Source organism: Methylobacterium sp. GXS13 (assembly GCF_001455965.1).
Lineage (GTDB): Bacteria > Pseudomonadota > Alphaproteobacteria > Rhizobiales > Beijerinckiaceae > Methylobacterium.
The window spans coordinates 331880-389550 of record NZ_LKKO01000001.1; the positions used below are offsets into that span (position 1 = coordinate 331880).

The 57671-nt window shown below is 68.3% G+C and carries 50 protein-coding genes and 1 tRNA gene (1 of these 51 cut by a window edge); 31 read left to right on the top strand and 20 right to left on the bottom strand.

Annotated features, from left to right (window positions below; translation table 11 throughout):
• Positions 1-280: 280 nt before the first annotated feature.
• Positions 281-4012 (bottom strand): vitamin B12-dependent ribonucleotide reductase, encoded by a 3732-nt coding sequence (locus AO398_RS01700; protein WP_058190278.1) that lies wholly within the window; start codon positions 4010-4012, stop codon positions 281-283.
• Positions 4013-4527: 515 nt separating this feature from the next.
• Here AO398_RS01700 and AO398_RS01705 point away from each other — a divergent pair.
• Complete coding sequence (locus AO398_RS01705; protein WP_082643083.1) at positions 4528-4944, top strand: NADH:ubiquinone oxidoreductase subunit NDUFA12; 417 nt, start codon at positions 4528-4530, stop codon at positions 4942-4944.
• Between the two features lie 210 nt (positions 4945-5154).
• Positions 5155-5811 carry a DUF2155 domain-containing protein gene (locus AO398_RS01710; RefSeq protein WP_058190279.1) on the top strand — a complete coding sequence of 219 codons (657 nt, stop codon included), beginning with the start codon at positions 5155-5157 and terminating at the stop codon, positions 5809-5811.
• Here AO398_RS01710 and aat read toward each other — a convergent pair.
• From aat to AO398_RS01730, 4 genes are all read right to left on the bottom strand, one after another.
• A complete protein-coding gene (aat, locus tag AO398_RS01715; RefSeq protein WP_058190280.1) occupies positions 5808-6488 on the bottom strand; it encodes a leucyl/phenylalanyl-tRNA--protein transferase in 681 nt (226 codons plus the stop codon). The two genes, AO398_RS01710 and aat, sit on opposite strands and share 4 nt — an antisense overlap.
• 88 nt (positions 6489-6576) lie before the next feature.
• The gene (gene accC, locus AO398_RS01720; protein ID WP_058190281.1) at positions 6577-7929 is read right to left on the bottom strand and encodes an acetyl-CoA carboxylase biotin carboxylase subunit; all 1353 of its coding nucleotides are present in this window, start codon (positions 7927-7929) and stop codon (positions 6577-6579) included.
• Positions 7930-8126: 197 nt separating this feature from the next.
• Positions 8127-8594 (bottom strand): acetyl-CoA carboxylase biotin carboxyl carrier protein, encoded by a 468-nt coding sequence (gene accB / locus AO398_RS01725; RefSeq protein WP_058190580.1) that lies wholly within the window; start codon positions 8592-8594, stop codon positions 8127-8129.
• 159 nt (positions 8595-8753) lie between these two features.
• The gene (locus AO398_RS01730; protein WP_058190282.1) at positions 8754-9548 is read right to left on the bottom strand and encodes a DsbA family protein; all 795 of its coding nucleotides are present in this window, start codon (positions 9546-9548) and stop codon (positions 8754-8756) included.
• A gap of 135 nt (positions 9549-9683) precedes the next feature.
• Here AO398_RS01730 and AO398_RS01735 point away from each other — a divergent pair, with 135 nt between their 5' ends.
• Together AO398_RS01735 and AO398_RS01740 are read left to right on the top strand one after the other, a co-directional pair.
• Entirely contained in the window at positions 9684-10343 is a 660-nt protein-coding gene (locus AO398_RS01735) for a DUF1345 domain-containing protein (protein WP_058190283.1), read from the top strand.
• Positions 10344-10421: 78 nt separating this feature from the next.
• On the top strand, positions 10422-11576 hold the full coding sequence (locus AO398_RS01740; protein ID WP_058190284.1) for an aminotransferase class I/II-fold pyridoxal phosphate-dependent enzyme: 1155 nt from the start codon (positions 10422-10424) through the stop codon (positions 11574-11576).
• 4 nt (positions 11577-11580) lie between these two features.
• On the opposite strand, the gene AO398_RS01745 is transcribed toward AO398_RS01740, so the two are convergent.
• On the bottom strand, positions 11581-12279 hold the full coding sequence (locus AO398_RS01745; protein WP_058190285.1) for an HAD family hydrolase: 699 nt from the start codon (positions 12277-12279) through the stop codon (positions 11581-11583).
• Positions 12280-12407: 128 nt separating this feature from the next.
• Here AO398_RS01745 and AO398_RS01750 point away from each other — a divergent pair, with 128 nt between their 5' ends.
• From AO398_RS01750 to AO398_RS01780, 7 genes are all read left to right on the top strand, one after another.
• A complete protein-coding gene (locus AO398_RS01750) occupies positions 12408-12872 on the top strand; it encodes a hypothetical protein (protein ID WP_058190286.1) in 465 nt (154 codons plus the stop codon).
• A 130-nt stretch (positions 12873-13002) separates the two neighbouring features.
• Positions 13003-13716, top strand: coding sequence for a ribose-5-phosphate isomerase RpiA (rpiA, locus tag AO398_RS01755; protein WP_058190287.1), 714 nt, complete (start codon positions 13003-13005; stop codon positions 13714-13716).
• A 30-nt stretch (positions 13717-13746) separates the two neighbouring features.
• Complete coding sequence (locus AO398_RS01760; RefSeq protein WP_058190288.1) at positions 13747-14325, top strand: DUF2059 domain-containing protein; 579 nt, start codon at positions 13747-13749, stop codon at positions 14323-14325.
• 468 nt (positions 14326-14793) lie between these two features.
• On the top strand, positions 14794-16047 hold the full coding sequence (locus AO398_RS01765; RefSeq protein ID WP_244498648.1) for an O-antigen ligase family protein: 1254 nt from the start codon (positions 14794-14796) through the stop codon (positions 16045-16047).
• Positions 16044-17426: a glutathione-disulfide reductase gene (gor, locus tag AO398_RS01770; protein ID WP_058190289.1), complete on the top strand. Its 1383-nt coding sequence runs from the start codon at positions 16044-16046 to the stop codon at positions 17424-17426. Before AO398_RS01765 ends, gor begins: the two co-directional genes overlap by 4 nt.
• A gap of 54 nt (positions 17427-17480) precedes the next feature.
• Positions 17481-17801: an RNA polymerase sigma factor region1.1 domain-containing protein gene (locus AO398_RS01775; RefSeq protein WP_058190290.1), complete on the top strand. Its 321-nt coding sequence runs from the start codon at positions 17481-17483 to the stop codon at positions 17799-17801.
• Between the two features lie 193 nt (positions 17802-17994).
• Positions 17995-19377 carry a 3-deoxy-7-phosphoheptulonate synthase class II gene (locus tag AO398_RS01780; RefSeq protein ID WP_058190291.1) on the top strand — a complete coding sequence of 461 codons (1383 nt, stop codon included), beginning with the start codon at positions 17995-17997 and terminating at the stop codon, positions 19375-19377.
• 179 nt (positions 19378-19556) lie between these two features.
• Here the strand turns inward: AO398_RS01780 and AO398_RS01785 are convergent, their stop codons facing one another.
• On the bottom strand, positions 19557-22430 hold the full coding sequence (locus tag AO398_RS01785; RefSeq protein WP_058190292.1) for an EAL domain-containing protein: 2874 nt from the start codon (positions 22428-22430) through the stop codon (positions 19557-19559).
• 213 nt (positions 22431-22643) lie between these two features.
• Between AO398_RS01785 and AO398_RS01790 the strand changes: the two genes are divergently transcribed.
• Positions 22644-23021: a plastocyanin/azurin family copper-binding protein gene (locus AO398_RS01790; protein WP_082643085.1), complete on the top strand. Its 378-nt coding sequence runs from the start codon at positions 22644-22646 to the stop codon at positions 23019-23021.
• 343 nt (positions 23022-23364) lie between these two features.
• Here AO398_RS01790 and AO398_RS01795 read toward each other — a convergent pair whose 3' ends face one another.
• On the bottom strand, positions 23365-24651 hold the full coding sequence (locus AO398_RS01795) for an efflux RND transporter periplasmic adaptor subunit (protein WP_058190293.1): 1287 nt from the start codon (positions 24649-24651) through the stop codon (positions 23365-23367).
• A gap of 91 nt (positions 24652-24742) precedes the next feature.
• On the bottom strand, positions 24743-25447 hold the full coding sequence (locus tag AO398_RS01800; protein ID WP_058190294.1) for a sulfate transporter family protein: 705 nt from the start codon (positions 25445-25447) through the stop codon (positions 24743-24745).
• Positions 25448-25574: 127 nt separating this feature from the next.
• On the opposite strand from AO398_RS01800, the gene AO398_RS01805 reads away from it, so the two are divergent.
• A complete protein-coding gene (locus AO398_RS01805) occupies positions 25575-26924 on the top strand; it encodes an NAD(P)/FAD-dependent oxidoreductase (protein ID WP_244498649.1) in 1350 nt (449 codons plus the stop codon).
• 90 nt (positions 26925-27014) lie between these two features.
• Complete coding sequence (locus AO398_RS01810) at positions 27015-27641, top strand: cyclic nucleotide-binding domain-containing protein (RefSeq protein WP_058190295.1); 627 nt, start codon at positions 27015-27017, stop codon at positions 27639-27641.
• A 15-nt stretch (positions 27642-27656) separates the two neighbouring features.
• Here AO398_RS01810 and AO398_RS01815 read toward each other — a convergent pair whose 3' ends face one another.
• The gene (locus AO398_RS01815; RefSeq protein ID WP_058190296.1) at positions 27657-28655 is read right to left on the bottom strand and encodes a D-glycerate dehydrogenase; all 999 of its coding nucleotides are present in this window, start codon (positions 28653-28655) and stop codon (positions 27657-27659) included.
• 361 nt (positions 28656-29016) lie between these two features.
• Here AO398_RS01815 and AO398_RS01820 point away from each other — a divergent pair, with 361 nt between their 5' ends.
• Complete coding sequence (locus AO398_RS01820; protein WP_058190297.1) at positions 29017-29580, top strand: SH3 domain-containing protein; 564 nt, start codon at positions 29017-29019, stop codon at positions 29578-29580.
• Between the two features lie 577 nt (positions 29581-30157).
• On the opposite strand, the gene irr is transcribed toward AO398_RS01820, so the two are convergent.
• Complete coding sequence (gene irr / locus AO398_RS01825; protein WP_007559805.1) at positions 30158-30673, bottom strand: Fur family transcriptional regulator Irr; 516 nt, start codon at positions 30671-30673, stop codon at positions 30158-30160.
• Positions 30674-30909: 236 nt separating this feature from the next.
• Between irr and fabA the strand changes: the two genes are divergently transcribed.
• From fabA to fabI, 4 genes are all read left to right on the top strand, one after another.
• A complete protein-coding gene (gene fabA, locus AO398_RS01830; protein WP_058190298.1) occupies positions 30910-31446 on the top strand; it encodes a 3-hydroxyacyl-[acyl-carrier-protein] dehydratase FabA in 537 nt (178 codons plus the stop codon).
• Between the two features lie 142 nt (positions 31447-31588).
• Positions 31589-32815, top strand: a complete 1227-nt coding sequence (gene fabB / locus AO398_RS01835) for a beta-ketoacyl-ACP synthase I (RefSeq protein ID WP_058190299.1) — start codon at positions 31589-31591, stop codon at positions 32813-32815.
• Between the two features lie 59 nt (positions 32816-32874).
• Positions 32875-32997: a hypothetical protein gene (locus AO398_RS29660; protein ID WP_279596884.1), complete on the top strand. Its 123-nt coding sequence runs from the start codon at positions 32875-32877 to the stop codon at positions 32995-32997.
• 192 nt (positions 32998-33189) lie between these two features.
• A complete protein-coding gene (gene fabI / locus AO398_RS01840) occupies positions 33190-34020 on the top strand; it encodes an enoyl-ACP reductase FabI (RefSeq protein WP_058190300.1) in 831 nt (276 codons plus the stop codon).
• Positions 34021-34032: 12 nt separating this feature from the next.
• Here the strand turns inward: fabI and AO398_RS29210 are convergent, their stop codons facing one another.
• Positions 34033-34290 carry a hypothetical protein gene (locus AO398_RS29210; protein WP_058190301.1) on the bottom strand — a complete coding sequence of 86 codons (258 nt, stop codon included), beginning with the start codon at positions 34288-34290 and terminating at the stop codon, positions 34033-34035.
• Positions 34291-34395: 105 nt separating this feature from the next.
• On the opposite strand from AO398_RS29210, the gene AO398_RS01850 reads away from it, so the two are divergent.
• Positions 34396-34635, top strand: a complete 240-nt coding sequence (locus AO398_RS01850) for a DUF2188 domain-containing protein (RefSeq protein WP_007559814.1) — start codon at positions 34396-34398, stop codon at positions 34633-34635.
• A gap of 16 nt (positions 34636-34651) precedes the next feature.
• Positions 34652-36178, top strand: coding sequence for a DUF6880 family protein (locus tag AO398_RS01855; protein ID WP_244498633.1), 1527 nt, complete (start codon positions 34652-34654; stop codon positions 36176-36178).
• Between the two features lie 136 nt (positions 36179-36314).
• On the opposite strand, the gene AO398_RS01860 is transcribed toward AO398_RS01855, so the two are convergent.
• Entirely contained in the window at positions 36315-36683 is a 369-nt protein-coding gene (locus tag AO398_RS01860) for a DUF427 domain-containing protein (protein ID WP_058190302.1), read from the bottom strand.
• A complete protein-coding gene (locus AO398_RS01865; RefSeq protein WP_058190585.1) occupies positions 36680-37570 on the bottom strand; it encodes a methyltransferase domain-containing protein in 891 nt (296 codons plus the stop codon). Before AO398_RS01865 ends, AO398_RS01860 begins: the two co-directional genes overlap by 4 nt.
• A gap of 179 nt (positions 37571-37749) precedes the next feature.
• Here AO398_RS01865 and AO398_RS01870 point away from each other — a divergent pair, with 179 nt between their 5' ends.
• Both AO398_RS01870 and AO398_RS01875 read left to right on the top strand, forming a co-directional pair.
• Positions 37750-37995 (top strand): hypothetical protein, encoded by a 246-nt coding sequence (locus AO398_RS01870; RefSeq protein ID WP_058190303.1) that lies wholly within the window; start codon positions 37750-37752, stop codon positions 37993-37995.
• A gap of 19 nt (positions 37996-38014) precedes the next feature.
• A complete protein-coding gene (locus tag AO398_RS01875; RefSeq protein ID WP_058190304.1) occupies positions 38015-38776 on the top strand; it encodes a ComF family protein in 762 nt (253 codons plus the stop codon).
• 10 nt (positions 38777-38786) lie between these two features.
• Here the strand turns inward: AO398_RS01875 and AO398_RS01880 are convergent, their stop codons facing one another.
• A complete protein-coding gene (locus tag AO398_RS01880) occupies positions 38787-39311 on the bottom strand; it encodes a GNAT family N-acetyltransferase (RefSeq protein ID WP_244498634.1) in 525 nt (174 codons plus the stop codon).
• A 365-nt stretch (positions 39312-39676) separates the two neighbouring features.
• On the opposite strand from AO398_RS01880, the gene zapE reads away from it, so the two are divergent.
• Both zapE and AO398_RS01890 read left to right on the top strand, forming a co-directional pair.
• On the top strand, positions 39677-40909 hold the full coding sequence (gene zapE, locus AO398_RS01885) for a cell division protein ZapE (RefSeq protein WP_058190586.1): 1233 nt from the start codon (positions 39677-39679) through the stop codon (positions 40907-40909).
• 74 nt (positions 40910-40983) lie between these two features.
• Positions 40984-43863 (top strand): response regulator, encoded by a 2880-nt coding sequence (locus AO398_RS01890; protein ID WP_244498635.1) that lies wholly within the window; start codon positions 40984-40986, stop codon positions 43861-43863.
• 29 nt (positions 43864-43892) lie between these two features.
• Here AO398_RS01890 and ubiB read toward each other — a convergent pair whose 3' ends face one another.
• The 3 genes from ubiB to leuB all read right to left on the bottom strand — a co-directional run bounded on the left by ubiB (position 43893) and on the right by leuB (position 47502).
• The gene (gene ubiB, locus AO398_RS01895; RefSeq protein WP_058190306.1) at positions 43893-45455 is read right to left on the bottom strand and encodes a 2-polyprenylphenol 6-hydroxylase; all 1563 of its coding nucleotides are present in this window, start codon (positions 45453-45455) and stop codon (positions 43893-43895) included.
• Positions 45456-45522: 67 nt separating this feature from the next.
• Positions 45523-46305: a bifunctional demethylmenaquinone methyltransferase/2-methoxy-6-polyprenyl-1,4-benzoquinol methylase UbiE gene (gene ubiE / locus AO398_RS01900; protein WP_058190307.1), complete on the bottom strand. Its 783-nt coding sequence runs from the start codon at positions 46303-46305 to the stop codon at positions 45523-45525.
• Between the two features lie 87 nt (positions 46306-46392).
• Entirely contained in the window at positions 46393-47502 is a 1110-nt protein-coding gene (leuB, locus tag AO398_RS01905; protein ID WP_058190308.1) for a 3-isopropylmalate dehydrogenase, read from the bottom strand.
• Between the two features lie 409 nt (positions 47503-47911).
• Between leuB and AO398_RS01910 the strand changes: the two genes are divergently transcribed.
• Positions 47912-49480, top strand: a complete 1569-nt coding sequence (locus tag AO398_RS01910; protein ID WP_058190309.1) for a 2-isopropylmalate synthase — start codon at positions 47912-47914, stop codon at positions 49478-49480.
• 103 nt (positions 49481-49583) lie between these two features.
• Positions 49584-49659 (top strand) — tRNA-Lys (locus AO398_RS01915).
• A 3031-nt stretch (positions 49660-52690) separates the two neighbouring features.
• Here AO398_RS01915 and AO398_RS01920 read toward each other — a convergent pair.
• A complete protein-coding gene (locus AO398_RS01920) occupies positions 52691-53089 on the bottom strand; it encodes a PRC-barrel domain-containing protein (protein ID WP_058190588.1) in 399 nt (132 codons plus the stop codon).
• 327 nt (positions 53090-53416) lie between these two features.
• Here AO398_RS01920 and AO398_RS01925 point away from each other — a divergent pair, with 327 nt between their 5' ends.
• Entirely contained in the window at positions 53417-54244 is an 828-nt protein-coding gene (locus tag AO398_RS01925; protein ID WP_058190589.1) for a DMT family transporter, read from the top strand.
• A gap of 9 nt (positions 54245-54253) precedes the next feature.
• Here AO398_RS01925 and AO398_RS01930 read toward each other — a convergent pair whose 3' ends face one another.
• Positions 54254-55180 carry a hypothetical protein gene (locus tag AO398_RS01930; protein WP_082643088.1) on the bottom strand — a complete coding sequence of 309 codons (927 nt, stop codon included), beginning with the start codon at positions 55178-55180 and terminating at the stop codon, positions 54254-54256.
• 136 nt (positions 55181-55316) lie between these two features.
• Here AO398_RS01930 and AO398_RS01935 point away from each other — a divergent pair, with 136 nt between their 5' ends.
• From AO398_RS01935 to AO398_RS01945, 3 genes are all read left to right on the top strand, one after another.
• On the top strand, positions 55317-55880 hold the full coding sequence (locus AO398_RS01935; protein WP_058190311.1) for a nitroreductase: 564 nt from the start codon (positions 55317-55319) through the stop codon (positions 55878-55880).
• Between the two features lie 26 nt (positions 55881-55906).
• Positions 55907-56536 carry a flavin reductase family protein gene (locus AO398_RS01940; RefSeq protein ID WP_058190312.1) on the top strand — a complete coding sequence of 210 codons (630 nt, stop codon included), beginning with the start codon at positions 55907-55909 and terminating at the stop codon, positions 56534-56536.
• 90 nt (positions 56537-56626) lie between these two features.
• Positions 56627-57671 carry the 5' portion of a hypothetical protein gene (locus AO398_RS01945; RefSeq protein WP_058190313.1) on the top strand. It continues 44 nt past the right edge of the window, so only the first 1045 of its 1089 coding nucleotides appear in the window; its start codon is at positions 56627-56629; the stop codon falls past the right edge of the window.

Genomic DNA, 57671 nt, shown 5'->3' on the forward strand with positions numbered 1-57671 from the left:
CTGAGTTTCTTCATCCGGACGCCGCCGAACTGGCGGCGGAGCTGATGCGGGCCGACGAGCGGTTTTACCACGCTCATAAGATTGAATCGGTAGGCCAGTTCAGAGGCAGCGCAACGCACGTTATCGACGTTCGTGCCGCTTGCAGGCCGCTAATTTGATCGTGTTGATTGGCGCTGACTGCCGTCAGATCATCGACCTAACGACAGTCATCGGCGGTGTGCTGAAGAGGAGCGTATGCCCGAAGCACTGTCTGGAGTGCCTCGGACATACGCCGTTCCTCTTATGAGCAGCCGGTGGTGGACCCGCAGGTGTCGCACTTCAGGCAGGTACCGTTGCGGACCAGCGTGAAGTTCGCGCATTCCGGGCAGGCCTCGCCGACATAGCCTTTCATCTTCGCCTCGGCGCGGCGGTCGGCGACGGTCCGCTCCACCTTGGTGAAGGGAAGGGTGTCGGCGATCGTCTCGGACAGGCCGGCGACCGCCGGCTCGGCCTTCAGCGCCGAGGTGCCGTGGATCGCGTGGACCGTGCCGCCGGCCGGAGCCGTCTGGCCGGTGCCGGCGGCACCGACGCCGACCGTGCCGCCCGCCGGGCCGCCCTGGATCAGGGTGAGCCGGTCGGCCGAGCCGCGCAGCAGGCCGCGCGACACGATCGAGGAGGCCGGCGCGGGCTTGGGGCCCTCGCGGGTGGTGTCGGCCGCCTCGCCGCCGCCGATCACCGTGCCGCCGATCTCGGCGGGGCTGACATGGGCAAGGTCGGCGCGGCCGAGATACGAGACCGCCAGCTCCCGGAAGACGTAGTCCAGGAGGGAGGTCGCGTTCTTGATCGCGTCGTTGCCCTGCACGAAACCGGCCGGCTCGAACCGGGTGAATGTGAAGGCCTCGACATACTCTTCGAGGGGCACGCCGTACTGGAGGCCCAGCGAGATCGCGATGGCGAAGTTGTTCATCAGGCTCCGGAAGGTCGCGCCTTCCTTGTGCATGTCGATGAAGATCTCGCCGAGGCGGCCGTCGTCGTACTCGCCGGTGCGCAGGTAGACCTTGTGGCCGCCCACCACCGCCTTCTGCGTGTAGCCCTTGCGGCGGGCCGGCAGCTTCTCGCGGGAGCGGATGTGCTCGACCCGCTCGATCACCCGCTCGACGATCTTCTCGGCGATCTGGGCGGCCTTGGCCGCCGCAGGCGCCTGGATCAGGGCCTCCAGGGCGTCGTCGGCATCCTCGTCCTCGTCGGCGATCAGGGCGGCGTTGAGCGGCTGCGACAGCTTCGAGCCGTCGCGGTAGAGGGCGTTCGCTTTGAGCGCCAGGGTCCAGGACAGGCGGTAGGCCGCCTTGCAATCCTCGACGGTGGCGTCGTTGGGCATGTTGATCGTCTTGGAGATCGCCCCCGAGATGAACGGCTGGGCCGCCGCCATCATGCGGATGTGGCTCTCCACCGACAGGTAGCGCTTGCCGATGCGGCCGCACGGGTTGGCGCAATCGAACACCGGGTAGTGCTCGGGCTTGAGGCCCGGTGCGCCCTCCAGCGTCATCGCCCCGCAGATATGGGTGTTGGCGACCTCGATGTCCTTCTTCGAAAAGCCGAGGAACGGCAGCAGCTCGAAGGTCGGGTCCGAGAGCTTTTCCGCCGGGACCTTGAGGGTCTGGATCAGAAAGTCGTCGCCTAGCGTCCACCGGTTGAACACGAACTTGATGTCAAAGGCCGACTTCAGGCCCTTCTCCACCGCGGCGATCTTGTCGTCGGTGAAGCCCTTGCCGCGCAGGGTCGTGGGGTTGATCGCCGGCGCCTGGCCCATGGAGCCGTGGCCGACCGCGTAGGCTTCGATCTCGGCGATCTCGGATTCGCGGTAGCCCAGCGCCCGCAGCGCGTCCGGCGCCGCCTGGTTGATGATCTTGAAGTAGCCGCCGCCGGCGAGCTTCTTGAATTTCACAAGGGCGAAGTCGGGCTCGATGCCGGTGGTGTCGCAATCCATCACGAGGCCGATCGTGCCGGTGGGCGCGATGACGGTCGTCTGGGCGTTGCGGTAGCCGTGGGTCTCGCCGAGCTGGAGCGCCCGGTCCCAGGCCGCGCGGGCATGAGCGCCGAGATTGTCCTGCGGGATGTTGGCGTGGTCCAGCGGCACCGGGGCGATGCTCAGGAACTCGTAGCCCTCGGCCTCGCCGAGGGCGGCGCGCCGGTGATTGCGGATCACCTTCAGCATCGCATCGGCGTTGTCGTCGTAGGCCGGGAACGGGCCGAGCTCGGCCGCCATCTCGGCCGAGGTGGCGTAGGCGACGCCGGTCATGATCGCGGTGAGGGCACCGGCCAGCGCCCGGCCCTCATGCGAGTCGTAGGGCAGGCCCATCGTCATCAGCAGGCCGCCGATATTGGCGTAGCCGAGGCCGAGCGTCCGGTAGCGGTAGGACAGCTCCGCGATCTCCTTGGACGGGAACTGCGCCATCATCACGGAGATCTCGAGCACCACCGTCCAGAGGCGGTTCAGATGCTCGAACGCCTCGACGTCGAAATGCTTGGTCTGCCGGTCGTACATCGTCAGCAGGTTGGCCGAGGCCAGGTTGCAGGCGGTGTCGTCCAGGAACATGTACTCGGAGCACGGGTTCGAGGCCCGGATCCGGCCGCCCGACGGGCAGGTGTGCCAGTCGTTCATCGTGGTGTTGAAGTGCAGGCCCGGGTCCGCCGAGGCCCAGGCGGCCTCGCCGATCTTCTCCCACAGGTCCCGCGCCTTCAGGGTCTTGGCAGTCTTGCCGGTTGTGCGCTGGGTGAGGTGCCAATCGGCATCGGCGTCGACCGCCCGCAGGAAGTCGTCCGTGAGCGAGACCGAGTTGTTGGAGTTCTGCCCGGCGACCGTGAGGTAGGCCTCGGAATCCCAGTCGGTGTCGTAGACGGGGAAGTCGATCTTGGTGAAGCCCTGGCGGGCGAACTGGACGACGCGCTTGATGTAGGCATCCGGCACGGAGGCCTTGCGGGCGGCCTTGATCTCGCGCTTCAGGGCCGGGTTACGCTCCGCATCGAAGCAGGCATCGCCCTCGGCCTCGCACTGGGTGCAGGCCTTCATGACCAGGCCGAGATGCTTGGACACGACCTTGGAGCCGGTCACCAGGGCGGCGACCTTCTGCTCCTCCTTCACCTTCCAGTCGATGAACGCCTCGATATCCGGGTGATCGATATCGACGATCACCATCTTGGCGGCGCGGCGGGTGGTGCCGCCGGATTTGATCGCCCCGGCCGCCCGGTCGCCGATCTTGAGGAAGCTCATCAGGCCCGACGACTTGCCGCCGCCGCCGAGCTTCTCGTTCTCGCCGCGCAGCGCGGAGAAATTCGAGCCGGTGCCGGAGCCGTACTTGAACAGGCGCGCCTCGCGGACCCACAGGTCCATGATGCCGCCGTCGTTGACGAGGTCGTCCTGCACGCCCTGGATGAAGCAGGCATGCGGCTGGGGATGCTCGTAGCTGGAGGCCGAGCGGGTCAATTCACCGGTGCGGTAATCGCAGTAGAAATGGCCCTGGCTCGGGCCGTCGATGCCGTAGGCCCAGTGCAGGCCGGTATTGAACCATTGCGGCGAGTTCGGCGCCACCATCTGCTTGGCGAGCATGTAGCGCAGCTCGTCGAAGAACGCGGAGGCGTCCTCCTCGGAGGAGAAGTAGCGGCCCTTCCAGCCCCAGTAGGTCCAGCAGCCGGCCAGGCGATCGAACACCTGCGTGGCCGAGGATTCCGAGCCGATGCGCTCCTCCTCCGGCAGCTCGGCCAGGGCGGCCTCGTCGGCCACCGCGCGCCACAGGAAGGAGGGGACGTCGTTCTCCTCCACCTTCTTCAAGCGAGCCGGCACGCCGGCCTTGCGGAAGTACTTCTGGGCCAGCACGTCGCTGGCGACCTGGCTCCAGCTCTCCGGCACGTCGATGCCGTCCAGGCGGAACACCACGGACCCGTCGGGATTGCGGATCTCGCTTAGGGCCTTGCGGAACGGAATGCCCGTGTAGGGCGACTGTCCGGCCGTGGTGTAGCGACGCTCGAACCGCATGAAACACACCTCTCCCGTCGGGACACGAATGTCCCGGCCCCGCTGGACGCAGGGTCGATACCCATTAAGGGGGTCGCGTTCACCCGCCCCCGGAAACCAGGCGCGTGGCGAGTCAGCGAAGATGATTCTAGGGCCGGTCGAACCTGCCGAAACGCACCACAGGGGCGGCGCGACCGATGCAGAGACATTACCGCCGTGATCGCTCTCACGTCAACAAGTGGTGTGCGGGCACCCGGTTCCCCGCTAGATGTTGTGCCGGCTCGCATAAAGCTGTGGATATCCGGGGCACCCCGGATAAGTGCCCTTCCCGCATTCGGGATTCGGATCGGAAAAATTTTCGATCCACACCCTAAAGTAGAGGCACTTTAGCGCAGCTTGTGAGTAGCCGACTGATGTCCGGGGCCGGCGTTGCCGCGCAGCGACAGTTGGGCCGAACCGCTGGACTCGGGGGCGCGCGCTCACCATAACGGCCCCACGATGCGCCTGCGCGGCGCGGCTTGAAACCGGGACCGGCGATGGCGCTGAAGGACACTTTGCTGCGCGTCTTCACGTGGTGGAACGGCCAGACCGTCTCGCTGGCGCTCCAGACCGCGCGCACCGGCATCTTCGTCGGCGAGGACGATTTCGGAAACAAGTATTACAAGGCCGAAGGCGCGCTGATCGACCGCTCGGTCGGCTCCGAGCGGCGCTGGGTGGTCTATAACGGCTACGCCGATGCCTCGAAGGTGCCGCCGGGCTGGCGCGGCTGGCTGTGCCACAACGTCGATCTCGCCCCCAGCGAGGAAGACTACAAGCCCCGCGCCTGGCAGCAGCCCCACGTCGAGAATCAGACCGGGACGCCCAACGCCTACCGGCCGCAGGGTTCGCAGCTCTCCTGGGGCTCCAGGGCTGCCGCGACCGGCGATTACGTCTCCTGGACGCCCGGCGACTAGGCTTGCGGCTCCGGCGCCCTTTTGCCGCCACCGTTCCGGTGTTCACCTCAAAGTCATCCGATCCGACCGCCGCGCCCGTGACGGCGCGACCGGCCTCTTTCTAGAGCCTCGCCCCGGACTCGGGCCGGAGCCCTGGAGTCCTTGTTTCGCATCGTCGTCGTCCGAAGGCCGGCCGCCACCGTTCGGGACGATGCCTTAGGGGTCCGAGCCTTGAGCCGCACCAAAGCCCTCGCACGCCCCGCTCTCGCCGTCAGTCTGGCGCTGGCCCTCAGTGCCGGACCGGCCGCGGCCGACAAGATCAAGAACCCGACTGCGGTCTTTTCCGGCCTCGACAAGATCACCGGCCGCATCGTGTCCTTTGAGGTCGCGGTGGACGAGACCGTGCAGTTCGGCTCCCTGCAGATGACCCCGCGGGTCTGCTACACCCGGCCGCCGACCGAGAGCGCCAAGACCACGGCCTTCCTCGAGGTCGACGAGGTCACGCTCGACAACAAGTATCGCCGCATCTTCACCGGGTGGATGTTCGCGTCGAGCCCGGGCCTGCACGCGATCGAGCACCCGATCTACGATGTCTGGCTGGTCGACTGCAAAGGCGGCAGCGATGTGATTGCCGAGGCGAAGGAGCAGGAGGACGTGCCGGCGGTGGCCGCCAAGCCGGAGCGGACGAAGCGCGCCGGCCGGGATTCGACGAAGACCGCTCAGCAGCTCAACGCCGCCGGCCAGGTCGATGTCGAAGCACCGCGCGGTGTGCCGGTCCAGCCGCGCCAGAAGCCCTCGCGCAAGTTCTTCCCGTCGAACGAGGGCCCGGCGCCGGCCCCCCCAGCCCCGCCGCAGCCGCAGAACCTGTTCGACGCGCTCTTCCGCTAGGTCTCGCCGACGCCCAGAGCGGACAGTACCTGCGCGCCCGGCACGGAACCGTCGCAGGGCCAGACGTTCCAATCCGCGACCTGGTCGAGGGCCGCCGCCAGCCGCCGCTTGTAGATGTGCCGGGGCAGTTCCTCGGCACCGAACTGCGTGAGGTGGTCGGTCACGAACTGGGTGTCGGCGAGCCGGTAGCCGCCGGCGCGCAGGCGGGCCATCAGGTGGACGAGGGCGACCTTCGAGGCGTCGCGCACCTCGTGGAACATGCTCTCGCCGAAGAACGCCGCGCCCAGCGAGACGCCGTAGAGACCGCCGACGAGGCGCGGCTCTTCCCCCGCATAGACCTCGACGGTGTGGACGTGGCCGATGTCGAACAGGGCGCCGTAGAGCTCGCGGATGCGGCCGTTGATCCAGGTCTTCTCGCTGTCCCGGCGCGGGGCGGCGCAACCGCTGATCACCCCGTGGAAATCGGTGTCGCACCGGACCTCGAACTGGTCGGACCGCACCGTCCGGGCCAGGCGGCGGGACACCCGGAAGCCGTCGAGGGGCAGCACGCCGCGGGCCCGCGGCTCCACCCAGTACAGGGTCGAGTCGCTCGCATCCTCCGCCATCGGGAAGATGCCCGCCGCATAGGCCTTCAGCAGGATCTCGGGGGTGATGTCCACGCGGGTCGCATCGTGCATGGGGCGAGTGTCGCGCGGGGCCGGTCCAAATGCCAGAGCCGGCATCGGCTGCGATCGCCGCAAGGGCGACGACAATCCCCCGTCGGGATCAGACCTTCATGCCGCCGGCGTCGAGGAAATGCTCGAGCCAGTGGATGTCGTAGAGGCCGTTCTGGACGTCCGGGTTGCGGACCAGGGTGCGGAACAGCGGCAGGGTGGTGTCGATGCCGTCGATCACGAACTCGTCCAGCGCCCGGCGCAGGCGCATCAGGCACTCGTTGCGGGTGCGTCCGTGCACGATCAGCTTGCCGATCAGCGAGTCGTAATGCGGCGGGATGCGGTAGCCCTGGAAGGCCGCCGAATCGACCCGGACGCCGAGGCCGCCGGGGGTGTGGTAATGGGTGATCTGGCCGGGGGAGGGCCGGAAGGTCTCGGGGTGCTCGGCGTTGATCCGGCACTCGATGGCGTGGCCCTCGACCTTGATGTCGGATTGGCACACCGAGAGCGGGCCGCCCGAGGCGACCTGGATCTGCTCGATGACCAGGTCGATCCCGGTGATCATCTCGGTCACGGGATGCTCGACCTGGATCCGGGTGTTCATCTCGATGAAGTAGAACTTCCCGTCCTCGTACAGGAACTCCACGGTTCCGGCGCCGAGATAGCCCAGCTCCTTCATGGCGTTGGCGCAGATGCCGCCGATCTCGGCGCGCATCGACTCGTTGAGCGCGGGCGAGCCGCCTTCCTCCCAGACCTTCTGGTGGCGGCGCTGCAGCGAGCAATCGCGCTCGGCGAGATGCACCGCGCCGCCGCGGCCGTCACCCAGCACCTGCACCTCGATGTGCCGCGGCTTCTCCAGGTACTTCTCCAGATAGACCGCATCGTCGCCGAAGGCGGCCTTGGCCTCGGAGCGGGCCATGCCGAGCGCCTGCTCCAGCTCGGCCTCGGTGCGGGCGACCTTCATGCCGCGCCCGCCGCCGCCGGCCGACGCCTTCACCAGGACGGGATAGCCGATCCCGGCCGCCACGCGCTTGGCCTCGTCGGCATCCTCGATTCCGCCCTCGGAGCCCGGCACGCAGGGGATGCCGAGTTTCACGGCCGTGCGCTTGGCCTCGATCTTGTCGCCCATGGTGCGGATATGCTGCGCCTTGGGGCCGATGAAGCCGATCTGGTGATGGGCCAGCACCTCGGCGAAGCGGGCGTTCTCCGACAGGAAGCCGTAGCCCGGATGCACCGCGTCCGCCCCGGTGATCTCGCAGGCCGCGATGATCGACGGGATGTTCAGGTAGCTGTCCCGGGCGGCGGGCGGCCCGATGCAGACGCTCTCGTCGGCCAGCCGGACATGCATGGCGTCGGCGTCGGCGGTGGAATGGACCGCCACGGTGGCGATCCCGAGTTCCTTTGCCGCCCGCAGGATGCGCAGGGCGATCTCGCCGCGGTTCGCGATCAGGATCTTGTCGAACATCGAACCCTTAGAGCGTCCAGGCGATCCGACGGGACCGCGCAGGATGATCTATCCTCTTGTTGCGCGACGTTTTCCAGGCCCGAAGCGGCAGCCGGTTCGGCGGAAGACGCCCAGAGCCCCCCTGCGCCGAAGCGATCACCGCCGCGTGGCGGGATGCGGAGCAGGGCGTGGAGCGGACGTGCAGCTTCAGACGCCGCTCACGCGATGACGAGCAGCGCCTCGCCGAACTCGACCGGCTGGCCGTCCTCGACGAAGATCGCCGTGACCGTGCCGGCGCGGGGCGCGACGATCTCGTTGAAGGTCTTCATCGCCTCGATGAGGAGCAGCTTGTCGCCGGCCTCGACTTTCGAGCCGATATCGATGAAGGCCTTAGCCTCCGGGGAGGGGCGCAGATAGGCGGTCCCGACCATCGGGGACGGCACCGAACCGGGATGCGCGCGGGCCGGCTCGGCCGGGACGAGGGCGCCGGTCGGCGGAGCAACGGGGGGCGCCGCCACGGCGACCGGCGCAGGCGCCGCGACCTGGACGTTCACGGGCTCGAGCCGCCGCACGACGCGGATGCGCAGGTCGCCCTTCTCGACCTCGATCTCGGACAAGCCGGTCTCGGTGACGAGGTTGGCGAGTTCGCGGACGAGCTCGGAGTCGATGGGTTCGTTCTTAGGCATCCGGCCTTCTTCGTATCGCGCCGCCGCGGTCGGTTCATCCGGCATACGCACTGGCACTCGATCACAGCCTTGCGGCTGGCGGCTCTTAGACGAAGGCGGCCCGGCGCGACAAGGCCGCGCAGTCCGCCATCCGCCGGTGGGAAGCTACGGCGGCGCGCCTCAGCAGGAGGCGTGGCCGCACTGGCGCACATCCGCGATGGTCTTGCGGATCGGATCGACGCCGACGGCGCCCGGAATCACCTCGTCGCCGATGATGAAGGCCGGGGTGCCGGAGAGGCCGAGCCGGTCGCCCAGCCCGCGATTCTCACTGAGCGCGGCCTTCACCTCGGGGGAGGCCATGTCCTTCTGCAGCTTGGTCGTGTCGGCGCCGAGGTCCTTGGCGACCTGGATCGCCCGGGCGCCGTTCACCCGGCCCTTGGTCTCGAGCAGCTTCTGGTGAAACTCGAACAGCTTGTCACCCTTGAGCTGCTGACGCACCGCGATGGCGACCTGGCTCGCCTCGAGCGATTCCGGACCGAGCACCGGGAAGTCCTTGATCACCACCCGCAACTTCGGGTCGGTCTTGATCAGGGTCTGCACATCAACCAGCGCCTTGCGGCAATAGCCGCAATTGTAGTCGAAGAACTCGACCAGCGTGACGTCGCCCGCCGGGTTGCCGGCGACCACGTCATGCGGGCCGTTCACGAGGGCCTCGCGGGCCTCCTTGAGGGCCGCCGTCTGGGCAAGGCGCTGCGTCTCCGCCTGCTGCTTCTCGGCCTCGGCCAGCGCCTCCTGCAACACCTCCGGGTGCTTGATCAGGTAATCCTTGACGATCGCCTCGATGCCGGCGCGCTGCGCGTCCGTGAACGGGGCGGCCGCCGGAGCGGCGGATGGGGTGGCGTCCTGCGCCGAAGCCGGGACGGCGGCGAGGACGAGGCCCAGGGCCAGCGCGGGCAGGGAGCGGTTGAAGAGCATGGATCCTCGCTTGCGCGGCAAGCCGGCCCGCGCGTGGCGCGAGCGATAGGCCGTGGGTTAGGCGTTTTCGCGGCGCCGGGTCAAATCACGTGAGCGGCACGCGAATCTTGCCCGCCGAACGCAACCCGGTCCGATATGCCCAAGCTGTTCCGCGCCTTCTGGCTGCGTCCACATCTACTCTGCGCGATCGTGGTGGCGATCGTCGCCGCACTGCTGGTGCCCGGCCTCGATGCTGGCATGCGGCTGCTCACCGGCTGGTGCGCCGGCGTGATCGTCCATGCGGTCCTGGTTGTGCGGCGGGCCACCGGTCAGAGCCGGGACGCGATGCGCCGCGAGGCCGCCCGGCTCGACGACAGCGCGGGGGTGATCACGGTTTTCGCCCTGCTGGCGGCGGCGGCCAGCCTCGGCTCGGTGGCGGTGCTGGTGGTCGGCGGTCGCATCGCCGGGACGGGCGAGCGCCTCGGGCTGGCGCTCGCGGGCATGAGCCTGCTCTGCACCTGGGTGTTCGTGCAGATGATCTTCACGGTGCACTACGCCCACGTCTACTACGGCACCGAGGATGCGGCAGGCGGCGAGCGCGGCGGGCTGGACTTCCACGGCGAGACCGAGCCGGATTTCTGGGATTTCCTGTACTTCACCGTGACCATCGGGGCGGCGGCGGCCACCTCCGACACCAATCTGACCAGCAAGCGGATGCGCAGGATCGCGACCGTGCAGACCGTCGGCGCCTATGTGTTCAACACCGGCATCCTGGCACTCGTGGTCAACATGGCCGCGGGCCTCGCGCCGCACTGACGCCGGTTGAGGCCGGGGCCGCCAGGGTCTAACCCCGGCGCTCCGCATGACCCGCTCGCGCGCACCCTTCAGGACCGCATGATTCCGATCTCCCGCCGGGCCGCCGCCGTCCAGCCGTTCCTTGCCATGGACGTCATGGCCGCCGCCGCCGCCAAGGCCCGGCGCGGCGACGACGTGGTGCGCATGGAGGTCGGCCAGCCTTCGGCACCGGCCCCGCGGGCAGTGATCGCGGCGGCGCAGGCGGCGCTCGCCACCGGTCGCGTGCCCTATACCGAAGCGCTCGGCCTGCCGGCCCTGCGGGAGCGGATCGCCCGGGATTACGCCGAGCGCCACGGCGTGGCGGTGAGTCCGGAGCGGGTGGTGATCACCACCGGATCCTCGGCTGGATTCGTGCTGGCCTTCATGAGCCTGTTCGATGCCGGCGCGCGGGTGGCGGTACCGCAGCCCGGCTACCCGGCCTATCGCAGCATCCTGGCGTCCCTCGACCTCGTGCCGGCCCCGATGGTGTTGCGCGAAGCGGACCGCTTCGCCCCGACCGCCGCCCTGCTGCGCGAGACCCATGCCCGCGCCCCGGTGGCCGGCGCCCTGGTGATGAGCCCGGCCACCCCCTCCGGCACGGTGATCACGGAAGACGCCTTGCGCGACCTCTGCGCGGCGACCCATGAACTCGGCCTGCCGCTGATCTCGGACGAGATCTATCACGGCCTCAGCTACGGCCTGCCGACCGTCACCGCCCTGCGGTTCGATCCCGACGCGGTGGTGATCAACTCGTTCTCGAAATATCACTGCATGACCGGCTGGCGCGTCGGCTGGATGGTCGTGCCCGAGGCCCTGGTCCGCCCGATCGAGCGGCTGGCGCAGAACCTCTACATCTCGGCGCCCTACCTCTCGCAGGTCGGCGCGCTGGCGGCCCTCGACGCCGCGGAAGAACTCGACGCGGTGCGCGATGGCTACGCCCGCAACCGGGCGATCCTGCTCGACGCGCTCCCGGGCCTCGGCCTCGGGCGCGTGCATCCGGCCGACGGGGCCTTCTATCTCTACGCGGACGTGGCGAACCTCACCAACGACGCCACGAGCTTCTGCCGGCGCATGCTGGACGAGGCCAACGTCGCCGCGACCCCGGGGCTCGATTTCGACCCGGATCTCGGCCACCACCACGTCCGGTTCTCATTCGCCGGCTCCGAGGCCGAGTGCCGCGAGGCGGTGGCGCGGCTGCGGCGCTGGCTGCGCTAACCCCTTACGCCACGTCCACCGGCACCAGGGCGCGGACGGCCTCGGCGAGCTGCGAAAAATGCCCGATCACCCGGTCGGGCCCCAGCTCGGTCACCGGCACGTCGGTGTAGCCGAAGGTCACCGCCACCACCGGAATGCCGGCGGCCTTCGCGGTGTCGATGTCGGTGCGGGAATCGCCGACCATTACGGCCCGGGCCGGGTCGCCCCCGGCGCGCGCGATCGTACCGGTGAGATGGCTCGGATCGGGCTTGTAGGCCGGGAAGGTGTCGCGCCCGCAGATCGCCGCGAAGCGGTGGCCGATGCCGAGCAGGCGCAACAGCTCCACCGACTGGCCCTCGAACTTGTTGGTGCAGACCGCCAGGCGGAAACCCGCCGCCTCCAGCGTATCGAGCGCCTCGACAACGCCGGGATAGAGATGCGACGTGTCGGCGAGGTGCTCGCCGTAATGGGCGATGAAGGCCTCGAACAGCCGCTCGTGATCCTCCGGCGCGAGCGCGCCGACCACCGCCTGGAAGCCCCGCCGGATCAGCGCCTTGGCGCCGGCGCCGATCAGGCCGCGGGCCTGGGACAGGGGCAGCTCGGGGAGACCCTCGCGCTTCATCAGCACGTTGAGGGTGCCGATCAGGTCGCCCGCGGTTTCGGCCAGCGTCCCGTCCAGGTCGAACACGGCGATCGGCGGGCGGGTCGTCGATTCGGGCGGCATCCGGTCGGGCTCCTGTTGGCGTACGGCCTCGCTAAAGGGGGGCGGCGTCGGCGGCAAGGCGGCGCGGTGCCCCACACTCGCCCGAAAGCCCAGCGAAAGGCGGAGCGCGTCAGCTCCCGGATCCCGCGATGAAACCGTCTCTCCCCCTTCTCGCCCTCTGCCTCGCGCTGGCCAGCGCGCCGGTCGCCGCGGCCTCGTTCGAGTTCGTGCCCGCGCCGCAGACCGACCTAAACCGCATGTACCGGGTCGACAAGGTGACCGGCGAGGTGACCTCCTGCCAGTACGGGCTCCAGGAATCGGCCGGCGGCATCGGCCAGACCGTCTGCTTCGGCCCCGGGGAGGGCGCCGGTGCGCAGACGCCGTCGGAATACGGTTTGGTCGCGAGCCGCCACACCCGCGAAGCCGGCGTGTTCCGGGTCAATTACCGGACCGGCGAGATGAGCATCTGCTTCGTCTTGGTGAAGAAGGAGCAGGTGGTCTGCACCCAGCAGGCAAAGCCCGGCGCCGAGGCGGCTTCCGACGCGCCCCTGACCGGACCGGCGCCCGGACGCGCCGGCGCCAGCGCCACGCCCGCACAGGGTGGCCGCTTTTGAAGCCAGGCGCACTGGGGAGGCGTTCCGGTCCGCCCTGCGGCGTGCTAGGGGCGGCCCGACTGCTTCAGGAAGGCCGGCTGCCCCGCATGCGCGACATCTCGATCCACCCCATCGCCCGGGCAGCCGGGCTTTGAGCGGGCCGGACCTGCGCCGGGCGGCGGCCACGCGCGCCCTCGACCTGATCGAGCCCGGGATGCGGCTCGGCCTCGGCACCGGCTCCACCGCGGCGGCCTTCGTGGGCCTGCTCGGCGAACGGGTCCGCGACGGCCTCGACATCGTCGGTGTGCCGACCTCCGAGGCGACGCGCCTTCAGGCCGAGGGTCTCGGCATCCGCCTCGCGACCCTGGACGACTTGCCCGAGCTCGATCTGACCATCGACGGCGCCGACGAGGTCGACGACCAGCTGCGCCTGATCAAGGGCGGCGGCGCCGCGCTCCTGCGGGAGAAGATCGTCGCCTGCGCCAGCTGCCGGATGGTCGTGATCGCCGCCGCGGCCAAGCACGTCGCCCGGCTCGGCGCCTTCCCGCTGCCGATCGAGGTGAATCGGTTCGGCCTCACCGCCACGCACCGCGCGGTGGAGGCGGCCGTCGCCCGGGTGGGCTGCACCGGCCCGGTCCGGCTGCGGCTCGATCCGGCCGGCAAGCCGATCGTCACCGATGGCGGCCACCACATCCTCGACGCCCATCTCGGCGCCATCCCCGATCCCGACGCCCTCGGCGCCGCCCTCTGGACCGTGCCGGGCGTGGTCGAGCACGGCCTGTTCCTCGGCATCGCAGACGCCGCGATCCTGGCGGCGGACCGGGGCGGGCAGGCCGAGGTCACCGTTCTCGGCAGCTTGGTCTGAAGCGCCATACTCCTCGCAGGAACGTTCAGCATGTCCCGACGCCTCACCGCCGCGCTCGGCCTCGCCCTCGCCGCGGTCATGATTCTCCCCCACGCCGTGTCGGCCCAGACGAACAAGCCGGCCCCGGCCAAGCCGGCCTCCGCGAAGCCGGCGGCGCAGCCGAACGCCCCGGCCGCCGCGGCGCCGACCTATACGGCGAGCCACCTGGCACTGGCTCGCGAGGTGATGCTCAGCTCCGGCATCGCCCGCTCGTTCGATTCGGTGCTGCCGGCCTTCGCCGATCAGATCCGCAAGCAGACGGTGACCCGGCCCGAGCTGACCAAGGATCTCGACGAGGTTCTGGTGTCGCTCCAGCCCGAGATGGAGCTGCAGAAGCAGCGCATGATCGACATCGCCGCCCGCACCTACGCAGCGAAGTTCCCGGAGCCGGAGCTGAAGGAGATCGCGACCTTCTTCCGCTCGCCCGCCGGCAAGCACTACGTCGAGGCCCAGCCGCAGCTCCTCGACGAGATGGTGCAGGAGATGCAGGACTGGACGCAGGAAGTGTCCGAATACGTCATGGTCCGGGTGCGCGCCGAGATGGGCAAGCGCGGCCATCAGCTGCAATGAGGGGGCTTTCGGCGGATCGACCGTCGCGCCTCTGATCTCGGCCCGCGCATTCCTACCTTCGCCCTCATCCTGAGGCGCCGGAGCGAAGCGGAGGCCTCGAAGGAGCCCTTTCGAGAATCGCAAAGCTTTCTGGAAAGCTTCTTCGAGGCTCGCTGTGCTCGCACCTCGGCCCATCCAGGCCGGGACCTGCCCCCTCTCCCGTGCGGACTTGCGGATTCACAGATTGGCTTTTAGGCTTTCTTCCTCGACAAGCCTCTGAAACACAACGCGTTTCCCCTCCCCCTTGCGGGGAGGGGGCAGGGGTGGGGGTGGTGCCGGATCACGCGTAACGGTGCCGTCTGAACCACCCCCACCTCCAACTCCTCCCCGCAAGGGGGAGGAGAGAGCGTCCTGCCTTTCACCATGCGATGTGTAGCCGTCTCCGCCGCATGATGGGGATGCTTTGGACATCCGATGCCGTTGAACCCCATGCCGGCGACCGCGCACGGTCAGACACGTTCCGCGCGGACGATCAACCGCCTCTACGCGGCAGGTGCCATCCTGCTCGCCATCCTGCCGCTGGCGATGGTGCTCGCCAACCGGTCGAGCCCGGCTTTCATCGGCCTCGCGGCGCTCGCCTTCCTGGCTGGGCGCTTCTTCGAGGATCGCCATACCCTCGCACCGCGCGTTCTCGCCCCCCTCGGAACACCGCTCGGCCTCGCGGCGCTCGCGTTCCTGGCCTGGTGCCTCGTCTCCTTCGCCTGGACGCCGTTCCCCAGCGCATCGCTGCGGGTGCTCGGTGAGTTCCTGCCCACCCTGATCGCCGCCTACCTGCTGACCTGTCTCGCTCCCGGGCGGATCCCGGCCTTCGCGCCCCGCCTCGCAGCAGGGGCGATCGTGCTGGCAGGCTCGATCATCGCGGTCGACCTCGCCTCCGACCTCGCCCTGGAGCGGGCGCTCGGGCACCGGATGGCCGCCTTCGTTCACAACCGACCGGCCCTGACGCTCGATCTCGTGGCCGGCCCCGTAGCCCTCGTGCTGTGGCGGATCCGGGCCCGGGGTCTCGCTTTCGCCACCCTGGCCTTCGCGGCGCTCGGCGTGCTGCGCTCGATCAGCGGCGCCGCCCAGCTCGGCCTCCTGGCCGGGGCCGGGCTGTTCGGCTTGGCCCGGCTGCTACCGGTGCGAGCCGGGATCGGTCTGGCGGGCCTCGGCCTCGGTCTCGCCGTGGCGCTCGCCCCGGTGGAGGGGGACCTGCTCGCGAAGGTCATGCCCGAAGCCGCGCATGAGCGCCTGGTCCAGTCGTCGTCCCGGGCGCGGGTCGCCATCGCCCGCAGCTTCGGCGCCGTGGTTGCGGCCGAGCCGTGGCGCGGGGCCGGGTTCGGCACCAGCGCGCGCTTCGCCGAGACCCCGGTGGCCGGGACGGTCGCGCCGGAGATGCGGGTCCTCCTCGGGGTCGGCCACCCGCATAACAGCTTCCTGCAGGCCTGGGCCGAGCTGGGATTGCCCGGCGCGCTCCTCGGCGCGCTCGTCCTGATGCTGATGCTCGGGCGCCTCGCCGGTCTGCGGCAGCCGGATCGTGCCGCGGCACTCGGCCTCGTCGCCTGCGCGGCCGCCATCGCGTTCGTCGAGCACAATGGCTGGGCGGCGTGGTGGACGGCCGGCCTCGGCGCTGCCATCACCTGGATGCGCGAGGCGGCGACGCTTCGCACCGAGACGAGATCCGAGATGGACGATCCCGCATGAGCGCCTACGACGTCGACCTCTTCGTCATCGGCGGCGGTTCGGGGGGCGTGCGCGCCGCCCGGATCGCGTCCGGCTACGGCGCTAGGGTCATGCTGGCCGAGGAATACCGGGTCGGCGGCACCTGCGTGATCCGCGGCTGCGTGCCGAAGAAGCTGATGGTCTATGCCGGCCGCTTCGCCGACGAGTTCGAGGACGCCGCAGGCTTCGGCTGGACGATCGAGCGTCCGCGCTTCGACTGGAGCGTGCTCAAGCAGCGGCGCGACGCCGAGGTGACGCGCCTCGAAGGCATCTACGACACCAACCTGATCCGCGCCGGCGTCGAGATCGTACCTGAGCGCGCCGTGATCGCGGATCCGCACACGATCCGCCTGCTCGGCTCGAACCGGACCGTGCGGGCTGAGCGGATCCTGATCGCGGTGGGCGCGCACCCGGTCAAGGAACCCGCGGTGCCGGGAATCGAGCTGGCGATCACCTCCAACGAGGTGTTCGAGCTTGAGAGCCTGCCCGAACGTATCCTGGTGATCGGCGGCGGCTACATCGCGGTGGAGTTCGCGGGCGTCTTCGCGGCGCTTGGCAGCCGTACGACCCTGCTCCACCGGGGCGACCGGCTGCTGCGCGGCTTCGACGACGAGGTCCGCGACGCCCTCGCCGAGGCCTATGGCCGGCGCATGGAACTGCGGCTCAGCCGCACTCTGACGCGGATCGAGAAGCGCGACAACGGCCTGTGCGCCCGCCTCGACGACGGTTCGGAGATCGTCTGCGATCAGGTGCTGGTGGCCACCGGCCGGCGCCCCAACGTCGCCGGGCTCGGCCTCGACACGGTCGGGATCGAGACCGACGCCGTCGGGGCGATCCCGGTTGATGCCTATTCACAGACTCCGGTCCCGTCGATCTACGCGGTGGGCGACGTCACCAACCGGGCCAACCTGACCCCGGTGGCGATCCGCGAGGGCCACGCGTTCGCCGACACGGTCTATGGCGGCAAGCCGTCCTGCGTCGATCACCGGCTGATCCCGACCGCCGTCTTCTCGACCCCCGAGATCGGCATCGTCGGTCACACCGAGGCCGCCGCCCGGGAGATCTACGGCAAGATCGACGTCTACAAGTCGCGGTTCCGGCCGATGAAGGCGACGCTCTCCGGGCGCGAGGAGCGGATCCTCATGAAAGTGCTGGTCGATTGCGCCACCGATCGCGTGGTCGGCGTCCACATCTTCGGGCACGATGCCGGGGAGGTGATCCAGGCGGTGGGCATCGCCGTCACCATGGGTGCCACCAAGGCGGATTTCGACCGCACCATCGCGGTCCATCCGACGGCCGCCGAGGAGCTCGTGACCATGCGGGTGCCGGAGGTGACCAAGCATCCCGTAGGGGTCGGTTAAGTTCAGCAGGTCGCGGGGTCTCGACGCGGTGCGCGGCCGAGCCATATCAGGGTCATGGGTAAGCAGGGCGCAGGGAAGAACGAACGCGAGGACGACGCACACGCGCGTCGCCAGGCGATCATCGACGGCCTGCTGGCCGACGCCTTGCGGCCGGCTTTCACCTACCGGGCCCCGAGCCACGACGCGCTGCCCGCCGATATCCGCCGGGCGATCGACCGGCTGCTGGCCAAGGCCGAGACCCAGCGCAGCCGCTGCCTGACCTACGACGACCTCGAAGAAGCGCTTCCGCCCCGCGACGTCTCCGCGGAGGATCTGGAGGCGATCTTCTGGATCCTGGCCGAGCACGGGATCGAGGTCGAGGACGGCGAAGCCTGAGGCCGAAGCGGGCGCGCATCGGCGATCGGCCGATGACGGGACACGCTGCGGCGCGGGAATCCTGCCCTGACTCTGCTTCAGGCTCCTGCCTGCCCTCAGGAATCCGGCACTCGCAAGGGCCCGGGAACCTCTCTATAAGCCGCGCTTCGCGCGTCATGCGCGATCGCACGACGAACGTGCGCGGAGAGAGGTCATGGCCGAGCGTTGGACACCGAAGAACTGGCGGAACCTGCCGATCCAGCAGGTCCCGGCCTATCCGGATTCGGCGGCGCTGCAGGCGGTCGAGACTCAGATCGCGAGTTTTCCGCCCCTAGTCTTTGCCGGTGAGGCCCGCAAGCTGAAGACTGCGCTCGGACGCGTCGCGGCGGGCGAAGCCTTCCTGCTCCAGGGCGGCGATTGCGCCGAGAGCTTCGACGAGCATTCGGCCGACAACATCCGCGATTTCTTCCGGGTGTTCCTGCAGATGGCGATGGTGCTGACCTTCGCGGGCGGTTCGCCCGTGGTGAAGGTCGGGCGCATCGCCGGGCAGTTCGCCAAGCCACGCTCCTCGCCCACCGAGACCCTCGACGGGGTCAGCCTGCCGAGCTACCGCGGCGACATCGTCAACGGCATCGGCTTCTCCGAGGAGGCCCGCATTCCGGACCCGCGCCGGCAGCTCGAGGCCTACCGGCAATCGGCCGCGACCCTGAATTTGCTGCGCGCCTTCGCTACCGGCGGCTACGCCAACCTGGAGAACGCGCATCGCTGGATGCTGGGCTTCGTGAAGGATTCGCCGCAATCCTCGCGCTACCAGGATGTCGCCGGCCGTATGACCGACGCGCTCGACTTCATGCGGGCGATCGGCATCAACCCGGAGACGCATCCGGAGGTGCGGACCACCGATTTCTACACCAGCCACGAGGCCCTGCTGCTCGGCTACGAGGAGGCGCTGACCCGCGTCGACTCGACCACCGGCGATTGGTACGCAACCTCCGGGCACATGCTGTGGATCGGCGACCGCACCCGGCAGCCAGACCATGCCCACGTGGAATATGCCCGCGGGATCAAGAACCCGATCGGCCTGAAATGCGGCCCGTCCATGCAGGCGGACGGCCTGATCCGGCTGATCGACCTGCTCAACCCGGAGAACGAGCCCGGCCGGCTCAGCCTGATCTGCCGGTTCGGCGCCGACAAGGTCGGCGAGCACCTGCCGGGCCTGATCCGGGCCGTCGAGCGGGAAGGGCGGTCCGTGGTCTGGATCTGCGACCCGATGCACGGCAACACCGTTGCGGCCGGCCGCTACAAGACCCGGCCGTTCGACCGGGTGATGCAGGAGATCGAGGGCTTCTTCGGGGTCCACCGGGCCGAGGGCACGATCGCGGGCGGCATCCATCTCGAGATGACCGGCAAGGACGTGACCGAATGCACCGGCGGCGCCCGGGCGCTCACCGCCGACGACCTGCAGGACCGCTACCACACCTACTGCGACCCGCGCCTCAACGCGGAGCAGGCGCTGGAAGTGGCGTTCCGCACCGCCGAGCTGGTCAAAGCCGAGCGCAGCCACGTCGAGCGCCCGCGCCTCGACGCGGCGGAGTAGGGGACGCCGTTCGGTCTGTGCCGGCTGCGATGCTGAGGCATCGCGGCCGGATGAGGAGCCAGGTTAACCCCAAGCGCGTCTCCCTCCCCCGCAAAGGGGGGAGGGAGAGCCGCGGTGTCTCCCATGTCTCCTGCCGACCCAAATGTTTAAATCCGCCATCCTGAACGCGGGAGGGCCCCTCACGCGACCGCTTCGGCAGCGCCGTTCCAGCGGTTGATCACCTCGGCCACTTGCGAGACCGGGACCGGGCGGCTGATCAGGTAGCCCTGGACCTCGTCGCAGCCCTCGGCGCGCAAATGCGCGAGCTGCGCCTCAGTCTCCACACCCTCGGCGGTGGTGGTCATGCCGAGGCTGGAGCCCAGCCCGATCACCGCCCGGACGATGAAGTCGGTCCCGTCCTTCACGCACAGGTCGCGGACGAAGGACTGGTCGATCTTGATCTTGTCGAACGGGAAGCTGCGCAGGTAGCTCAGCGACGAGTAGCCGGTGCCGAAATCGTCCATCGAGACCCGCACGCCCAGCGCCTTCAGGCTGTGCAGGATCGCCGTGGTCGCCCCGGGATTGGCCACCAGCACCGATTCGGTGATCTCCAGCTCCAGGCGGCGGCCGGGCAGCCCGGTCCGGCGAAGGGCCTCGCGCACCGCGGTGACGAGGCTCGCCGAGGTGAATTGCACCGCCGAGACGTTGACCGCGACCTTGAGCCCGTCCGGCCAGTGGGCGGCCTCCTCGCAGGCCCGGCGCAGCACCCATTCGCCGAGGGGCACGATCAGACCGAGTTCCTCGGCGATCGGAATGAACTCGGCCGGCGAAATGAAGCCGCGGCCCGGGTGGTCCCAGCGCAGCAGCGCCTCGAAGCCGCAGATCCGGTCCGCGGCGAGGCTGTAGATCGGCTGGTAGTAGACCTCGAACGCCTCGCGGGCCAGCGCGTCGCGCAGGTCGCGCTCGAGGATCCGACGGGCCTGGAGGCGCGCATCCATCTCCGGCTCGAAGAAGCGGAACGAGCCGCGGGCCTCGGTCTTGCCGCGGTCGAGGGCGACCTCGGCGTTCTTCAGAAGCTTCTCGCAGCTCGCGCCGTCGCCCGGCGCGAGGGTGATGCCGATGGTCAGCCCGATGCTGATCTCGTGGCTGCTCAGGCTGTAGGGCGCGCTTAGCACCTCGATGATGCGGCGCGCGAGCACCGCGGCCTCCTCGGGCCGGTCAGCGCCACGCTGGACGACGATGAACTCGTCGGCGCCGAGTCGGGCGACGCAGTCGATCTCGCGCACGCAGGCCGTGAGCCGATCGCCGACTGCCGCCAGCAATTCGTCGCCGACCCCGTAACCCAGTGTCTCGTTGATCGGCCGGAAATCGTCGAGGTCGATCGCGAAGACGGCAAAGCCCGAATCGCGCCCGGCCTGCGCCACCGCCAAATCGATCTGCTGGCCGAGGGCCTCCCGGTTCAACAGGCCCGTGACGGTGTCGTGATGCGCCAGGAAGGCGATGCGTGCCTCGGCATGGCGACGCTCGGTGACGTCCTCGTAGGTCGCCACGAAGCCGCCGTCGGCCGTCGCGCGACGGTCGATCGAGACGGTGCGGCCGTTGCTCAGCTCCTGGAACTGCGTGTGCCAAGCGCCCCCGCGATGCGCCTCGCGCTCCTGGTGGAGGAGGGCGGCGAGATCGCAGCCCGGATGGTTGCCGGCCGCGAGGCTTGCCCGCAGCACGTCCTGCGCCGACATGCCGGGCGCTATCGCGCCGGCGGGCAGGGCGTAGATCTCGCTGTAGCGGCGGTTCACCACCATCAGCCGGTGCTGGGAATCGTAGAGGCACAGGCCCTGGGACATGTTGTCCAGCGCCGCGTCGAGCCGCAGATTCGTCTCGGTCAGCCGGTCCTCCTGCTCCTTGAGCAGGCTGATATCGCTGCACACGGCGACGAAGCCGCCTTGCTGGGTGGCGCTGCGGCTCACCCGCAACCAACGCCCATCCGCCAGCCGGATCTCGCCGTCGCGGGCGAGGGCCCGGAAGCACTCGTCGAGGGTATCGGAGCCCGATCCTGCGGCGGGGCGCGCCAGGGACACGCCGGCCGCGATCGCGGCTTCGAGCCCGTGGAAGAAGCACAGCGCCTGTGCGTTGGCCAGCGCGATGCCGCCTTCGGCATCGACCACGATGACGCCCTCGCGGGAAGTCTGGAGGGCATCGGTCACCAGAGCCTCGGCGACCCGGCGCTGGCTGACCTCGCGCTGCATCATCGCCTGGATGTTGTCGCGCATCGCCGCCATCGAGCGGAGCAGGCTGCCGAGCTCGTCGCGGCCGCCGGCCGGGATCCTGTCGTCGAGGCGACCGCTGGCGATCCGTTCTGCCGCCGCGGAGGCATCGGCCAGGGGGCCGGTGATGCGGCGGTTGAGCAGCCATGCGATCAGCGCGCAGGCGAACACCGCCAGCCCGGCGACGATGGCGTTGACGTGCATCTCCCGGGCGACCAGCATCCGGGCGGCCTGCCGGAAGGTGAAGCCGTCGCCGGCGGTGTAATTGACCAGGAGGTCGATCTGGCTGTCGACGGCGCTGGCCTGCTGGTCCAGCGCATCCCAACGCTCCGGTCGCGCCGTGGCCGGATCGAGGCTGCGGCGCATCTCCTCCCAAGTGGCCACCGCGGCCTGAACGGCGCCGGCCGTGCGGACCGACCGGTCGGACTGTGAGCGCTCCACGGCAATGGTCAGGTCTTCGGACAGGGTCGTCGAGAGGTCGGCGATCTCCGCATCGAGCTTGGCCGCCTCGGCGGCGTTGCGGACATGCGTGCGGCGGGCGAAGGCGCTGCGCATCTTGGCGAAATCCGCCGCGGTCGCCCGGGCGTAATTGATCGACATCAGCGACTCGTCATAGGTGCGGTTGACGAGCACCCCGACATGCGAAATCGCCACGACGGCGTAGAGCCCGAGCGCGCCGGACAGCAGGCTCATGCCGAGGAAGGCGACGAAGATCCGGCCGCGGATCGTCGTCGACAGGCCCGTTACGCTGCGCACGAGACGCGTCAGAACCCGGGGCGTCCGTTCGTCCGTCGCTCTCTCGGGGTCTCGCATCGCACCGGGCCGCCGTCTGACAGGTCCAGCAAACCGTAATTGCTACATGTTAAGACGTGATTAGCCGAGCGTACCACGCATTCGACTCGCGGATATCATTTTGGCGGCACGATTGACCGCAAAACAGCCAGATGCACCGGAACGTGCAGCATCGCGAAAATCATTTCTCAATAGAATCGCAGGTAGAACTCCCGGGTCAGCCCGAGGAATAGCATGGCCTCCGCAGCGCTCCGTGTATCCGCATCGCTCCGCTGGAAGTCGGCCTGGCCGGCGGCGCTCGCGCTGGCCCTCGGGATCATCTGCGGAATGATCCTGGTCGGCGACCTCGAAGCCTCCGGGCTGCTGGTGTCGCAGAAGGGCCGCGCCTTTCAGCCCGGCAACATCGCGCTGAGCCGGGGCGAGACGGTGATGTTCGTCAACGACGATAGCGACCTGCTGCACCACGTCTTCGTGGAATCGGATACGTTCAACTTCGATTCCGGAGATCAGGAGCCGGGCAGCCGCACGCCGGTGACCTTCACCGAGAAGGGGACGTTCCAGGTGCTGTGCGGCATTCATCCGAAGATGAAGCTGGTGGTCCGGGTGAACTGAGCCCGCTCGACGGAGACGCGGTCACGCCTCGATCGCGCACCGTCATTGCGAGCGCAGCGAAGTAACCCAGGGCAGCGCGCGATCTCGGAATGGTACGCCGCGCTGCGTTGCTTTGCTGCCCTCGCAATGACGGTTCGGGCTGCGGCTTGGCTGAGCCAATCCGCCGGCCGACGTGCACAACAGCATCGATCCCACCCATCCCCTCATCCTGCGGTCCCCGCGTCCGCGGGACTCGAAGGAGCCCTATAGAAGCGGCGCGATTTCTAGAGGAATCTGCTTCGCTTCGTCGTTTCAGGATATGGGGGGGGGGGAGGGGCGTGGAGACGTTGAGCCCGAAAGCCCCTTACCGTTCCGCCGCCCGAATCGGCTTGGCCTGCGGCGCCGGCTTCACGCGCTCAATGGTCTGGCCGTCGCGCAGCTCCGGAGGCGGGCTGAAGATGATGTGGCTGTCCGGGGCCAGGCCCGATTCGAGCTCGAGGGTCCGGCCGAGGTCACGCCGCACCCGGACGGTCCGCCAAGTCACCCGATCGTCCTCACCCACTTCGGCGACCTGGAACCCCCGGGCATTGAACACCGTCGCTTCGGCGGGGACCGTGACGCTCTGATCGGTCCGGGGAAGCTTCAGCGTCACATAGGCAAAGAGCCCGGCCCGCAGGGCCCGATCGGGGTTCGGCACGTCGACCTGTGTCGTCAGGGTGCGCGAGGTGGCGTTCAGCGCCACCGAGCTGCGCTCGACGAAGCCGCCGAAGAGACGGCCGGGGATCTGGGGCACGCCGATCTCTGCCTGGACGCCCGGCTTGACGCCCACGGCATCGTTCTGCGGCACGTTCACGGTGATGCGCAGGGTGCTGTCCTGGTCCATGCTGAGGAGCGGCGTGCCGCCGTTATCGGCCTTGACCAGATCACCGACATCGACGTTGCGGGTTGTGACCACTCCGTCGAAGGGGGCGACCACCCGCTCGAACGCCGCGAGCGCCTTCAGCCGGTCGACCGCCGCCTCCTGCGAGGCGATCTTGGCGGTGGCCACCTTCACCCCCGCCTCGGCGGCCGCCAGGGCCGCGGCCTGCGAGAGCACGCTGGCCTGCGACGTATCGGCGTTCTGGCGCGACGCCCAGCCCTGGACGGCCAGCGTCGAGGTGCGGTTGTTGGTCAAGTTGGCGAGATTCACGTTGGCGCGGGCCTGCTCGACCTGCGCCTGCGCCTGCAGCAATTGCGCCTTCAGCTGGCCGACCTGGGCCTGGGCCTGGGCCAGCTGCTGGTCGAGATCCGGGGCCGCGATGCGCAGGAGCAGATCGCCGGCCTTGACCCGGGAGCCGATATCGACCCGCCGCTCGGCGATGTAGCCGGTGGCCCGGGCCGCGATCGCGGCGGTGGTGAAGGGCTGCGTCTCGCCGGGCAGCGTGAGATCGAGGGGGCCGTCCGACCGCTCCGCCACGATGGTGCGGATTTGGGGCACCAGGGTCTTGATCCGCTCCAGGGTCGCGGTGGCCTCGACGTCCCGCTGCCAGTGGTTGTAGGCGCCGTAGCCCACCAGGCCGAGGGCGACCAAGCCGACGAGCAGGAACGGACCCTTGCCCGGGGGCGGGGGGATCTCGCGATCCCCGTCCTGCGCTGCGTCGTGGGCCTTCATCGATCGGCTCTCCGCCCCGGAGCGCCGCCGGGTTCTCACCACGGTAGCGGCCCGAGCCGTCGCCGACCAGCGCGAGGCTTCGACGCATCCGCTATCGCGGGATCGGGGACGCCAGTTGCCGGCGCCCGCTGAGGCGCTTGTGCAGGTGGACCATCAGAGCGATCCCGAACAGCGGCGTCAGCAGATTGAGGATCGGCACCACCATCAACGCCGACATCAGGCAGCCGGCGCTGAGCGTGCGGACCGCGAAGGCCTTGCGCATTTCGGCTGCTTGCGGAAGCGGCCGGAACCGGGCGGCCGCCATCTCGAAATATTCCCGGGACAGCAGGTAGGCGTTGGCGCCGAAGAACGCCGCGATCCCGATCACCGGGACGAAGAAGATCACCAGCGCCGCCAGGTTGACCAGCAATGTCACACCCGCGAAGCGCACCGCGTAGAACATCGCGGTGCCGAGCGGCATGGGTCGGCCCGGCGGATCGTTGGGGAAGTCCGTGCGCTCGACGATGGCGGCGGCGTCGTCGAGGAAGAAACCCGCCACCAGGATCGAGATCGCCGGCATGAGATAGGCCAGGACCACGAACAGGCCGAAACCCGCGAGGTAGTAGGCGAGGCTGTCGAGGATCGGGTACTGGGCGGAGATGTGGTGGCTCGCCTGGAATGCCTGGACCAGGCGGGTCAGGCCGAGCCACAGCAGGACGAGGAGCCCGAGCGTCAGGCCCAGGGACTTCCACAGGATCGCCCGCAGGGGCGGGGAGAAGGTCTGGCGCAAAGCCGCCGCGGCGGACTCGACGATCATCGGGCGGGGTTTCCGGCTAGCGCCGGAGGCGGCGCGGCAGCGTTGTGAAGGGGTGCGGCCACCGGCGCAAGGCCGGACGCCGCCGCACCGGAGCGAGCGGACAGGAGCGCGCGTGCAGGACGCCAGGATGACGGCCTCGACCTCGACGACTTCCCCTGGGAAAGCCGAGCGGTGCTCCGCGGACCCGCCGCGCGCCCCCGATTACCGGCCGCGCCTCGCCCTGCTGCCTGCGGATCCGGAGGTGCTGGTGATCGGCGCCGGTGCCGCCGGGATCGGGGCGGCCCGGACCCTGGTGGAGCGGGGCGTGCGGGTCGCCGTGCTGGAGGCCCGCGACCGGATCGGCGGCCGGGCCTTCACGGTCTCGGTGCGCGGCCACGCCCTCGACCTCGGGGCGCACTGGCTCCATGCCGGGCCGATCAACCCGCTGGTGGCTTTGGGCCGGGCGCGCGGGGAGCGCCTGACGCTGGCGCCCCAGGAGAGCCATGTCTGGGTCGACCGACGCCGGGGCCGTGCCGACGAGATCCGGGCCAATGCCCGGGCCTTCGACCGGGCCGACCAGGCCATGACCCGCGGTGCGGCTCGGCCGGGGGACGACCGGCCGGCCGAGAGCGCCCTCCCGCCCGGCCTCGGCCCCTGGGGGACCCGGGTGGCGCAGGTCCACGGCCTGGTCTCGGGCCGGCCGCTCGGCGCGGTGTCGCTGCACGACTTCCCGAGCCTCGAATACAGCGAGAACTACTTCCTGGCCGGCGGCTACGGCAGCTACCTCGCCCGGCTGGCCAACGATCTGCCGATCGCGCTCGCGAGCCCGGTGACCCGCATCGACTGGTCGGACAGGCGGGTGCGCGTGGAGACGGCGGATGGCGTCGCGTACGCGGCGAAGGCGGTGATCGTAACGGTGCCGGTCATGGTGCTGCGTGACGGCCCGGCCTTCTCGCCGCCGCTGCCGAACGCAGTCCGGGCCGCGATCGACGGCTTCACCACGGGCCTGTACGAGCACGCCGTGCTGCACTGGCCGTCGAGCCCCTTCCAGGGCCGGGATCGGCTCGCCGCGATCCACGGCACCCGGCGCTCGCCCGCCGGCCTCCTCACCCGCATCGACGGCACGCCGTTCCATTACTATGAGCTCGACGTCCACGAGGCCGAGGCGCTGGATGCCGCCGGCTCCGGCGCGGACGGGGTCCGCCGCCATGTCCGGTCGGTTCTGGCCGAGCAGTTCGGCCGGGCGCGGCTGCGCGACCTGACCATCCCGGCGGTGAGCGCGTGGCGTCACGATCCATGGTCGCGCGGCTCCTGGGCGGTGGTGCCCCCCGGCCACGCGCCGGCCCGCGCCTTCCTGCAGGCGCCGCTGGCCGACACGGTCTGGTTCGCCGGGGAGGCGTTGTCACGGCTGCAATGGGGCACGGTCGGGGGCGCCTACGAGGAGGGCACCCGCGCCGCCGCGGCGGCCGCCGAGCGTATCCGCGCGGGCACAGGCTGAAGCGCGCGCGCGCCGCCCGGGGCCGCGCGTCTTGCCGGAGCCCGGCGGGACGGGCATCCCGCTCACGCTCGGGAGCTGGTGGAGGCGTGCGTGGATTGGATCGAGGGGATCGGCTATCTCGGCACCGCGCTCACCATCTCGGCCTCGGCCATGAGCACCATGATCCCGCTGCGGATCATCTCGCTCTGCGCCAGCTGCGCCGTGATCACCTACGGAATCCTGATCGGCAGCATGCCGGTGGTGCTGACCGAGGCGATCCAGATCCCGTTCAACGCCTACCGGCTCTGGCAGATGATGCGCCTGGTGCGCGACGTCGAGACCGCGGCCGACGGCAACCTGTCCCTCGAATGGCTGCGCCCGTTCGGATCGCAGCGCCCGTTCGGACTCGGCGAGGTGGTGTTCCGCAAGGGCGAGCCGGCCGGCGAGATGTACTACGTCGAGAGCGGCGCCTTCCGGATTCCGGAGGTCGGGATCGAGGTGCGCGCCGGCGGGATCGTCGGTGAACTCGGCCTGCTCGCCCCGGGCAACACCCGGACCGCGTCGCTGATCTGCATCGAGGCCGGCAACGCGCTGTGCGTGTCCTATTCCGACGTGAAGCAGCTCTATTACCAGAACCCGGAATTCGGGTTCTACTTCCTCAAGCTGACCAGCGAGCGGCTGTTCCAGAGCGCGCAGACCACACCGAAGCCCGTAGCCGCCCGCGGCGACGCGCTGTAGCGCCGCCGTTCGGGATCAGAGCATGCTCGGCAGGATCCGGTCCGGCGGGCGGTGGCCGTCCATGAAGGTTTTGATGTTGATGATGACCTTCTCGCCCATGTCGGTGCGGCTCTCGTAGGTCGCCGAGCCCATATGGGGCAGCAGCACGACCTTACCCTGGCGGGCGAGCTTCACGAGGCGCGGGCTCACTGCGGGCTCCTGCTCGAACACGTCGAGGCCGGCCGCCGAGACGTCGCCAGCCTCGATGAGGCGGGCGAGCGCGTTCTCGTCGATCACCTCGCCGCGGGCGGTGTTGACCACGATGGCCTCGGGCTTGAGCAGCTTGAGGCGCCGGGCCGAGAGCAGGTGGTAGGTCGCCGGCGTGTGCGGGCAGTTCACCGACACGATGTCGACCCGGGCCAGCATCTGGTCGAGGGATTCCCAGTAGGTCGCGTCCAGCGCGCCCTCGATCGCGGCCGGCACCCGGCGGCGGTTGTGGTAGTGGACCTGCAGGCCGAAGGCGCGGGCGCGCTTGGCGAGCGCCTGGCCGATCCGGCCCATGCCGACGATGCCGAGCCGCTTGCCGGTGATGCGCCGGCCGAGCATCCAGGTCGGCGACCAGCCCGTGGTCCAGTCGTCGTCCGGGATGATCCGAGCGCCCTCCGTGACCCGGCGGGCCACCGCAAGGATCAGCGCCATGGTCATGTCGGCGGTGTCCTCGGTCAGGACGCCGGGGGTGTTGGTGACCGTGATGCCGCGCTCCAGGGCGGCGGCCACGTCGATATGATCGACGCCGTTGCCGAAATTGGCGATCAGCCGCAGGTTCGGGCCGGCCTGGGCGAGCAGCCCGGAATCGATCTCGTCGGTGACGGTGGGGACCAGCACGTCGGCCTCGCGCAGGGCCGCCGCCAGAGCGTCGGCCGGCATGGCAGCATCGTCGGGACTGAGGCGCACGTCGAACAGCTCGCGCATCCGCGTCTCGACGGCATCCGGCAGGCGCCGCGTCACGACCACCAGCGGCTTGCGCTTCGACACGTCTCTCTCCCCGTCAGCCTCGCGGCCGTGTTGGCGATCCCGGCCCGGCGGGCCCGATCCGGACCACGCGTGGCAAGCGTCCGTTAACCGAACTCGGCCAGACAGGTCGGGTGCGAGGCACCGGTCCCGGAGCCTGTTCCGACCCATCGGCCTCTCTACCAGAGGTGGGCCGGAACACAATCGGATGCCGGCAGGATCCGCGCACCGACGGGCCGCGATCGCGACAGCCCGGGCTTCTTCGGCCTCCCCTCGAACAGGGATCGCCGGGTCCCGGGACGCATCGGAATCAGGATTCGAAACCCGGGCGGGTGGCCAGAGGCGAGTCCGCCGGGCATCGTCAGGTCGGGAGTGGGAGAGGACCATGCGCGCGTCACGCCTGAGCTTCGCCGTCGCGGCGCTGCTTCTGAGCGGGTTGGTCGGTGCCAGCGCGGCCCCGCCGACCGCGAAGCCCGACACCGGAATCGGCCCCGTCACCAAGCTGCCGCTGCCCCGCTACGCCAGCCTGAAGACCGACCGCGTCAACCTGCGGGAAGGGCCCTCGAAGGATCACCGCACCCTCTGGGTGTTCCAGCGCGCCGGCCTGCCGGTGGAGATCGTCGGCGAGTTCGAGACCTGGCGGCGGATCCGCGATTCGGAGGGCACCGAGGGCTGGGTGCTGCACTCGCTGCTCTCCGGCCGTCGCACTGCCATCGTCAATGCCGGCCCCGACAAGGGCGCCGAGAAGGCCGCCGTCTCGTTGCGCGCCAAGGCCGACGAGGGCGCCGAGGACGAGGCCCGCCTTCAGACCGGGGTGATCGGCAGCGTGAAGAGCTGCACCGGCACGTGGTGCCGCCTGATCGTGACGCTCCCCAACCGCCGGGACGTGGACGGCTACATCCGCCAGACCCGTCTCTGGGGCGTGTATCCGAACGAGGTGGTGGAATAGGTTTTGGTTTTTGGGGAGGGGCGCCGGGCAACGCCGGTCGGCTCGATCCGGCGAGCCGATCTGCGTCGCGCCTTCCACCCACATCCTAATCCTGTTGTGGCAGCGCGCAGCGTCGCGCTCAAAGGAGCCCTCCAGCTTTCGCGCGATCCCTCGACTTCTCCTCCGAGGCCTCCGCTACCGGGCTTGCGGATCCACACATTGAAGTCGGCAGAAGCCACGGGAGGCACGGCGGCTCTCCCTTCCCCCCCCCCTCTGCGGACTAGCAGATTCACAGATCGGCTTCGGTCTTCGGCAAGCCTCTGAAACACGACGCGTTCCCCCCCTTGTGGGGAGGGATCAGGGGTGGGGGTGGTGCAGAATGGAGCGCAGCGGTGCCTTCTGAACCACCCCCACCTCCAACGCCTCTCCACAAGGGGGAGGAGAGCGCGTCGGGCATGACCGATCACACTGTGTAACCATCGTAGCCCGCCCGGGAGACGGCACCCGCGACGCATCCGGCAACGACGGACACGCAACAAAAAAGCCGCCCGAAACCGGGCGGCTCGACGTCGACGCGCGGGGCCGAAGCCCCGAACAATCAGCTCTGGCGGCGGCCGGCGGGGCGGGCGCGGCGCAGGCGGACGATCACCTCGACGCCGGCGATCTCCATGCCCTCGGGGGCCTCGGGGAGGGAATCGACCGTGATGCCGCAATCCGGCATGTCGATCACCTGGTTCTCGTCCTCGAGGTAGAAGTGGTGGTGCTCGCTCGGGTTCGTGTCGAAATATGCCTTCGACCCGTCGAGCGCGAGCTGGCGCAGCAAACCCGCCTCGGTGAACTGGTGGAGCGTGTTGTAGACGGTGGCCAGTGAGACCGGCACCTTGGCGCGCATCGCCTCGTCGTAGAGCATCTCGGCGGTCAGGTGCCGGTCGCCGCGGCCGAACAGGAGCCAGCCCAGGGACAGGCGCTGCCGGGTCGGACGCAGGCCGGCCCGACGCAGGCGGTCGCGCAGATCGGACAGCGGACAACCGCGACGCGGCATGCCGTTCGCTTCCAGCTGGGGGGCGGGGACCCGGCCGTTGAGGATCGCCTGAAGGGGCAGCAGTTCGGACATTGCGGGACTGAACGCTCGACGAGGACCCTGTAGGAATGGGATTCGTCATACTATACGGAAGTGGACATGCGGTCGCAACCCAAGGCGCCTTGCCGAGCCGGTGCGCATCCCCTGCGAAGTCGTTGATGGCTTTGAAGGCGCTGCGCCCCGTGCTAACCCGCGCGCCGAACAACCAGGCCAGGGCCGCGCACCGCAAGCCAGCCCCCCAAGAGAGTCCAGAGGAAACAGCCACCTTCATGCCGACAGATGCCGAGACGCCGGAACAGACCGCGAGCCGCAAGTCGCACTATTCCTACGAGGATCTACTGGCCTGCGGGCGCGGCGAGCTCTTCGGCGCCGGAAATGCACAGCTTCCGCTGCCGCCGATGCTGATGTTCGACCGGATCACCAGCATCGGGCAGGAGGGCGGCGCCCACGGCAAGGGCCATGTCACAGCCGAGCTCGATATCCGGCCGGACCTGTGGTTCTTCCCGTGCCATTTCCAGGGCGACCCGGTGATGCCGGGCTGCCTGGGCCTCGATGCCCTGTGGCAGATGCTGGGGTTCCATCTCGGTTGGCTGGGTTCTCCAGGCCGCGGCCGGGCACTCGGCGTCGGCGAGGTCAAGCTCGCCGGGCAGGTGCTGCCGACCATGAAGAAGGTCGTCTACAATGTGGACGTGAAGCGCGTCCGGCAGGGCAAGCTGGTGCTGGGCATCGGCGACGGCTGGCTTGAGGCGGACGGGGAGCGCGTCTACCAGGTTCAGGATATGCGCGTCGGCCTGTTCCAGAGCTGAGTGCGCCGCGTTTCGAGGGCGTGTTTCACACCCGGCGCGCAACGCCGGACGCCCTCGGCAGTTGAGATTGTACCCGCGTCACCTTAGCTGACCGGGACGCGGCACGGGCGACCGATGCCGCGACGGAGGTATCGACACCACCATGCGCCGCGTCGTCATCACCGGGATGGGCATCGTCTCGTCCATCGGCAACACCACGCAGGAGGTGCTCGCCTCCCTACGCGAGGCGCGTTCGGGCATTGCGCGCGACGCGAGCTATGCCGAGCACAATTTCCGCAGCCAGGTCTCGGGCCGGCCCAGCCTCGATCCCGAGGGCGTGGTCGACCGTCGCGCCATGCGCTTCCACGGCGGCGGCTCCGCGTGGAACCACGTCGCCATGGATCAGGCGATCCGCGATTCGGGCCTTGAGCAGGCCGAGATCTCCCACGAGCGCACCGGCATCATCATGGGATCGGGCGGTCCCTCGACCCGGGTGATCGTGGATGCCGCCGCCATCACCCGCGACAAGGGTCCGAAGCGGATCGGCCCGTTCGCGGTGCCGAAGGCGATGTCCTCAACCGCCTCCGCAACGCTGGCGACCTGGTTCAAGATCCGCGGCGTGAACTACTCGATCTCGTCGGCCTGTGCGACCTCCAACCATTGCATCGGCAACGCCGCCGAGATCATCCAGGGCGGTCGTCAGGACATCATCTTCGCGGGCGGTTGCGAGGATCTGGACTGGACCCTCTCGTCGCTGTTCGACGCCATGGGCGCCATGTCGTCGAAGTACAACGACACGCCGGCCCGGGCGTCGCGCGCCTACGACGCCAACCGCGACGGCTTCGTCATCGCCGGCGGCGCTGGCGTGCTGGTCCTCGAGGAACTGGAGCACGCAAAGGCCCGCGGCGCCCGGATCTACGGCGAGATCGCCGGCTACGGCGCCACCTCGGACGGCCACGACATGGTCGCCCCGTCGGGGGAGGGCGCGGTGCGCTGCATGCGCCAGGCGATGGAAGGCCTGAAGGGCGCGCGGATCGACTACATCAACCCGCATGCGACCTCGACCCCGGTCGGCGACGACAAGGAGATCGAGGCGATCCGCGAGGTGTTCGGCCGCGGCGAGGATTGCCCGCCGATCTCGGCGACCAAGTCGCTCACCGGCCACTCGCTGGGCGCCACGGGGGTGCAGGAGGCGATCTACAGCCTCCTGATGATGCAGAACGGCTTCATCTGCGAGAGCGCGCATATCGACACGATCGATCCCGCCTTCGCCGATATGCCGATCCTGCGCGAGCGCCGGGATGACGCCAAGCTGGGTCACGTCCTGACCAACTCCTTCGGCTTCGGCGGCACCAACGCCACCCTGGTCCTGAAGCACGTGGACGCTTGACTGTCTCATATCGGAACCACTGCGTTTCACGCGGCGTTTACGCTCCGTTGGATGAGGTGGTGACGATGGGTACGTTCCTGATCGGAGCTCTGAGCGGCCTGATGATCGCGGGCTGCGCCGCGATCTACGCGAAGCAGGCGCTGATCGAGGAAGCCCGCTCCCATACGGACGGGTACTTCTAGACCCTCCCTGCACGCCGAGATCGATGCCCCGCCCTCCGGCGGGGCTTTTTTTTGGCCCCTGCGATGGGCCATCCGGTTTGGAGCGCAGGGCAAGCCGCGCTAAGGCACCTTCGTCGCGGACAGGTTGTTGAACCGCATCGCGGCGCGTCCCCGCCTCCGGGGGCGGCGTGCTCGTACGGAATGTGAGTCGGCATGACAGGTTTGATGGCGGGCAAGCGCGGCCTGATCATGGGCGTCGCCAACGATCACTCGATCGCCTGGGGCATCGCCCGGACCCTCCACGCCCACGGCGCGCGGCTCGCCTTCACGTATCAGGGCGAGGCTCTGGGGCGCCGGGTCGCGCCTCTGGCGGCGCGGCTCGATTCCGACATCGTGCTGCCCTGCGACGTGGAAGACGTCGCCTCGGTGGACGCCACCTTCGCGGCCCTGGACGAGCGCTTCGACGACGGCCTCGACTTCGTGGTCCACGCCATCGGCTTCTCCGACAAGGCGCAGCTCAAGGGCCGCTACGTCGACGTCACAACCCGCGAGAACTTCGCGCGGACCCTGACGATCTCGTGCTTCTCCTTCACCGAGATCGCCCAGCGCGCCGCCAAGCGGATGAAGACCGGCGGCTCCCTGCTGACCCTCACCTACGGTGGCTCGACCCGGGTGATGCCGAACTACAACGTGATGGGCGTGGCCAAGGCGGCGCTGGAGGCCTCGGTCCGCTACCTCGCGAGCGATCTCGGCCCGGACGGCATCCGGGTCAACGCGCTTTCGGCCGGCCCGATGCGGACGCTGGCCGGCGCCGGCATCGCCGATGCCCGCCTGATGTTCAACCACCAGCGCGCCCACGCTCCGCTGCGCCGCACCGTCAGCCTCGACGATGTCGGCGGCTCGGCCCTCTACCTGCTGTCGCCGCTCTCCGGCGGCGTCACCGGCGAGGTCCATTTCGTCGATGCCGGTTTCAACATCATCTCGATGCCGCGCCCGGACGTGCTTCAGGCTCAGGACGAGGCCGGCGTCGTCGGCGATGCCTGAAGCCTGAGCCGGCTATTCTTCCGGGATCCGGCCCGGGGGCACAGGCCCCCGGCTCCGCTGGCGCTCGCCGCGGACCGACGGGCGCTGACGCTCGGCCCGGACCTCGTCGGGGGCGGGCGGGGCGGAGGGATAATTCGAAGCGAACGGATTGGCCGGCGCAGCCCGCGAAGAGCCGCCGAAGAGAGACTCGAAAAAACCCTCCTCGGCGTGGACATTCTGCGAAGCGAGCAGGAGGCCGAGGGCCAGGATCGGTCGAAGAAACGTCGTCATGCGGCGCCCGTAGCGTGACTTTCCGGCGGATCGGAGGCCGGTCGGGAACCCCGCGGCGCGCGACGGGTTCGCGCTCAACACAACCGCGTGCGTACAGGAGTCGTGATGTCCGAGGTTACCTATCGCATCGTCGAGCACGATGGCGGCTTCGCCTACAAGGTGGGCGACGTGTTCTCCGAGACCTTCCCGAGCCGCGAAGAGGCGCTGCAGGCCGCCCAGGCTGCGGCTGCCGAGCAGCAGGTTCCCGGCTCCACAGAAGGCATCCGCTATCAGGATCAGGCCGGCAGCTGGCACGACGAGACCGCCCAGGGTAGCGATCGCCCCCGCGCCAAGGTTGTGGACTGACAGGAGCAGCGCTGCCGTGGCTCCAGCGAAGGCCGCAACCCAGGCGCGTATCAAGACCCGCCCAAAAGCGGAGCCCATCCCCAAGCCGGCGCGTCCCAAAGGTGCGCGCCGCACCACCCCGTCGCCGGAAACCCTGGCGGCGCTGGGACCGGACCGGCTCATCGGGCTGATCCTCGGAGAGACCGCCCGCAACCCAACGTTTAAGAAACTCGTCACCGCGGCGCTCGCCGCCTTGCAGGGTCCGGACGCCGTGGCGGCAATGGTCGACCGCCGCCTGACGGCCCTCGAAGCCGCCCAGGGTTACATCGACTGGCAGAAGCGCCGCGCCTTCGCGGCCGACCTCGACGCCACCGTGACCGTCATCCTCAACGAGCTGCGCCCCCTCGATGCCGGCGCCGCTCTCGAACGCCTCCGGCGATTCCTGCAGGGGGCTGACGCGGTGTTGAACCGCGTCGATGACAGCACCGGCGCTGTGCAAGGCGTCTACCAGCGCGCCAGCGACGCCTTCGTTGACATCGCGAACGTCCTGCCCCCGATCGAGGCTGCGCGGGTCGCCTGCGGCCTCGTCGCCCCCTTCACGGCCGACCCGTTCGGTCCCCTCGGCATCCTCCTGGGCGATATGGTCCCGACGCTCGGTCCGGACGCGCTTTTGGAGATCGATACGTCGCTGGCGGAGACGGCTGCCGCCATGGCGAACGCCGGCGCTCCACGGAGCGATGCCGCCTACCGCCGCGTTTCGGCGCGCGGTCAGATCCTGCGCCTCCGCCAAGTCATCGCCGACCGGAACAACGACGCCGACGCCTTCATCGCGCTGGAGCACGAGATCTCGTCGGGCCGAGAGGATACCCGCGCGATCGCGCAGCGCCTGCTCGCAGCCGGGCGGGCCACGGAGGCTCTCGACTGGATTCGACGCGCGGAGGAGCCGGGCCTCCGCATTGTCACGCGTGCCGACCTGATCGCGGGCTTCGACTCCCGCGCGTCCGAGCGTGAGCGGCAAACGCTGGAGATCGAGATCCTCGACGCGCTAGGCCGGGGCGTCGAGGCGCAGGCCCTCCGCTGGATGCTGTTCGAGCGCGATCTCGATGCCCCGATGCTACGCGCCTACCTCGCCAAGCTCCCCGATTTCGAAGACGAAGAGGCGCTTCAGAAAGCGCTGACTCACGCGGAGTCTTTCCCCAATCCCCACTGGGCGCTCGCCTTTCTCGTGGGTTGGCCGGATCTCACCCGGGCTGCCAGGCTGGTCATCGAGAAGCGCACGGTCTGGAAGGGCGAGAACTACGCCGTAGTGGCGCCCGCCGCTGGTGCCTTGGCCCCGGACTATCCCCTTGCCGCCACGATCCTGTATCGCCGCCTGCTCGACGGTATCCTCGAAGCTGGCCGCAGCGCCGCCTACCCACATGGCGCCCGCTACCTATCGGAACTCGACGATCTCGCCGACCGCTTGGAGCCGGCCGCAATCGACCCGCCACCGGAAGCCTATCGAGAGGGGCTGCGGCGGGACCACGGCCGCAAGCACGCGTTTTGGGGAGCGCTAAAAGATTGAACAATCGTCTTCGGATCGCGCCGTAGCCATCTCGCCACCACACGTGCAGCGAAGCCACCTACCAGTGGTGCCAAACTTTCTGGCGCGGCGTGGCCATGCCGCGGCACAGCCTTGACGATCACTGCCAAGCCGTCTCCTAGGAGGCCTCTAAAATTTCGATCGCATCGACCCGGTCGGGATAGAACGCCACGTGGTCCTTGATCGCCACCACGGCCGGGAACGGCGCCTCGTAGCTCCACACCGCATCGGCGCGCCGCGCGCCTTCAACGACGAGATCGAAGTACCGGGCATCGCCCTTATACGGGCAATGGCTCGTTCGGGCGGAAGGCACGAAATACTGGATGCTGATGTCGCTGCGGGGAATGTAGAAGACTGCTGGGTAGTGGGCCTCCTCCAGCCGCACGGCGTGGCGCGTGTCGGCGACGGCCACGCCGGCCACGAGCACCCTGATATGGTGCCGCTCCGGTGTGACGGTGATCGGATGGTCCGGACCCGGCATCTTCATGGCGTTCTCCCAAGCTCGGGCTTCAATTCGATGGTCCCGAGGGCGTCAGCAAGGCGCGATTTGGCGGTTCCGGGCCTCAGAGGCTTCTGCTGGCTCTTGTGCGGCACCCAGCCCGACAACCACAGTACCTCGAAGGTTGCTCGTATCCGCCCGTCGGGGTCTGAGAAGCGTTCGGCATAGACTTCCGCAGTTCGCACCAGGGTCGCTCGCCGCAGGGGCGTGCGACGGCGCTCGGTGAGTACGTTGGTCATGCCCATGGCGCGCAGGTCGCGCATCAGCCCGAACGGGTCGGCGTAGCGCACCGTCAGAGTGTCGGTATCGGCCACCGGCAGTGCGAAGCCTGCGCGCTGCAGGAGCGCCCCAGCCTCACGCACGGCGGCGAAGGGAGCCACACGGGGGCTGACACCGCCCTCGATCTCGCTCTCGGCTTGCGCGAAGCTCTGCCGTAGTTCGGTCAGCGTAGCGCCGCCGAGCAGGCAGCCAAGGAACAGGCCGTCCGGCCGAAGCGCCCGACGCAGCTGTATCAGTGTTCCTGGCAGGTCGTTGACTGCGTGAAGTGCAAGGAGCGAGACGGCGAGATCCAAGCTTCCAGTCGCCAATGGCAGGAACTCCGGGTCTCCGACGATCCGGTTCCTACCCGGTTCGGGCAATGCCGAGAGGCGGAAATGCGTAGCCTCTGGGTATCGAGCCTGAAGCGCCTGCGCTGCGCCGTCGCCGGGAGTTGCATGATCAAGCACCGTTCCGAAGCTACGTAGAACTGCAGCCAAGCGATCATCCAGATCCTCGACCACTCGATCCAGAAGAAACCCGGCATAGCCATTCCGTTCAGCTCGGGCGAGGCGATGGCGAGCGAGAGCGGTGTCGAACAGGGCGGCTGGGGTATCCATGGTCCTGCACATGGCGCTTTCGGGGCCGTCCCGCCAGCACTCGACCCGTATGGCCGTTTATGGCCGGATCGCGCGAGCACAGACTCGCGAGGTGCGCTAACCTTCCGGAACGAGTCGGCATCGTCGCCGTTCCTGCTGCGACCGGCTGAAAGGCCGAGATTGATCAAGGAGTGTAGGTCATGAAGCGCATGCTCGTCGGGGCTGCAATGGCCCTCGCCGCCCTCACCGCCGCGAGCGGCGCGGAGGCCAAGGGCTGCATCAAGGGTGCGATCGTCGGCGGTATCGCTGGACATTACGCTGGGCATCACGGCCTCGTCGGCGCCGCCGCCGGCTGCGCCATAGGCCGGCACCGGGCGAACGCCAGGGCCCGTGAAATGGATCAGCAGGCCGGCCCACAGGGCGCGCGACCGATCTCGGCACGTTGAAGCGAGAGCCTTTGATCGTATGACGGCGCTCGAAGCCGTCACATCGGCCCTGCGCGGGTTGCCGCGCGGGGCATTGTCTTTGATTTATCCGCCGACTTGCTCCGGTTGCGGCTGTGCCACCGCGGATCCCGGCACTTTATGCCCCTCCTGCTGGACGGGCCTTCACTTGATTGAAGAGCCGCTGTGCCAGCGTTTTGGGACACCGTTCGCAGTCGATCTCGGCGTTGGGCCGTTGCTCTCGCCCCGGGCCATCGCCGAGCCGCCGGTTTTCGCGCGCGCCCGGGCGGTTGCCCTCTACAATGATGTTGCCCGCAGCCTCGTCCATCGGTTGAAGTACGAAGATCGTGTCGACCTAGCCGGCGTGATGGGCCGGATGATGACGGGGAGCGGTCGGGCTTTGATCGCCGACGCCGACTGCGTCGTCCCGGTGCCGCTGCATCGCTGGCGTCTGTGGCGTCGTCGCTTCAATCAGGCTGCCTTGCTAGGTCGGGTGATCGCCAAAGGCGCCGGGCTGCCATTCGAACCGTCAGTGCTGATCCGGATCCGGGCAACCCGCTCACAAGTCGGCCTCAGTCGCGCTGCCCGCGCGCAGAACCTGAGTGGAGCGTTTCGGGTCTCAGCCGCGCGAGCACACTGCATCCAGGGTCGGCGGGTCCTGTTGATCGACGACGTCATGACCACAGGTGCCACAGGCAACGCTGCTTCACGCGCCCTCCTGAGGGGTGGTGCGGCGTCGGTGGACTTGTTGACCTTCGCACTGGTCGGCGACGCGACTGGTTGAGACTTACCCTTCAGGCCGTGAGCCGCTCCCTGTTGGGAAAGCTGACCGCCAGAGTGAAGTCGAACGCTTCCGCGATGCTCTCGTACCAAAGCGAGAACGGTGTGGGCCGGGCGAGTTGGAGCGCACCTTCGGTCTCGGTTCCGGCACGCTGGAGCGCCGCCCCATGTTTGGTCGCCAGTCGCAGCATCGGGCCGTTTCCGGAGAGGCAGCGTACATGGAGATCGACCACACCGCGATGACGCGCAGCGCGCGCGATCCGCGCGAACAGAGCCGCCCCGATACCCTGCCGCCGAAAGCCGCGCTCGACTGCGAAGGCGGCCTCAGCACTCCGACCCAGGATGTAGGGCGGGGTACCGGTTCCCAAGGGGCGCAATTCGGCGAGCCCGCGTAGTTGGCCGTCCACGAAGGCGCCGTACATCACGCCTTCCGCCGTTACCGCCTGCGTGGCATAGGCCCGCACGCCGTCTTCGCTCACATTGCCCATGAAGCGATTCGCACGTGCTTCCGGATCGAGGCGGAGGAAATAGTCGAGCACCGCATTGCGGTCAGCCGGCCATAGGCGCCGGACTGTGTGGGCCGACACCACCAAGTGTCGAACAGCCATGATGAGTCTCCGGTCTGGGCGCATTGATGCGCCGATTGGTCCGGACGTTCCTCCCAGAATACGAGGATGATCTCGCATCGGCATGGCGGTTGTGCAATGCAGCAAAATGACTGAGCCCATGCAGGAACATGCTGCCATGCGCATATCGGATGGAACGGTTCGGCATCCCGTGTCCCGGGCCGGACTTGATTCGCGTGAAGCTTGCACGGCACAGGAAGGCGGCCCTGGTTGGGAACGGTTGACCGGGCGCGGGGGTGCCGATCCGGTGCTGAGGCGAGTTGCAGGGGACCGGCGGCGTGATTGAGCAATCCGGGAAGCAACTTGGGCCTTCGGCGGAGGCGCGGGCCAGCGCCGTGTCGCCCGGCCCTGTCCATGAACGCTACGAAGCCCTTGTCGCCACCGGTGCGATTGAGCGCGATCCCGCCCAGGCGCAGATGGTACGTGCCCTCGATCGGCTGCTGCAGGACCTCGGACGGCGCAAGCGCGCTAACAAGACCAGTGCGCTCGGTTGGCTGTTCCGGCGCAAGGACGAACCCGAGTCGCCCAAAGGTCTCTACATCTGGGGCTCGGTTGGGCGTGGGAAGACCATGTTGATGGACCTGTTCCACGACGCCGCGCCGGCTCCCAAGCGGCGGGTCCACTTCCACGGATTTTTGGCGGACGCGCATGAGCGCATCCACGCCTACCGACAGGCTCTGAAAGCGGGAACCGTGAAGGGTGATGACCCGATCGGCCCGGTGGCAAACCAACTTGCCGACGAGGCGACCCTGCTGTGCTTCGACGAGTTCACCGTAACCGATATCGCCGACGCGATGATCCTCGGACGCCTATTCGGACACCTGTTCCGACGCGGCGTTACCGTGGTGGCGACGTCCAACGTCGAGCCAGACCGGCTCTACGAGGGCGGCCTCAACCGGGCACTGTTCCTGCCCTTCATCGCGACGTTGAAGGAGCAGGTGAACGTGGTACGGCTCGATTCGCGGACCGATTTTCGCTTGGAGAAGCTCGCCGGCGCGGCTGTCTATCACATCCCGGCTGATGCGGCTGCGCGCATGGCCCTGGACGCTGCCTTCAAAGGATTGACCGGCAGGGAGAAGGGGCGCCCGGCCACAATCCAGGTCCACGGCCGGAACGTGGACATACCCGAGGAGGCGAACGGCGTCGCGCGATTCAGCTTCGACGATCTCTGCCGCAAACCGCTCGGGGCTTCGGATTACATGGCCCTGGCGCAGACGTTCCATACGGTGATCCTCGATGGGATCCCGGTGCTTGGGGAGGCCGAACGCAACGAGGCCAAACGTTTCATCACCCTGGTGGATACGCTCTACGATCGGCACGTGAAGCTTGTGGCCTCCGCGGCTGCCGACGCGCAGGATCTCTACACCGCAGGTTCCGGCCGTGAAGCGTTCGAGTTCGACCGGACCGTTTCCCGGCTCATCGAGATGCGCTCGCGGGAATACCTCGCCCTGCCGCATGGACGGGCGGATTCCGAGGCTTCTGGTGCCAGCACCGGGCTGGTGGAGACGTGAGCGGTCGTTCGGGGGTTGGCTCGATTTTCCGGCTGCGGCGCCCCAATTGGCGTGGCGCTGGACCGTTGGGGCCGTTGCTCGGCTCACCAGCCGCCTTCATCCTGCTGGTTGTGGCACTGGCAGCAGGCACAGCCAATTATATCGCCGGCGAGGCTGACCGGTCTGCTACCGCTCGTGCCAACGCTACCATCGCAGGGGTCGAGCGCCTGCTCTCCGAGGTCAAGGATCTGGAGACCGGGGAGCGCGGCTTCGTGCTGGTCGGCAGCGAGGATTACCTAACGCCCTACACGCTCGCTCTGGGGAAAATCGAAACTGAGCTTGCCGGCCTTGGCGCGACTGCGCAGGAGCCGGTTCGCACAGGCGGTTCATCGCTCGCTGGTCTGGTGGCGCAGAAGCGCGACTTCGCCACTCGAGTGGTGGCCGCGCGACGGGACCGAGGCTTCGACGCGGCCACCGATCTCGTCCGCACCGGCGAGGGCAAGCAGCTTATGGATGCTATCCGAATGGAGGCGTCCGCCCGTCAGGCGATCACGGTGCAGCACCTTGCCGATGTCCAGACCCGGGAGCGCTGGCGCGGGCTGATTTTGTTCCTGCTGTCGGGGATGGCGGCGCTCGCGGCGATCGTGCTTCTCGCCCGCCTTGCCCTGGTGCGGCGCCAGGAATCCCTGCGCATGTCACGTCTGCTCGACGGCGTGCTGGCCAACGCGCCTGTGGGCCTTGGTTTCCTCGACCGAGATCTGAAGATCCGACACATGAACCGAGCGCTGGCCACCATGAGCGAGCGCGGCTTCGGGGCCGATCTTGGCGCCCCGATCTGGGCGATGCTGCCGACCTTGCGCGAGGAGCTCGCGCCCAAGCTCGCATCGGCGCTGGAAGAGGGCCTGGTCTCACCGAATGTGCCGGTGGCGGTTCCGACGCCCTCCGCACCGGGCGGGGTGCGCCAGTTTTCGATGAGTTTCTATCCTTTACGCGGGGAAAGCACGTCGCCAGACAGCGGCCAGGATGTCGAGGGCGTCGGTCTGGTCGTCGTCGATGATACGATCCGCCATCTCGCAGAGATGCGGACCAAGCGCAGCGAGGAGCGGTTCCGCTCGCTGATCGAGGCCAGCGCGGCGATCGTGTGGACGGCTAACCCGGAGGGCGGTCTGCACCGTCGCCAGACCGCATGGACCCGCTTCACCGGTCAGGACGAGGCCACCTATGCCGGTCTCGGCTTCCTCGATGCGATCCACCCGGACGACCGAGCGCATACCCAGGTCGACTGGTCCCGGGCGGTCTCGACCCTCACACCCTACGCCACGGAGCACCGGTTGCGCGCCCGCTCCGGTGCCTACCGCCACATGAGTGTGCGCGCGGTTCCCATCCTCGAAGCCGACGGGACCTTGCGCGAATGGGTCGGCACCCACACCGACATCACCGAGCGCAAGGAAGCGGAAGCTGCGATTGAGGCGGCCCGCGCAGCGGCTGAGGCCGCCAACGAGGCCAAGAGCCAGTTCCTAGCCAATATGAGCCACGAATTGCGGACGCCGCTCTCGGCAGTCATCGGCTATTCCGAGATGGTTCAAGAGGAGCTGGAGGATCTCGGCGAAGCTGACCTGATCGCCGACATGAAGAAGATCGAATCCAACGCCCGCCACCTCCTCGGTTTGATCAACGACGTGCTCGATATCTCCAAGATCGAGGCGGACCGGGTCGAGATCTACGCGGAGGATTTCGATGTCGCCGAGGTGGTCCGCGACGTCGCTGCCACCGTCGAGGGCCTGATCGCCAAGAAAGGTAACGTCCTGGCCCTGGAGCTGGCGGAGAATGTGGGCCACGCCCATACCGACGTGACCAAGCTGCGTCAGTGCCTGATCAACCTGCTCAGCAACGCCGCGAAATTTACTGAGAACGGTCGAATCACGCTGGGTGTCAATCGAACCGTAGAGACGCTGCGCTTCACGGTCACGGATACTGGCATCGGCATGAACGCCGAGCAGGTCGGCCGACTGTTTGAACGCTTCACACAAGCCGACGCCTCGACGACTCGCCGCTTCGGCGGCACGGGGCTCGGCCTGTCGATCACGCGGGCCTTCTCAGAGATGCTCGGCGGGTCGATTGCCGTCGAGAGCCGGGAGGGGGCCGGCACGACCTTCACGCTGACGCTGCCGGTGCAATTCTACGGCGCGGAGGCTGAGCAAGCGGCTCACAGCGGTGACAGCCCAGGCGATCGCCGGACGATCCTGGTGGTCGACGACGATGCCGCGACCCGAGATCTCCTCGCGCGTTTCTTGGAACGGGAGGGATTTTCTGTGGCGGTGGCCGAGGACGGGCGTCGCGGGTTGGAACTGGCGAAAGCCCTGCGCCCCCGGGCGGTGCTTCTCGATGTGACGATGCCGCAAATGGACGGCTGGGCGGTGCTGCGCGCCCTGCGGGCGGATCCCGAGATCGGTGCCACGCCGATCGTGATGGTGACCGTGCTGGACGAGCAGAATCTTGCGTTCTCGCTGGGTGCCACCGACTATCTTCAGAAACCGATCGACTGGGGCAGCCTACGCCACGTCATCGACCGGTTCCGTCCGGTCTCATCGGAGGGGCCGATCCTCGTGGTCGAGGATGAGACGGACGTGCGCGCTCATCTCTGCGCCTATCTCGGTCGGGAGGGGTTTCCCGTGGTCGAGGCCGAGAACGGCCTGCGGGCGCTGGAGACCGTGGAGGCGGAAAAGCCTTGCCTGGTGCTGCTCGACCTGATGATGCCGGAGATGGATGGATTCGGCTTCCTGCGGGCGTTGCGCACCCGGCCGGACTGGCGGGACATTCCCGTGGTGGTGCTCACCGCCAAGGACATCACCGCCGAGGATCGCCGCCGCCTCGCCGGCCAAGCCGACAGGGTGCTCGCGAAGGGGACGACCGGATTGAGTGAGCTTGCCCGCGAATTACGGGCGTTGATGCCGGGATATGCCCCGGCGGACTAAGCGAGTGTAGTCTCAGTCCGCCCCGGCGATCAGATGCCGCGGAACGCGATCACAAGCGCCCCGATGGCGATGCCCCACAAAGCGAGGGTCGACCAGAGTGCGCGACGGCCTTCACTGCGGGTAAAGTGCTCCAGGCGTCGCGCGTCGCCGGTGCCGGCCTCGTCGAGCCGGATCACCACGCGTTTGAGCCGGGTCGCGAGGTCGGGGATGTCGCCGACCAAGTCGGAGACCACACGCAACGCCTCGAAGCCGCTCTGGGCGCGCCCGAGCGGACCGGCGTTCTTGGTGATCCAGCTGCGCACCACCGGCTCGGCGGTGGTCCACATGTCGAGACGCGGGTCCAACGAGCGGGCCACGCCTTCGACCACCACCATGGTCTTCTGCAGCATCACCAGCTCGGTGCGTGTGCTCATGTCGAACAGAGCCGTGATGTCGAACAGGAGGGTCAGCACCTTGGCCATCGAGATCTCGTCGGCGCGCCGCTGATGGATCGGTTCCCCGATCGCACGGATCGCTTGCGCGAAATCCGCCACCGAATGGTGCGCCGGCACGTAGCCCGCCTCCAAATGTACCTTCGCAACCCGGCGGTAGTCGCGCAGGATGAAGCCAAGCAGGATCTCGGCGAGGAATCGGCGCTCGTTCAAGCCGAGCCGGCCCATGATGCCGAAATCGACCGCCACCAGTCGGCCCTCGGCATCGACCAGGAGGTTTCCCTGGTGCATGTCAGCGTGGAAGAAGCCGTCGCGGATGGCTTGCCGCAGGAAGCTCTGGATCACCGTGCGCCCGATCGCCTGAGGATCGTGGCCCGCGGCTGCCAGATCGGCGGCGCTGTGGAGACGCACGCCCTCGATCCATTCAGCCGATAGCACCTCACGGGCGGTCAGCTCCCATTCGGGTTTCGGCACCCGAAAATCCAGGTCGTCCTTGGTGTTCTCGGCAATTTCCGACGCGGCAGCCGCCTCCAGGCGGAAATCCATCTCCATCAGGACGGAGCGGGCGAGGATCTCGACAACTTCGCGCGGGCGCAGCCGCTCAGCCTGTGGCGAAAGAGCATGCACCACCCGGGCCATGAAACGCATGACTTCGAGATCGCGCATGAAGCGCTCACGCACGCCGGGGCGCATAACCTTCACGGCCAGGGCCCGCTGGGTACCGTCCGCATCCTGCACCACGGCTTTGTGGACCTGTGCGATCGAGGCGGCGGCGATCGGTTCGCTGAACGAGACGAACAGCGTGTGAACGGGCTTTCCAAGCGCCGCTTCGACCACCTTAAGCGCGATCTCCTGCGGGAAGGGCGGCACCCGGTCCTGCAGACGCTCGAGATCGGAAGCCGCCCGCATGCCGACAATGTCGGGCCGGGTCGCCAGGAACTGGCCAAACTTCACGTAAGATGGGCCGAGGCGCGTCAGAGCGGCTGACAGCCCTGCGGCCCCGTCACCGAGCTCCCGCCGCTCCAGGGTCCGCCCAAGCTTCAGGGCGAAGCGAAGATGAGCCGGTAGCTCTGACGGATCGACAAGGGCGAGGGCTCCTTCACGGGCCAGGACGAAGCCGACCTGGGCGCCGCGGAACAGGTTGATCGCGGCGCTGATCATGAACGCACCCAGGCTTTCCCCACCTCCACCGCGGGAGAGGGAGGGAGATCGCGCGCACTGACCAAGATCAGGAGACCTTCCAGCCAGAATGGATCGCCACGATCCCGCCGGACAGCGGCCGGTCGGTGACGTGGCGGAAGCCGGCGCGCTCGATCATGCCGCTGAATGCGCCCCGGGTCGGGAATTTCCGGATCGATTCGACGAGGTAGCGGTAGGATTCGGCATCCCCGGCTACCCGGGCGCCGATCCTTGGAATGACGTGGAAGGAATAGGCGTCGTAGATCCTGTCGAGCAGCGGGATGTCGACCGCGGAGAACTCCAGGCACAGGAACCGGCCACCGGGCTTGAGCACCCGGCGCGCCTCGGCAAGCGCGGTCTCGATCCGCGGCACGTTCCGGATGCCGAAGGCGATCGTGTAGGCGTCGAAGGCGGCGTCCGGCAACGGCAGGCTCTCGGCGTTGCCGGTCACGAAGGCGATCCTATCGCCTGCATCCTCGACCTTGTCCTTTGCCCGTTCGGCACCGACGCGCAGCATCGATTCGTTGATGTCGAGCACGGTGACCCGCGTCTTCGGTCCGCCCGCGGCGAGCACCCGGAACGCCACGTCGCCGGTGCCGCCGGCCACGTCGAGATGCGCGAAGGGACGTCCCTTAGGCGGGCGTAGCATGGAGACGAGCTGCGCCTTCCAGGCCCGGTGCAGGCCCGCCGACATCAGGTCGTTCATGACGTCGTAGCGGCGGGCGACCGAGTGGAAGACGCTGTCGACGCGCCCCTGCTTCTCATCAAGCGACACGCGCTCGAAGCCGAAATCCGCGCTTTCGCGCTCCGTCGCCCCGTCCCCGGCCTTCATAGCGCTCCCGATCCTTCAAGTCCGCGCGTCATAGCGAAGGCTGCGCCCATCCGCCATGCGTCCTATCACGCGGGCGGTGATGGATCCTCAGCCGACGCGGGCGCGCAGGGCGTCAGCCACAGCGTTCGCCATGGCGCGGGTGCCCAACGGGTTCGTGCCCTCACCGGCGATGTCGGCGGTGCGGGCGCCGCTCGTGAGCGCGTCCATGATCGCGCCGTCCAACGCATCGGCGGCTTCGCCGAGGCCGAACGAGTAGCGCAGGCACATGGTGAGCGAGCCGATCATCGCGATCGGGTTCGCCTTATCCTGGCCGGCGATGTCCGGGGCCGAGCCGTGGCACGGCTCGTAGAGCGCCCGGCGCACGCCGCTGTCATCCACCGCGCCCAGCGAGGCCGAGGGGAGCATGCCGAGCGAGCCGGTCAGCATCGCGGCGAGGTCGGACAGCACGTCGCCGAACAGGTTGTCGGTCACCAGCACGTCGAACTGTTTGGGCCGGCGCACCAGCTGCATGGCGCAATTGTCGGCCAGCACGTGCTCCAGCTCAATGTTGGCGTAGTGCTCTGCGTGGACCTTGGTGACGACTTCCTTCCACAGGACGCCGGACTTCATCACGTTGTGCTTCTCGGCCGAGGCCACGCGGCCGGAGCGCTTGGCCGCCAGATCGAAGGCGACACGTGCGATCCGCTCGATCTCGCCGGTGGTGTAGACCTGCGTGTCCACCGCCCGCTTGGAGCCGTCCGGCAGGGTGGTGATCTCCTTGGGTTCGCCGAAATAGACGCCGCCGGTCAGCTCCCGGACGATCATGATGTCGAGGCCCTCGACCAGCTCGCGCTTGAGCGCGGACGCGTCGGCCAGCGCCGGGTAGCAAATCGCCGGCCGCAAATTGGCGAACAGCTCGAGATCCTTGCGCAGGCGCAGCAGGCCGGCCTCCGGGCGGTTCTCGTAGGCGACGCCGGCCCATTTCGGGCCGCCCACCGCGCCGAGCAGGATCGCGTCCGCGGCGCGGGCACGCGCCAGGGTCTCGTCCGAGAGCGGGCTGCCATGCGCATCGAGGGCGCAGCCGCCGACGAGATCGGTCTCGGTCTCGAAGGTCGCGAGCCCGGTCTCCTTCAGGGCGTCGAGCACGACCTGCATGCCGCCCGCGACCTCCGGGCCGATCCCGTCGCCGGGCAGGAGCAGGAGCTTGTAGCTGGCCATGACGGTCTCGCGGGTTCTCTCTCGACGTGCCGGCGGGCTTTATCGAGGGCGGGCCGCGCTTGGCAAGGCGGCGGCGCTAGACCGCCCTTGTGTTTCCGCGACGCGGGCGCTACCTCTGCCGCCCACCGTGCGGGTGCCGCATCACGCCGTCCGCGCTTCACCCGGGAGAGACGAGCCTTGGCCAGAGCCGGCTCAGCGACCGAGACCGCCCACGCCGCTCCGCCGGCGCCGCGGTCGCGTGCGCGCCTCGCCGGGCTTCGTCTTCCGCTTCTGCTTACCCGCCCCTGAGGGCCGTCCGGGCGCGCGCGCCTGGGCCTTCAGGGGATTTTATGAACTCGCGAACCTCGCCCCTTTTGGGCTCCCCGCCGCCCCGAGCCTTCCGCCGGGCGGCCCGCGACAGGGTAACGCCATGACCACGACCACCAGCAGCACCACCGCCCGCGAACGCATCGTCATCTTCGACACGACCTTGCGCGACGGCGAGCAATGCCCCGGCGCCACCATGACCCACGACGAGAAGCTGGCGGTCGCCGAGCTCCTCGACACGATGGGCGTCGACATCATCGAGGCCGGCTTCCCGATCGCGTCGATCGGTGACTTCGAGGCCGTGTCGGAGATCGCCCGGCGCACCAAGCGCGCCACCATCGCGGGTCTCGCCCGCGCGATCCCCGCCGACATCGCCCGGGCCGGCGAGGCCGTGCGGCACGCCCAGCGCGGGCGGATCCACACCTTCGTGTCGACCTCGCCGATCCACCTCGCGCACCAGATGCGCAAGACCCAGGACGAGGTCCTCGAGATCATCCTGAAGACCGTGGCCCAGGCCCGCGACCTCGTCGAGGACGTGGAATGGTCGGCCATGGACGCGACCCGCACGCCGATCGACTACCTGTGCCGCTGCGTCGAGGCGGCGATCAAGGCCGGCGCCACCACGATCAATCTGCCCGACACGGTGGGCTACGCCACACCCGCCGAGTACCGTGACATGTTCGCGTCGGTGCGCGAGCGGGTGCCGAACGCCGACCAGGCAGTCTTTTCCGTCCACTGCCACAACGATCTCGGCCTCGCGATCGCCAACTCGCTCGCTGGCATCGAGGGCGGCGCCCGGCAGGTCGAGTGCACGATCAACGGCATCGGCGAGCGGGCCGGCAACGCGGCGCTCGAAGAGATCGTCATGGCGCTGCGCACCCGCGCGGATGTACTGCCCTACGAGACCGGCATCGAATCGACCATGCTGACCCGCGCCTCGAAGTTGGTGAGCCACGCCACCAACTTCCCGGTGCAGTTCAACAAGGCGATCGTCGGCCGCAACGCCTTCGCGCACGAGAGCGGCATCCACCAGGACGGCATGCTCAAGAACGCCGAGACCTACGAGATCATGACCCCGGCCTCGGTCGGGCTGACCAAGACCTCCCTGGTGATGGGCAAGCATTCCGGCCGGGCGGCCTTCCGCTCCAAGCTCGACGACCTCGGCTTGCACCTGTCTGACAATCAGTTCCAGGACGCGTTCGAGCGATTCAAGGCCTTGGCCGACCGCAAGAAGCATGTCTACGACGAGGATATCGAGGCGTTGGTCGACGAGAACCTCGCCACGGCGCACGACCGCATCCGGCTGGTGTCGCTCTCGGTCATCGCCGGCACACGGGGGCCGCAGCGCGCGACCCTGCGCATCGCCGACGAGACCGGCACGCGGATCGAGGAGGCGGACGGCAACGGGCCGGTGGACGCGGTGTTCAACGCCATCACCGCACTGGTGCCGCACAAGGCCGAGCTGGAGCTGTACCAGGTCCAGGCCGTCTCCGGCGGCACGGACGCCCAGGCCGAGGTCTCGGTACGCCTGCGCGACGGCGAGCGCAGCGTCACCGCCCGCGGCGCCGACCCGGACACGCTGGTGGCCTCGGCCAAGGCGTATCTCTCGGCCCTGAACAAGCTCGCAGCCCACGCGGTGCGGGTTCATGCACAGCACGCGGCGGCGGAATAGCAAAAAACCTGCGTTCGGGGGTGGACAGCCCCCGGATGCGTTGGTATCAGCCCGCCACCCCGGACGGACTTGGTGGCCACCGGGGCGGATCGCAGATGCGATCGGGCGCATAGCTCAGTTGGTAGAGCAGCTGACTCTTAATCAGCGGGTCCTAGGTTCGAACCCTAGTGCGCCCACCAAGAATTTCTGAAGATCTCCGATAACCGAAATGACGGACCGCAGCCGCGGTTATGATCGGTCGGACAGGCGGCTGCAGCGGTCGGCACCGCTGGATCGGACCGCGCTCATGTCGGTGCACATCAAAATCAAAACTTGTGCGATAGGGCGAAGGGCAATATCGCCTGGCTGTGCAATCTAGATTTCGGAACTATCTCCGCCTGAAGATGGTCTAGCCGTCGATCTAAGACGGCTGAACTCGGAGATGTGTCGGTTGGTTCGTTTCGCCTCGATTGTTGCCGCGGCAGGGGTCGGCGCCCTGGCAATGAGTGGGTCAGCCTGGGCTGGCCCGGAGATCACCCTCGCGGCGATCGCCACGGGCCGGCTCTACATCGTCGGGACGACGGAGCGTCCACACATGCCCGTGGTGCTGGAAGACAAGTTCCGTACCGAGTCGGACGATAAGGGCAGGTTCCAATACGAGCTCGTCTATCATCCAGCTCGCTGCATTGTTACCGCGACCATGGACGGCAAATCCGTCGAGGCGGTCGTCAGCAATTGCAGCCAGCGTTGTGAGGTCGTCCCGCAGAGCGCCGGGACCGGTGCGACCCCTGCAGCCGCGTCGCTGCCGGCCATTCCGGGACGATCGGAGCTTCCCGCCGCTGTGGGGCTGCAACAGCCAACACGATCGCCGCAGTCCAACAAGGCTACCGCCGCGCCTCCGCCGGCCAACGCCGGTGCCGCTGCATCTCCACCGGCTGCGACAGCCCCATCAAAAAAGGTTCAGATCGAGCGGCCTCCACGGCCACCGCATCGACCCGCCACCCAAGCGCCGGCGCAGGCCCGGCCGGTGCAACCTGTAAAGCCAGCGCGAAAGCCTCGGCCCTCGCCGCAGGAAGCGCCAGACGACACGGGGCCACCGATCGCGGATTGATTGGACGCGCCGTCGCGGTTGAAGCGTCAGCGAAAGCGGTGGCACGCGATCGACCTCGGTTAACAGTCGCGCTTTTCAAGACTCAGGACCCGTTGTCGGTCTCCTGGGGTGCAGTCGTCTGCCGTCAACGGGCACGCTGGGAAGCGGGCGTCCGGCGCCTCGGCTTTCGAACATCACCGTGTGGCGTGCATTACGCTTTGCTGCACCGCACTCCGCGGCAGATGCTGAACGTCTGCCCCCTTGCGGTGACGGTGGCAATACCCACCGTCAGCCGGAGGTTCGGATCCGCTGCGAGCGTGTCTCACTACAGACGTCGAGCCCAAGGCGAGAAACCGCCTGCGATTCTTAGGTGTGCCAGAACACGCCCATTTTAGAAACTTGGGCATACATCAGGGCCACGCCGCGAACACAGTCGCGGACCTGATGGAGTCTAAAAATGACCTTCGCGACCCGCTTAATCATGGCCGCCACTGCGACGATCACCGCCGTCGCGATCCTCGCCGGCACTTATGTGCAGGCCATGGGCCTCGCCCTTCCGTCTCATTTCCTCTGATGTCCGCGATCGAGCCGTCGAAGCATCCGGTGCTCCGTCGCTTCGAACAGAAATGTACTCTGCGTCCTGGGTGCAGGCGATAGTCGCAGGCATAAACTCGGTCATCAACGGCGCTGAGAGGGTTGCCGATGCCGTCAAGCTATCCTCTACGCGGTCGTGATCTGCATTGGGGATGGGGCCCGCTCATCCTTTCGGGCAACGAACGCCTTCGCAAAAAATCGTCGACCCCCGAATTGTATGAACGCAAGTGCTGTCGATGCCACAACGTTTGCAATCTACGCCAACGGCGTTTGATCGGCCCCATGGCTTGCGAAACCTGTGGTCTGGTACTGCCCATCGCGATCGAAGAGTTGGTTGCCGCGCTCCCAGATGCCGTACGCAACCGAGCACTCCGGATACGGATTGGCCGTGACCGGGGCCCGGCGGTCTCGAGCGTGACGCGTTTCGTCGCTGGTCACGGTCAATAAACGAGCCGGTACCGTTACGGCACAGCCCTCTCGACTTAGATCCTGATTCAGTCTCAAGCGGTCCGGCCGCCGTCATACCGGTCAAGGGATGAGCGTCGGCGAGCCCATATGTGATCCCGCACCCGATCCGGTCACGCCCAATACCGTGCTGCCGGCATCGTCAGCGAAGAGCAGACCGGTGTAAGCAGCAATCACCAGCCCGTCCAGCCGACCGCGGGCCCGTTTGTCTGCGTTTACGAAGCCGGTGACGACGTCCAGAGTTATGCCAGCGGGCTTGCAGTACTAAAACGGGACAAAGATCATTTGATAGCCGTTGAGTGAATCGCAGTTCCAGCCGCCGTGTTCGCCCACAAACGCACCCCTTCGGCGTGCTTGAGGCAAACCGGTGCCTGCTGTGAATGCTATCCCAAGCGCGGCGAAATGCGGGCTCGGCGAGGAGTCCGGCATTATCGCCTGGGCTGTGTCGTTTTCTAAAACCCGCGTTCGGCACCACTATTGCCGAGACGGGGTGGTATCGCCATTTCTTGTGTCATTCGTAGACAGCCGGCGAAGTGCAGTTCAGGATTGAGCCGATGGCCGCTGCATCAATAGAGAAGCCGCTCGATGTCGGGGGCCCGATGAGCCGTCGAGCAGCTGCGCTCGCGAACATCAAATGGTTTCGCGCCCTCGCTTGGCGCGTGCTACGCGATGGCGGCCCCCAAGCTGACCTACGCGCTGCCAACGCCCGCGCGGCGGCGCGCATCATTCTCCGCCAGGCGAAACGCGACGCGCTCGTGAAGCAAATGGCGTGGGAGGCTCTGCGGGGGGACCGAGTATTGCCATGACGCCTGCTGTCGTTACGGCGCCGACGGGGATGTAGCTGCCATTGCACGCGTCCGCGTTCAGTATCAACCGATGCGGCAGAAGTCGGTCGGTCGCGTATTGATAAAAGATGGGTCAGCTGCGCACGGAAAGCGTTGGACAAGCAATCTTATGTGTCACGTCCTGTCGAAATAAGACAGCTTGTCGCCGCGGCTCTCGTTCGCCGAATTTCAAAAACGCAAAGTCGGGGCTGCCGTCGGAGGTTATGGTCGGTCTTCGACAGCCCCATTCTAAGTCGATTAGCGCTTGAACTTACCGTCGTACTTGAACTCCGGCGCGGACTTCAGCTGATCTTTAGTTGCGCCGATGATGGCTTTCCACTTCTTGGCGTCGGCATCATAGCCGAGGGCCACGGAGGAAGGCGAGACGGCGACGTAGTGCTCGCCCATGCCGAGGAAGCCGCCGACAGAGATGATGTATCCAACCAGCTTATCGTGGACGATCGCCAGATCCTTGATTTCGCCGACAGTGTTGTTCGCCGCGTCGGTGATGTTGAGGCCGATCAGGTTGTAACTCAGCACCGCGTCCTGCGGCACACTTTCGAACTTGGGGGCGACTGTCGGAGGCGTGTCGTTGGCAGCGAGGGCAGGCCCGGCAAGGGCGGTTACGGCGAGAGTAGCGAGGATGAGGCGACGCATCGAGATCTCCGGCGGCCCGGGATGGGCGCGGATGAATGACGCATCGACGTCCATCGTTCCGACACCTCGCAGAAATGTTAATGCGCGGAACATGAAATTGACTTTGGACATCCGCGAGCAGTCGCGATTGTACCGCCCGACGGCCGGGACAGTTCGGCCGGACTGAGCCCATACCGTCCCTGGCCAGGAGCGATTCACGAACGCATGTCCCAGTGATGCGGTTCGAGTGCGGGCGTGATGAAACGAGCGAAGGTTTCAGCGGCATTGCCGGAGCATGCGACCGATACGGTCGCGATCTTCCGTCAGACGGGCGCTTGGATCGACGGAATGATCGGCGTCGCGATCTTCAGCGCCTCATTGGTTGCGACTCGCCTGGCCCTCACCGGTATGGATGCGCTGTTCCTCAGCGCAGCGCGTGCAGCGTTAGCAGGGCTGGCAGGTGCGGCCGCGCTGTTGATCATGCGGGAAAAGTGGCCGCGCGGCAGCGACGCCGGCGCGCTCGCCATCGTGGCCAGCGGCGTCGTGGTGGGGTTTCCGGTCCTGACCGCGCTGGCGCTCCGAACCGTTAGCGCGGCCCACGGCACCGTCTTCGTCGGCTTGCTGCCGCTCTCGACGGCGCTGTTTGGCGCCTTGCGCTCGGGGGAGCGTCCATCGGCAGCCTTCTGGGTCCTGTCGGTGCTGGGCGCGCTCGTGACGGTGGGCTTCGCCGCCCGCGGGCTTGACGGACCGCCCGGGCCGGGGGATGCCTTCATGCTTGCGGCGATCCTAGTCTGCGGGCTCGGCTACGCCGAGGGCGGAATCCTGGCGCGGAGGCTCGGCGGCTGGCAGGTGATCGCCTGGGCGACCGTCCTGTCGCTGCCGCTCTCCCTGCCATTGGCGCTCGTGCTGAGCCCCGCCAATCCCGAATCGATCCCGCTCCCGGCCTGGGCCGGCCTTGGCTATGTCGCGCTGTTCAGCATGCTGATCGGATTCGTGTTCTGGTACCGGGCGCTCGCTCGGGGCGGCATCGCGGCAATCGGCCAGCTCCAGCTGCTGCAGCCGTTCCTGGGGCTGGGGATCGCCGCCCTGGTGCTCGGCGAGCGGATCGAACCCGCAATGATCGCCGCGGCCATTCTCGTCGCCGCTTGCGTCGCCCTGGCGCGACGCTTGGCGTAAGTTGAGCGTTCAGCCAGCCTTCGCCACCACCTCGATATCCCGGTCAAGCCCGCTCTCAACCTTGAACTCGCGCGTGTACACTTGGCCATCGTGGCGGGCGATCAGGACATAGTCGCCCTCAGCCAAAGTTACTTGCGGGAAGGCGCCGATCGCCTCGCGAATCGTATCGCCGCCGGGCGTTAGGACCGAGAAGGCAGTGCCCGCATAGGCCTCGGCCCCGGGCGCCTCCACGAGCTTCAGCGTGACGGTCGCGGCACGGTGATTGAGAGTGGCCTCGGTTACCTTGCCGTTCTCGACGCGCAGATCAGCGCGCTGGATTGCGTTGGACTCCCCGTAGGTCGAGACGACGTGATACGTACCTTCTGGCAGGCGCAGGATCTCGCCCGCCTTGATGCCTGACCGAACGAGGCGGCCCTCGGAATTGGTCCCCACCGGCACGAACACCGAGAACGAGACCTGGGCGGGCGGAATCTTCTGGTCACCGACGGCGCCTGCGAGCTTCAAGGCGCCGGCCGCGACCCGGAGTGTGTCAGTGGCGGGTTGACCGCCCATCACGATCCGTTTCGAGGCGCTTGCGAAGCCGTAAGTCACGGTTGCCACGTAGGCGCCCGGGGGGAGGGTAAAACTTGGCTCTGCTTCGGTGGAACGGCCCACGATCGATGGCCGGGTGCCGTCACCACGATCCTCGTAGATCCGCCAAGCCAATCCCTGGCGCAGGGGCACGCCCGCCCCAGACAGGAGTGCCGACAGGGAGAGCTGGGCCTCCGGCTCAGCCGGTGGCATGCTGGGCGGCAGAGTCGGGCTGGTGATCGATGGGGAGGGCAGGGGATCGCCGAGGCGGTTCTGAAACACGCCCTGCTGCGCCGGCACGTTCGCCGGCAGGAGATGGGCCGGCAAGAGGATTGCCACCGCCATCGCTGCAAGCCTCACGCGCATCGGTCGAATCCTCATCAAGCCTCAGTTGGTGCCCGCCTGTGCCTTCGGACCATGGCGGCGGCAAGGCCGCATGCTCTTCCACCAGCGGGCCCTGCATGCCACATCCGGGGCCCGATTTCCCGGCGGGACAGGACGCATGAACGCCACCCTCGACCTCTTGACGACGCGCCGCTCGGTGCCGCCCCTGTTGCTCGACGGCCCTGGGCCGGACCAAACCCAACTCGAGACGATCCTGACCGTCGCCTCCCGGGTGCCCGATCACGGCAAGCTGGCGCCCTGGCGCTTCATCGTTATCGCGGATACGGCCCGGGAGCGGGTCGGCGAGACCATTGCGGCGACGTTCGCGGCTGACAATCCCGAGGCGCCCCCCGAGCGATTGGCCCAGGAGCGCGGCCGCCTGATGCATGCACCGGTCTCCGTCGCGGTGGTTTCCCGCGTCGGGCCACATGTGAAGATCCCCGAATGGGAGCAGCTGCTCTCGGTGGGTGCCGCCACGATGAACCTGGTGATCGCGGCCAACGCCTCCGGCTTCGCCACGTCCTGGCTGACGGAGTGGTACGCCTACGATCGCCGGGTGCTGGACGCGCTGGGCCTCGCGCCGTCCGAGAAGCTCGCCGGCTTCGTGCATATCGGTCGGGCGCGCGAGGTGCCGTCCGATCGGCCACGGCCGAGTCTTTCCGAGATCGTGACCTATTTCTGATCTGATTGGTCTCAGAAGGCGCACCCGTGCATTACGATCTTGATGTCCCGCGCGAGGCGCGCACCCTGCCGCACAGCCCCCTGAAGGCGATCGTGGCGCCGCGGCCCATCGGCTGGATCAGCGCCATGAGCCGGGAGGGCAAGCTCAACCTCGCGCCCTACTCGTTCTTCAATGCGGTGGCGGACAACATGGTGGCGTTCTCGTCCTCGGGCCGGAAGGACGCCATGACCTTCGCGGAAGAGGGGGCCGAGTTCGTCTGCAGCCTAGCGACCTGGGATCTGCGCGACGGAATGAACGATTCCTCGGCGCCGCTGCCGCGCGGCGAGAGCGAGTTCGCCTTCGCCAAGCTGGAGACCGCCCCCTCGCAGAAGGTGCGCCCGCCTCGGGTCGCAGCTTCGCCCGCCGCCCTCGAATGCCGGTGGCTACAGACCGTCCCGCTGGTGCCGCTCGGTGGCGGCGAAGCCGAGAACTTCCTGGTGATCGGGCAGGTGGTGTCGATCTACGTCGACGAGCAATTCGTCTCGGACGGCATGGTCGACACGGCGGCGATGCATCCGATCCTGCGCGGCGGCTATTTCGATTACTTCCGCGCCACTGCAGACAACAGGTTCCAGATGCGCCGGCCGAAGGGCGCCGCCGAGTTCACCGGGTCCTGAAGCCGGATCCCGCAGTGCAGCTTCGATTGAGGAGTTGTTTACCATAAGCAGCGCAAGTTCTCGGTGTCCTCAGACCCCGTGCGCGCCCGGATGTTCCTGTTCACCACACCGTCCAGCCCACCGGAGAGCAGCCCGCCCGCCCAGGCGCGGGCGGCGGCGGGCTCGGCCGCCTCCGGGCCGGTGGTCCAGGCGATCCGCGACGGCGCGATGGCGAGTGGCGCCGGCTTCGACTACCTCCTGGCGACGGCCCGGCGCGAATCTGCCCTCGACCCCGCCGCGAAGGCCAAGCCGTCCTCGGCCACCGGCTTGTTCCAGTTCATCGAGCAGACCTGGCTCGGGGTGATGAAGAATGCCGGGCCGAAGCTCGGCCTCCAGGCGCATGCGGACGCGATCACCCGGCAGTCGGACGGGACCTACACCGTTCCGAATCCCGACCAGCGCCAGGCGATCCTCGACCTGCGGCGCGATCCGAAGATCTCCGCGACGCTGGCCGGCGCCCTGACGCAGCAGAATTCCGATGCGCTCGCCGTGGCGCTCGGGCGCGAGCCCACCTCGGGCGACCTCTACGCGGCGCATGTCCTGGGGGCGAAGGGCGCGGCCGCGCTGATCTCGACCGCCCGCGCCTTCCCGGCCCGCGCCGCCGCCCTCGATCTGCCGGAGGCGGCCGCCGCCAACCGGGGGCTGTTCTACGACCGGACCGGCCGGCCCCGCAGCGCCGCCGAACTCTATGCCAGCCTCTCGGCCGCCGCGCAGGGCGCCGCCGCCACGGACCTGACCGCCTTGCGCCAGGACGGCGCCCCGGCGACCCAGGCGGCCACGGCCTATGCCAGCACCGCCACGGCGTTCGGCGGTACCGCGGACCTGCGCAGCCTGTTCCAGACCGACCAGCGCGGGCCGGCATCCGACGCGACGGCGCGCCTATGGCAAGCCCGCAATGCGGCGCCGCCGAACCAGCACGCCCCGCCGACCTATTTCCCGCGTTCGGACGCCGAGGCCCCGCAGAGCGTCGCCGCCATCGAGCCGACGACCACCGCCGCTCTCGCCGAACCGGCACCGACCCCAGCCGGTGCCGCCCTCGTCAACCCGCCGCTGCCGCCCCGCCGCCCGACCGAACTCGCCGGCGCGGGATCCACCC

Excerpts from the sequence above, each read along its gene's own strand:
- AO398_RS01700 (WP_058190278.1), bottom strand. The coding sequence starts at position 4,012 with ATGCGGTTCGAGCGTCGCTACACCACGGCCGGACAGTCGCCCTACACG.
- AO398_RS01705 (WP_082643083.1), top strand. The coding sequence starts at position 4,528 with ATGGCGCTGAAGGACACTTTGCTGCGCGTCTTCACGTGGTGGAACGGC.
- aat (WP_058190280.1), bottom strand. The coding sequence starts at position 6,488 with ATGCACGATGCGACCCGCGTGGACATCACCCCCGAGATCCTGCTGAAG.
- accC (WP_058190281.1), bottom strand. The coding sequence starts at position 7,929 with ATGTTCGACAAGATCCTGATCGCGAACCGCGGCGAGATCGCCCTGCGC.
- accB (WP_058190580.1), bottom strand. The coding sequence starts at position 8,594 with ATGCCTAAGAACGAACCCATCGACTCCGAGCTCGTCCGCGAACTCGCC.
- AO398_RS01730 (WP_058190282.1), bottom strand. The coding sequence starts at position 9,548 with ATGCTCTTCAACCGCTCCCTGCCCGCGCTGGCCCTGGGCCTCGTCCTC.
- AO398_RS01735 (WP_058190283.1), top strand. The coding sequence starts at position 9,684 with ATGCCCAAGCTGTTCCGCGCCTTCTGGCTGCGTCCACATCTACTCTGC.
- AO398_RS01740 (WP_058190284.1), top strand. The coding sequence starts at position 10,422 with ATGATTCCGATCTCCCGCCGGGCCGCCGCCGTCCAGCCGTTCCTTGCC.
- AO398_RS01745 (WP_058190285.1), bottom strand. The coding sequence starts at position 12,279 with ATGCCGCCCGAATCGACGACCCGCCCGCCGATCGCCGTGTTCGACCTG.
- AO398_RS01750 (WP_058190286.1), top strand. The coding sequence starts at position 12,408 with ATGAAACCGTCTCTCCCCCTTCTCGCCCTCTGCCTCGCGCTGGCCAGC.
- AO398_RS01760 (WP_058190288.1), top strand. The coding sequence starts at position 13,747 with ATGTCCCGACGCCTCACCGCCGCGCTCGGCCTCGCCCTCGCCGCGGTC.
- AO398_RS01765 (WP_244498648.1), top strand. The coding sequence starts at position 14,794 with ATGCCGGCGACCGCGCACGGTCAGACACGTTCCGCGCGGACGATCAAC.
- gor (WP_058190289.1), top strand. The coding sequence starts at position 16,044 with ATGAGCGCCTACGACGTCGACCTCTTCGTCATCGGCGGCGGTTCGGGG.
- AO398_RS01775 (WP_058190290.1), top strand. The coding sequence starts at position 17,481 with ATGGGTAAGCAGGGCGCAGGGAAGAACGAACGCGAGGACGACGCACAC.
- AO398_RS01780 (WP_058190291.1), top strand. The coding sequence starts at position 17,995 with ATGGCCGAGCGTTGGACACCGAAGAACTGGCGGAACCTGCCGATCCAG.
- AO398_RS01785 (WP_058190292.1), bottom strand. The coding sequence starts at position 22,430 with ATGCGAGACCCCGAGAGAGCGACGGACGAACGGACGCCCCGGGTTCTG.
- AO398_RS01790 (WP_082643085.1), top strand. The coding sequence starts at position 22,644 with ATGGCCTCCGCAGCGCTCCGTGTATCCGCATCGCTCCGCTGGAAGTCG.
- AO398_RS01795 (WP_058190293.1), bottom strand. The coding sequence starts at position 24,651 with ATGAAGGCCCACGACGCAGCGCAGGACGGGGATCGCGAGATCCCCCCG.
- AO398_RS01800 (WP_058190294.1), bottom strand. The coding sequence starts at position 25,447 with ATGATCGTCGAGTCCGCCGCGGCGGCTTTGCGCCAGACCTTCTCCCCG.
- AO398_RS01805 (WP_244498649.1), top strand. The coding sequence starts at position 25,575 with ATGACGGCCTCGACCTCGACGACTTCCCCTGGGAAAGCCGAGCGGTGC.
- AO398_RS01820 (WP_058190297.1), top strand. The coding sequence starts at position 29,017 with ATGCGCGCGTCACGCCTGAGCTTCGCCGTCGCGGCGCTGCTTCTGAGC.
- irr (WP_007559805.1), bottom strand. The coding sequence starts at position 30,673 with ATGTCCGAACTGCTGCCCCTTCAGGCGATCCTCAACGGCCGGGTCCCC.
- fabA (WP_058190298.1), top strand. The coding sequence starts at position 30,910 with ATGCCGACAGATGCCGAGACGCCGGAACAGACCGCGAGCCGCAAGTCG.
- fabB (WP_058190299.1), top strand. The coding sequence starts at position 31,589 with ATGCGCCGCGTCGTCATCACCGGGATGGGCATCGTCTCGTCCATCGGC.
- fabI (WP_058190300.1), top strand. The coding sequence starts at position 33,190 with ATGACAGGTTTGATGGCGGGCAAGCGCGGCCTGATCATGGGCGTCGCC.
- AO398_RS29210 (WP_058190301.1), bottom strand. The coding sequence starts at position 34,290 with ATGACGACGTTTCTTCGACCGATCCTGGCCCTCGGCCTCCTGCTCGCT.
- AO398_RS01850 (WP_007559814.1), top strand. The coding sequence starts at position 34,396 with ATGTCCGAGGTTACCTATCGCATCGTCGAGCACGATGGCGGCTTCGCC.
- AO398_RS01860 (WP_058190302.1), bottom strand. The coding sequence starts at position 36,683 with ATGAAGATGCCGGGTCCGGACCATCCGATCACCGTCACACCGGAGCGG.
- AO398_RS01865 (WP_058190585.1), bottom strand. The coding sequence starts at position 37,570 with ATGGATACCCCAGCCGCCCTGTTCGACACCGCTCTCGCTCGCCATCGC.
- AO398_RS01870 (WP_058190303.1), top strand. The coding sequence starts at position 37,750 with ATGAAGCGCATGCTCGTCGGGGCTGCAATGGCCCTCGCCGCCCTCACC.
- AO398_RS01875 (WP_058190304.1), top strand. The coding sequence starts at position 38,015 with ATGACGGCGCTCGAAGCCGTCACATCGGCCCTGCGCGGGTTGCCGCGC.
- ubiB (WP_058190306.1), bottom strand. The coding sequence starts at position 45,455 with ATGATCAGCGCCGCGATCAACCTGTTCCGCGGCGCCCAGGTCGGCTTC.
- ubiE (WP_058190307.1), bottom strand. The coding sequence starts at position 46,305 with ATGAAGGCCGGGGACGGGGCGACGGAGCGCGAAAGCGCGGATTTCGGC.
- leuB (WP_058190308.1), bottom strand. The coding sequence starts at position 47,502 with ATGGCCAGCTACAAGCTCCTGCTCCTGCCCGGCGACGGGATCGGCCCG.
- AO398_RS01910 (WP_058190309.1), top strand. The coding sequence starts at position 47,912 with ATGACCACGACCACCAGCAGCACCACCGCCCGCGAACGCATCGTCATC.
- AO398_RS01920 (WP_058190588.1), bottom strand. The coding sequence starts at position 53,089 with ATGCGTCGCCTCATCCTCGCTACTCTCGCCGTAACCGCCCTTGCCGGG.
- AO398_RS01925 (WP_058190589.1), top strand. The coding sequence starts at position 53,417 with ATGATCGGCGTCGCGATCTTCAGCGCCTCATTGGTTGCGACTCGCCTG.
- AO398_RS01930 (WP_082643088.1), bottom strand. The coding sequence starts at position 55,180 with ATGCGCGTGAGGCTTGCAGCGATGGCGGTGGCAATCCTCTTGCCGGCC.
- AO398_RS01935 (WP_058190311.1), top strand. The coding sequence starts at position 55,317 with ATGAACGCCACCCTCGACCTCTTGACGACGCGCCGCTCGGTGCCGCCC.